Origin of the sequence: Pseudidiomarina aestuarii, from assembly GCF_048263735.1 — a bacterium.
Lineage (GTDB): Bacteria > Pseudomonadota > Gammaproteobacteria > Enterobacterales > Alteromonadaceae > Pseudidiomarina > Pseudidiomarina aestuarii_B.
In genome coordinates, this window is sequence record NZ_JBLXDX010000001.1 from 172,883 (window position 1) to 230,553 (window position 57,671).

56 protein-coding genes (2 of these 56 running past the window's edge) are annotated in these 57,671 nt (G+C 49.1%); 21 read left to right on the forward strand and 35 right to left on the reverse strand.

Annotated features, from left to right (window positions below; translation table 11 throughout):
* The 21 genes from prfB to rpsB form a co-directional block, all read right to left on the reverse strand.
* The gene (prfB, locus tag ACN0S4_RS00805; RefSeq protein ID WP_417655854.1) for a peptide chain release factor 2 occupies positions 1–63 on the reverse strand (it extends 1,036 nt beyond the left edge of the window). Within the gene, positions 1–63 belong to an annotated coding region that runs on past the window's edge; the region does not span the whole gene.
* 42 nt (positions 64–105) lie between these two features.
* Complete coding sequence (gene recJ, locus ACN0S4_RS00810) at positions 106–1,803, reverse strand: single-stranded-DNA-specific exonuclease RecJ (RefSeq protein WP_417655855.1); 1,698 nt, start codon at positions 1,801–1,803, stop codon at positions 106–108.
* Between the two features lie 34 nt (positions 1,804–1,837).
* Complete coding sequence (dsbC, locus tag ACN0S4_RS00815) at positions 1,838–2,551, reverse strand: bifunctional protein-disulfide isomerase/oxidoreductase DsbC (RefSeq protein WP_417655856.1); 714 nt, start codon at positions 2,549–2,551, stop codon at positions 1,838–1,840.
* 49 nt (positions 2,552–2,600) lie between these two features.
* Positions 2,601–3,506, reverse strand: a complete 906-nt coding sequence (xerD, locus tag ACN0S4_RS00820) for a site-specific tyrosine recombinase XerD (RefSeq protein WP_417655857.1) — start codon at positions 3,504–3,506, stop codon at positions 2,601–2,603.
* Positions 3,507–3,535: 29 nt separating this feature from the next.
* Entirely contained in the window at positions 3,536–4,519 is a 984-nt protein-coding gene (locus ACN0S4_RS00825) for an NAD(P)H-quinone oxidoreductase (protein WP_417655858.1), read from the reverse strand.
* 1 nt (position 4,520) lies between these two features.
* Positions 4,521–5,354 carry a pirin family protein gene (locus ACN0S4_RS00830; RefSeq protein ID WP_417655859.1) on the reverse strand — a complete coding sequence of 278 codons (834 nt, stop codon included), beginning with the start codon at positions 5,352–5,354 and terminating at the stop codon, positions 4,521–4,523.
* Positions 5,351–6,307 carry a glutathione S-transferase family protein gene (locus tag ACN0S4_RS00835; protein ID WP_417655860.1) on the reverse strand — a complete coding sequence of 319 codons (957 nt, stop codon included), beginning with the start codon at positions 6,305–6,307 and terminating at the stop codon, positions 5,351–5,353. The genes ACN0S4_RS00830 and ACN0S4_RS00835 overlap by 4 nt, the downstream gene beginning before the upstream one ends.
* Before the next feature lie 88 nt (positions 6,308–6,395).
* Positions 6,396–7,577 carry a lipid-A-disaccharide synthase gene (gene lpxB, locus ACN0S4_RS00840; RefSeq protein WP_417655861.1) on the reverse strand — a complete coding sequence of 394 codons (1,182 nt, stop codon included), beginning with the start codon at positions 7,575–7,577 and terminating at the stop codon, positions 6,396–6,398.
* Between the two features lie 5 nt (positions 7,578–7,582).
* Positions 7,583–8,347 (reverse strand): acyl-ACP--UDP-N-acetylglucosamine O-acyltransferase, encoded by a 765-nt coding sequence (gene lpxA / locus ACN0S4_RS00845; RefSeq protein WP_417655862.1) that lies wholly within the window; start codon positions 8,345–8,347, stop codon positions 7,583–7,585.
* Positions 8,348–8,806 carry a 3-hydroxyacyl-ACP dehydratase FabZ gene (fabZ, locus tag ACN0S4_RS00850; RefSeq protein ID WP_417655863.1) on the reverse strand — a complete coding sequence of 153 codons (459 nt, stop codon included), beginning with the start codon at positions 8,804–8,806 and terminating at the stop codon, positions 8,348–8,350.
* A gap of 16 nt (positions 8,807–8,822) precedes the next feature.
* Complete coding sequence (lpxD, locus tag ACN0S4_RS00855) at positions 8,823–9,866, reverse strand: UDP-3-O-(3-hydroxymyristoyl)glucosamine N-acyltransferase (RefSeq protein WP_417655864.1); 1,044 nt, start codon at positions 9,864–9,866, stop codon at positions 8,823–8,825.
* Positions 9,856–10,371, reverse strand: a complete 516-nt coding sequence (locus tag ACN0S4_RS00860) for an OmpH family outer membrane protein (protein WP_417655865.1) — start codon at positions 10,369–10,371, stop codon at positions 9,856–9,858. Before ACN0S4_RS00860 ends, lpxD begins: the two co-directional genes overlap by 11 nt.
* Positions 10,372–10,397: 26 nt before the next feature.
* The gene (bamA, locus tag ACN0S4_RS00865; RefSeq protein ID WP_417655866.1) at positions 10,398–12,881 is read right to left on the reverse strand and encodes an outer membrane protein assembly factor BamA; all 2,484 of its coding nucleotides are present in this window, start codon (positions 12,879–12,881) and stop codon (positions 10,398–10,400) included.
* Between the two features lie 37 nt (positions 12,882–12,918).
* Positions 12,919–14,274, reverse strand: a complete 1,356-nt coding sequence (rseP, locus tag ACN0S4_RS00870; protein ID WP_417655867.1) for a sigma E protease regulator RseP — start codon at positions 14,272–14,274, stop codon at positions 12,919–12,921.
* Entirely contained in the window at positions 14,268–15,464 is a 1,197-nt protein-coding gene (gene ispC / locus ACN0S4_RS00875) for a 1-deoxy-D-xylulose-5-phosphate reductoisomerase (RefSeq protein ID WP_417655868.1), read from the reverse strand. The genes rseP and ispC overlap by 7 nt, the downstream gene beginning before the upstream one ends.
* An 8-nt stretch (positions 15,465–15,472) precedes the next feature.
* Positions 15,473–16,336, reverse strand: a complete 864-nt coding sequence (locus ACN0S4_RS00880; protein WP_417655869.1) for a phosphatidate cytidylyltransferase — start codon at positions 16,334–16,336, stop codon at positions 15,473–15,475.
* A gap of 1 nt (position 16,337) precedes the next feature.
* Positions 16,338–17,111 (reverse strand): polyprenyl diphosphate synthase, encoded by a 774-nt coding sequence (uppS, locus tag ACN0S4_RS00885; RefSeq protein ID WP_417655870.1) that lies wholly within the window; start codon positions 17,109–17,111, stop codon positions 16,338–16,340.
* 80 nt (positions 17,112–17,191) lie between these two features.
* Positions 17,192–17,713 (reverse strand): ribosome recycling factor, encoded by a 522-nt coding sequence (gene frr / locus ACN0S4_RS00890; RefSeq protein ID WP_417656543.1) that lies wholly within the window; start codon positions 17,711–17,713, stop codon positions 17,192–17,194.
* 78 nt (positions 17,714–17,791) lie between these two features.
* A complete protein-coding gene (gene pyrH / locus ACN0S4_RS00895; RefSeq protein ID WP_169929950.1) occupies positions 17,792–18,526 on the reverse strand; it encodes a UMP kinase in 735 nt (244 codons plus the stop codon).
* Positions 18,527–18,637: 111 nt separating this feature from the next.
* Complete coding sequence (gene tsf / locus ACN0S4_RS00900; RefSeq protein ID WP_417655871.1) at positions 18,638–19,516, reverse strand: translation elongation factor Ts; 879 nt, start codon at positions 19,514–19,516, stop codon at positions 18,638–18,640.
* A 26-nt stretch (positions 19,517–19,542) separates the two neighbouring features.
* Positions 19,543–20,271, reverse strand: coding sequence for a 30S ribosomal protein S2 (rpsB, locus tag ACN0S4_RS00905; RefSeq protein WP_417655872.1), 729 nt, complete (start codon positions 20,269–20,271; stop codon positions 19,543–19,545).
* Positions 20,272–20,626: 355 nt separating this feature from the next.
* On the opposite strand from rpsB, the gene map reads away from it, so the two are divergent.
* The 3 genes from map to dapD are packed head-to-tail and all read left to right on the forward strand — an operon-like array spanning position 20,627 to position 24,890.
* Positions 20,627–21,418, forward strand: a complete 792-nt coding sequence (gene map, locus ACN0S4_RS00910; protein ID WP_417655873.1) for a type I methionyl aminopeptidase — start codon at positions 20,627–20,629, stop codon at positions 21,416–21,418.
* Positions 21,419–24,046, forward strand: a complete 2,628-nt coding sequence (gene glnD, locus ACN0S4_RS00915; protein ID WP_417655874.1) for a [protein-PII] uridylyltransferase — start codon at positions 21,419–21,421, stop codon at positions 24,044–24,046. It begins immediately after the preceding gene.
* Between the two features lie 19 nt (positions 24,047–24,065).
* Entirely contained in the window at positions 24,066–24,890 is an 825-nt protein-coding gene (gene dapD / locus ACN0S4_RS00920) for a 2,3,4,5-tetrahydropyridine-2,6-dicarboxylate N-succinyltransferase (RefSeq protein ID WP_417655875.1), read from the forward strand.
* Between the two features lie 9 nt (positions 24,891–24,899).
* Here the strand turns inward: dapD and truC are convergent, their stop codons facing one another.
* Together truC and ACN0S4_RS00930 are read right to left on the reverse strand one after the other, a co-directional pair.
* Positions 24,900–25,616, reverse strand: coding sequence for a tRNA pseudouridine(65) synthase TruC (gene truC / locus ACN0S4_RS00925; protein ID WP_417655876.1), 717 nt, complete (start codon positions 25,614–25,616; stop codon positions 24,900–24,902).
* 22 nt (positions 25,617–25,638) lie between these two features.
* Positions 25,639–25,983 (reverse strand): YqcC family protein, encoded by a 345-nt coding sequence (locus tag ACN0S4_RS00930; RefSeq protein ID WP_417655877.1) that lies wholly within the window; start codon positions 25,981–25,983, stop codon positions 25,639–25,641.
* Positions 25,984–26,056: 73 nt separating this feature from the next.
* Here ACN0S4_RS00930 and ACN0S4_RS00935 point away from each other — a divergent pair, with 73 nt between their 5' ends.
* Positions 26,057–27,136, forward strand: coding sequence for a DUF3549 family protein (locus tag ACN0S4_RS00935; protein WP_417655878.1), 1,080 nt, complete (start codon positions 26,057–26,059; stop codon positions 27,134–27,136).
* Positions 27,126–27,434, forward strand: coding sequence for a DUF3301 domain-containing protein (locus tag ACN0S4_RS00940; protein WP_417655879.1), 309 nt, complete (start codon positions 27,126–27,128; stop codon positions 27,432–27,434). The genes ACN0S4_RS00935 and ACN0S4_RS00940 overlap by 11 nt, the downstream gene beginning before the upstream one ends.
* Here ACN0S4_RS00940 and ACN0S4_RS00945 read toward each other — a convergent pair.
* The 3 genes from ACN0S4_RS00945 to syd all read right to left on the reverse strand — a co-directional run bounded on the left by ACN0S4_RS00945 (position 27,424) and on the right by syd (position 29,055).
* Positions 27,424–27,753 carry an Mpo1-like protein gene (locus ACN0S4_RS00945; protein ID WP_417655880.1) on the reverse strand — a complete coding sequence of 110 codons (330 nt, stop codon included), beginning with the start codon at positions 27,751–27,753 and terminating at the stop codon, positions 27,424–27,426. The two genes, ACN0S4_RS00940 and ACN0S4_RS00945, sit on opposite strands and share 11 nt — an antisense overlap.
* On the reverse strand, positions 27,743–28,420 hold the full coding sequence (locus tag ACN0S4_RS00950) for a GNAT family N-acetyltransferase (protein ID WP_417655881.1): 678 nt from the start codon (positions 28,418–28,420) through the stop codon (positions 27,743–27,745). The genes ACN0S4_RS00945 and ACN0S4_RS00950 overlap by 11 nt, the downstream gene beginning before the upstream one ends.
* A gap of 65 nt (positions 28,421–28,485) precedes the next feature.
* Positions 28,486–29,055 (reverse strand): SecY-interacting protein, encoded by a 570-nt coding sequence (gene syd, locus ACN0S4_RS00955; protein ID WP_417655882.1) that lies wholly within the window; start codon positions 29,053–29,055, stop codon positions 28,486–28,488.
* A 174-nt stretch (positions 29,056–29,229) separates the two neighbouring features.
* On the opposite strand from syd, the gene queF reads away from it, so the two are divergent.
* From queF to ACN0S4_RS00975, 4 genes are all read left to right on the forward strand, one after another.
* On the forward strand, positions 29,230–30,060 hold the full coding sequence (gene queF / locus ACN0S4_RS00960) for an NADPH-dependent 7-cyano-7-deazaguanine reductase QueF (RefSeq protein ID WP_417655883.1): 831 nt from the start codon (positions 29,230–29,232) through the stop codon (positions 30,058–30,060).
* Positions 30,061–30,080: 20 nt separating this feature from the next.
* Positions 30,081–31,436 carry a nucleotide 5'-monophosphate nucleosidase PpnN gene (ppnN, locus tag ACN0S4_RS00965; RefSeq protein WP_417655884.1) on the forward strand — a complete coding sequence of 452 codons (1,356 nt, stop codon included), beginning with the start codon at positions 30,081–30,083 and terminating at the stop codon, positions 31,434–31,436.
* A 21-nt stretch (positions 31,437–31,457) separates the two neighbouring features.
* A complete protein-coding gene (locus tag ACN0S4_RS00970) occupies positions 31,458–31,829 on the forward strand; it encodes a DUF3192 domain-containing protein (protein ID WP_169929965.1) in 372 nt (123 codons plus the stop codon).
* A gap of 88 nt (positions 31,830–31,917) precedes the next feature.
* Positions 31,918–32,922, forward strand: a complete 1,005-nt coding sequence (locus ACN0S4_RS00975) for an isocitrate dehydrogenase (protein WP_417655885.1) — start codon at positions 31,918–31,920, stop codon at positions 32,920–32,922.
* Between the two features lie 75 nt (positions 32,923–32,997).
* Here the strand turns inward: ACN0S4_RS00975 and rlmM are convergent, their stop codons facing one another.
* From rlmM to ACN0S4_RS01015, 8 genes are read right to left on the reverse strand one after another with little or no spacing between them, the layout of a single operon-like run.
* Complete coding sequence (gene rlmM, locus ACN0S4_RS00980) at positions 32,998–34,089, reverse strand: 23S rRNA (cytidine(2498)-2'-O)-methyltransferase RlmM (protein ID WP_417655886.1); 1,092 nt, start codon at positions 34,087–34,089, stop codon at positions 32,998–33,000.
* An 8-nt stretch (positions 34,090–34,097) separates the two neighbouring features.
* Positions 34,098–34,757, reverse strand: coding sequence for an alpha/beta fold hydrolase (locus tag ACN0S4_RS00985; protein WP_417655887.1), 660 nt, complete (start codon positions 34,755–34,757; stop codon positions 34,098–34,100).
* A gap of 12 nt (positions 34,758–34,769) precedes the next feature.
* Positions 34,770–35,669, reverse strand: a complete 900-nt coding sequence (locus tag ACN0S4_RS00990) for a transcriptional regulator GcvA (RefSeq protein ID WP_417655888.1) — start codon at positions 35,667–35,669, stop codon at positions 34,770–34,772.
* 9 nt (positions 35,670–35,678) lie between these two features.
* Entirely contained in the window at positions 35,679–36,443 is a 765-nt protein-coding gene (locus ACN0S4_RS00995) for an SDR family oxidoreductase (protein WP_417655889.1), read from the reverse strand.
* A gap of 10 nt (positions 36,444–36,453) precedes the next feature.
* Complete coding sequence (gene mmsB, locus ACN0S4_RS01000; protein ID WP_417655890.1) at positions 36,454–37,347, reverse strand: 3-hydroxyisobutyrate dehydrogenase; 894 nt, start codon at positions 37,345–37,347, stop codon at positions 36,454–36,456.
* 59 nt (positions 37,348–37,406) lie between these two features.
* Positions 37,407–38,525, reverse strand: coding sequence for an enoyl-CoA hydratase/isomerase family protein (locus ACN0S4_RS01005; RefSeq protein WP_417655891.1), 1,119 nt, complete (start codon positions 38,523–38,525; stop codon positions 37,407–37,409).
* A 9-nt stretch (positions 38,526–38,534) separates the two neighbouring features.
* The gene (locus ACN0S4_RS01010; protein WP_417655892.1) at positions 38,535–39,692 is read right to left on the reverse strand and encodes an acyl-CoA dehydrogenase family protein; all 1,158 of its coding nucleotides are present in this window, start codon (positions 39,690–39,692) and stop codon (positions 38,535–38,537) included.
* 16 nt (positions 39,693–39,708) lie between these two features.
* The gene (locus tag ACN0S4_RS01015) at positions 39,709–41,205 is read right to left on the reverse strand and encodes a CoA-acylating methylmalonate-semialdehyde dehydrogenase (RefSeq protein ID WP_417655893.1); all 1,497 of its coding nucleotides are present in this window, start codon (positions 41,203–41,205) and stop codon (positions 39,709–39,711) included.
* A 254-nt stretch (positions 41,206–41,459) separates the two neighbouring features.
* Here ACN0S4_RS01015 and ACN0S4_RS01020 point away from each other — a divergent pair, with 254 nt between their 5' ends.
* Both ACN0S4_RS01020 and ACN0S4_RS01025 read left to right on the forward strand, forming a co-directional pair.
* Positions 41,460–42,353, forward strand: coding sequence for a helix-turn-helix domain-containing protein (locus ACN0S4_RS01020; protein WP_417655894.1), 894 nt, complete (start codon positions 41,460–41,462; stop codon positions 42,351–42,353).
* Between the two features lie 2 nt (positions 42,354–42,355).
* Complete coding sequence (locus ACN0S4_RS01025; protein ID WP_417655895.1) at positions 42,356–43,216, forward strand: EamA family transporter; 861 nt, start codon at positions 42,356–42,358, stop codon at positions 43,214–43,216.
* On the opposite strand, the gene ACN0S4_RS01030 is transcribed toward ACN0S4_RS01025, so the two are convergent.
* A complete protein-coding gene (locus ACN0S4_RS01030; RefSeq protein WP_417655896.1) occupies positions 43,209–44,393 on the reverse strand; it encodes an acetyl-CoA C-acyltransferase in 1,185 nt (394 codons plus the stop codon). The two genes, ACN0S4_RS01025 and ACN0S4_RS01030, sit on opposite strands and share 8 nt — an antisense overlap.
* Positions 44,394–44,625: 232 nt before the next feature.
* Here ACN0S4_RS01030 and ACN0S4_RS01035 point away from each other — a divergent pair, with 232 nt between their 5' ends.
* The 10 genes from ACN0S4_RS01035 to ACN0S4_RS01080 all read left to right on the forward strand — a co-directional run.
* Positions 44,626–45,048 carry a MerR family transcriptional regulator gene (locus ACN0S4_RS01035; RefSeq protein WP_417655897.1) on the forward strand — a complete coding sequence of 141 codons (423 nt, stop codon included), beginning with the start codon at positions 44,626–44,628 and terminating at the stop codon, positions 45,046–45,048.
* The gene (locus tag ACN0S4_RS01040) at positions 45,045–46,214 is read left to right on the forward strand and encodes an isovaleryl-CoA dehydrogenase (protein WP_417655898.1); all 1,170 of its coding nucleotides are present in this window, start codon (positions 45,045–45,047) and stop codon (positions 46,212–46,214) included. The genes ACN0S4_RS01035 and ACN0S4_RS01040 overlap by 4 nt, the downstream gene beginning before the upstream one ends.
* A 14-nt stretch (positions 46,215–46,228) precedes the next feature.
* Positions 46,229–47,836, forward strand: coding sequence for a carboxyl transferase domain-containing protein (locus tag ACN0S4_RS01045; protein WP_417655899.1), 1,608 nt, complete (start codon positions 46,229–46,231; stop codon positions 47,834–47,836).
* 9 nt (positions 47,837–47,845) lie between these two features.
* Positions 47,846–48,628 (forward strand): enoyl-CoA hydratase-related protein, encoded by a 783-nt coding sequence (locus tag ACN0S4_RS01050; protein WP_417655900.1) that lies wholly within the window; start codon positions 47,846–47,848, stop codon positions 48,626–48,628.
* 3 nt (positions 48,629–48,631) lie between these two features.
* Positions 48,632–50,596: an acetyl/propionyl/methylcrotonyl-CoA carboxylase subunit alpha gene (locus ACN0S4_RS01055; protein ID WP_417655901.1), complete on the forward strand. Its 1,965-nt coding sequence runs from the start codon at positions 48,632–48,634 to the stop codon at positions 50,594–50,596.
* Position 50,597: 1 nt separating this feature from the next.
* A complete protein-coding gene (locus ACN0S4_RS01060; protein WP_417655902.1) occupies positions 50,598–51,509 on the forward strand; it encodes a hydroxymethylglutaryl-CoA lyase in 912 nt (303 codons plus the stop codon).
* A complete protein-coding gene (locus ACN0S4_RS01065; RefSeq protein ID WP_417655903.1) occupies positions 51,506–53,443 on the forward strand; it encodes an acetoacetate--CoA ligase in 1,938 nt (645 codons plus the stop codon). The genes ACN0S4_RS01060 and ACN0S4_RS01065 overlap by 4 nt, the downstream gene beginning before the upstream one ends.
* Before the next feature lie 67 nt (positions 53,444–53,510).
* Positions 53,511–55,685: a putative bifunctional diguanylate cyclase/phosphodiesterase gene (locus tag ACN0S4_RS01070; protein ID WP_417655904.1), complete on the forward strand. Its 2,175-nt coding sequence runs from the start codon at positions 53,511–53,513 to the stop codon at positions 55,683–55,685.
* A 4-nt stretch (positions 55,686–55,689) separates the two neighbouring features.
* Complete coding sequence (locus tag ACN0S4_RS01075; protein ID WP_417656544.1) at positions 55,690–57,333, forward strand: 4Fe-4S dicluster domain-containing protein; 1,644 nt, start codon at positions 55,690–55,692, stop codon at positions 57,331–57,333.
* A gap of 136 nt (positions 57,334–57,469) precedes the next feature.
* On the forward strand, positions 57,470–57,671 hold the 5' portion of the coding sequence (locus ACN0S4_RS01080; RefSeq protein WP_417655905.1) for an H-NS family nucleoid-associated regulatory protein. The gene runs 200 nt beyond the window's last position; only the first 202 of its 402 coding nucleotides appear in the window; its start codon is at positions 57,470–57,472; its stop codon lies beyond the right edge, outside the window.

Genomic DNA, 57,671 nt, shown 5'->3' on the forward strand with positions numbered 1-57,671 from the left:
AAGCGCTTCGCTGCGCGTTCGCATTTCTTTGATGGCTACATAAGTTGCATTGGTCTCGAACATGTTGTTTATCTCGCCGACAATCAATCACAAAGGGGCGCTATTCTATCGTAAAGCAACAAAATGCTCTAGTTGTAGCTGCACAGAAGTACGGCCACGAAACGTATTTAATTGAACTCGGTAGGCGGCATGAATACGTTGGACGCTCGCATCAGGCCATTCTGTGGTATCTATATTGAAAGCGATGGCATCAATGGGCACTTGGGCCGGAGTTGCGAGAACGAGTTTCAAATGCTTACTGCCCACAATACGTTGTTGAATAATACCGAACTCGCCATCAAACAAGGGTTCCGGAAAACCTTGCCCAAAGGGTCCCAACGCCTGTAATTGCTGCACAAATTGTTGAGTTAAGCTCGATTCATCAAGCTCACCATCTGACCACAATACAGGCGCCAAATCAGCGCCATCAAGCCAACGTTCAGCTGTTTTTTCCAACGCTTCCTGAAACCGCTCAAGATTTGATTTCTTCAGTGTCAGCCCTGCTGCCATCGCGTGTCCGCCAAAACGCTCTATCAGCTGCGGATGATGACTGTGTACGGCTTCCAATAAGTCGCGCATGTGAATACCGGCAATGGAGCGCGCGGAGCCTTTTAAGAGGCCATCTTCTGCATCGGCAAAGGCAATAACGGGACGATGCACTTGCTCTTTTACTCGTCCCGCAACAATACCAATCACGCCCTGATGCCAGCCTTTTTGATACAGGACGACCACAGAAGGAATAGCACTGGCTGTGTAATCGGCCACATACTCGGCAGCTTGCTCTCGCATTTCGGTCTCAATCGCACGCCGTTCACGATTGTATTGATCGAGCTGTTGCGCGAGCAGCAGCGCATCAGTCTGCGTGTCAGCGAGTAAACACTCAATCCCGACAGCCATATCATCAAGTCGACCTGCGGCGTTGATGCGTGGTCCAATTGCAAAACCAAGATCGGCTGCTTGCAACTGTGCAGGTTCTCTCCCAGCCACTGTCAGCAGTGCTTGGATACCTGGTCGGCAGTGCCCAGAGCGAATTCGCTGCAAGCCTTGATGGACCAGAATGCGATTAATGCCATCGAGTTTCACGACATCGGCTACTGTACCCACCGCAACTAAATCAAGCCAATCCGCGAGATTGGGGGTCGCTAGCCCCTGTTCGCGGAGTACTTGCCGCAACGCCAACAACACATAAAAGGCTACACCCACGCCAGCGATAGATTTCGATGGAAAGCTACAATCCGGATGATTCGGATTAACGATAATCGCCGCAGCGGGCAGCTCGGGTCCGGGCAAATGATGGTCAGTAACAATGACAGGAATTCCGCAGGCTGCAGCCGCCGCAATCCCGGCATGACAAGAGATGCCGCTATCGACGGTGACGATTAATTCAGCACCCTGCTGCTGTGCATAGGAGACAACCGCGGGTGATAACCCGTATCCATCAGCAAATCGATTGGGGACGATGTAACTGACATGTTGCGCACCACAGGCTCGCAACACCGATACCATTAACGCGGTTGAGGTTGCCCCGTCGGCGTCAAAATCACCGCAGATACAAATATGTTGCTGTTCTTGGATGGCTTGCGCTAGACGTTGTGCCGCATCATGAGCCCCGCGCAGCTGGTCGACGCGCGGTAACCGTTGTGTCGTCAGTTGCAGTTCATCAATCGAGGTTACACCACGCCGAGCAATGATCTGTCGCAACAATGCCGGCATCGCAGCCGGCAAGGTTTCGATAGATTGGTCGGGATAACGCTTTATCTGCATAACAACAACGCAGCTTCTGGGTTGGGTGAAACGATTACTTATTCAACTCTTGCACCAGGCGAGATGGCGGCAGATAGCCTGGCAGCAAGCGACCGTCCGCCAACACTAACGCGGGCGTACCGCGCACACCGAACTTCTGTCCCAGTTCATAATGCTCTCGAACCGGAGTAACGCAGTTGCCTTGTTGAATTGATTGATCAGATTTAGCGCGCGTCATAGCATCTTTCGGGTCCGTGGCACACCAAATGGCATTCAATTGATTAAACGCACTGCCTTGTAAACCGCTGCGTGGCCACGCGTAATAGCGAATCGTGATGCCAGCGTCTAGATAACTGTCCATTTGTTGATGAAGTTGACGGCAATAACCACAGGTTGGATCGGTAAACACAGACACGACATATTTTTCATTCTCCGCTTTGAATTCAATTGCAGAATCCACTTGCTCAGCAAGGTTATCGCGACGCATCGAGTTCAGCGTAATGTCACTCAAGTTTTCCGGCTGTGGCCCGGTAATATCATAAATACGACCACTCATGAGCTGCTGCCCGTCTCGGCTGACATAAATCAGACCTTGATTGGTAATGACCTCATACAAACCTTGGATACTCGACTCGCGAACGGATTCAACGGCGAAACCCATACGTTGTAAATGACTAGTATCCAAGTCGTCGATTTCATTAGCCGAGCTCACACTCATTGCTAACCCAAACATGGCGACGAAGATGGTTTTCAATACAGCTGTTTTCATAGGTCGTTTTACCTGATTCAAATAAGAGTGTTTCATAGGCGCCATCTTATCACGCGCGCGGGTGATGTTGAGCATGCAATTGTTGTAAACGTTCACGTGCTACATGGGTATAAATTTGTGTCGTGGACAAGTCACTGTGACCAAGTAACATCTGCAATACCCGTAAATCTGCCCCATGATTCAACAAGTGTGTAGCAAACGCATGTCGTAAAGTATGTGGTGACAGATGGGAGCGGATGTCAGCTCGCTGCGCATACAATTTGATCCGATACCAAAAGGCTTGCCGGGTCAGTGGTCCACCACGCCGGGTGATAAATAACCAATCGCCAGGCTTTTGATGCAATGTCGACCGAGCTGAACGCATATAGCCCTGTACCCAATGCAATGCTTCCTCGCCCAACGGCACTAAGCGTTCTTTGTTGCCTTTACCAATGACTCGCACAAGTTCCTGTTGCAAACTAATTTGGTCAGTGGTCAGCTGAGTTAACTCCGTAACACGCAGACCTGTTGCATACAGAACTTCGAGCATGGCGCGGTCACGAAGTTCAATCGCATCCTCGACATTAGGCGCATTCAATAAGGCCTCTACCTCAGATTCTGACAAACTATGCGGAATCGATTGCGGTTGCTTGGGACGCCGCAATCGCGCAGTTGGATCTAATGCGCACCACTGCTGCGTGCGAGCAAACTGGTAGAATTTTTTTAATGCACTGAGCGTGCGAGACGTGCTCCGTGGTGATAGGCCTTGCTGCCGTCGCCACAATAAATAATCTTCAATATCTTCTGCGCACGCATCGACGAGATTTGGGCGTTGCTCGGTGGTCAGAAATCTTTGAAACTGCCTGAGGTCGCTCTGATAGGCTTGGCTAGTATGTTTACTGACGCCTTGCTGCAGCCACAATCGATCTAAGAATGCGCTAATTTGATCGTCAACTGCGGTGGAAATACTGGCCATAGGTCATCATCTTATTATTCGCCATGAATTTATTCACCAAGAACACGGACCACCAGTTTACCCCGAGTATCGTTATTTTGCATGCGTTCAAATGCGGCCATAAGGTCAGTCCGCGCGATAACCGTATCCAATTGAGGTTGCAGCTGCTTTGATTCAAACAAGGGCCAAACCGACTTCTGCAACTGAGCCATAATGTTGCTCTTCACTGCCACAGATTGACTTCGCAATGTGCTCCCACGCACCTGAACTCGTTTCATTAGCAATCGACCGATGTCCATGTGAGCGAAGCGGCCCGCGAGCAACCCAATCACAATGATACGACCGTCGGCATGGATGACTTCCAAATCACCTTCTAGGTAGTCACCCGCAACTGGGTCGAGAATAATATCCGCACCACCCCATTCCTTAACTGCATCGACAAAGGAGCCATGTTGGCGGTTCCAGCCGGCATCCGCGCCTAATTGCTGACACCACGCTAGCTTTTCATCACTACCAATCGTCACAAAGCAAGGATTGCCAAACGCTTGTGCCAGTTGAATCGCAGCATTCCCAACACTGCTCGCGCCGGCATGGATGAGCAGACGCTCACCGGGTTGCGCTGCAGCCAATGCATATAAATTCCACCATGCGGTGGCAAAGGCTTCACAGATGCCTGCACCTTCAGCTAATGACAAGCCATGCGGCAACGCCGCGACCTGACCAGCAGGAACTGCCACATAGTCGGCATAACCACCTGCCGCGAGTAACGCACAAACAGCATCACCAGGACTAAACTGTTTCACGTGTTCACCGCACGCTGCCACCACACCACTTACCTCAAGACCGAGAATGTCGCTGGCATCGGCTGGCGGTGGATAATGACCCGCTATTTGCATCAAATCGGCTCGATTCAAGCCTGCATAAGCCACTTGAATCAAGACCTCATCTGCACCGCATTCAGGGACCTCGCGTGAGGTCCATTGCGGTGCTTTATCAACGGCTATCAATGCTTGCATTTGTTGCGAGTCAGCCATCTTATGCCTCTTGTAATCGACCGGCTTGATAATCCCGAATCGCTTGCTCGATTTCCTGCTGCGTATTCATCACGAAAGGACCGTACTGCGCTATGGGTTCACCAATTGGCTCACCTGCCAACAAAATGACTGAGGCTCCCTCGGCGCTGTCGCTCTGTAACTGCAACGTATCGGTCGCAGCCAAGCGAGCTAATTCACCACGCTGCAACACATCGCCATTAATCGCTGCATTGCCCTCGTACACATAAACCAGACGTGTTTGCTGACCGAAACTCTCGATAGCGACAGGTTCCTGACCTAACTTGATATCCATCATCAAAAACTGTTGCTCAGGTTGCTGAATTGGACCCAGCTGCCCCTGATATTCACCAGCAATGAGACGCACGGTCGCGTCATTGACAGCAAGCTCTGGTATCTTTTCCGCAGGATGGTCTGCCCACTCTGCCGCGGACAACTTATCTTTCGCCGGTAAGTTAATCCACAACTGAAAGCCCCACATCAAACCATCTTCTTGTTTCGGCATTTCGGCATGAATAATGCCTTTCGCAGCTTTCATCCATTGCGCACCACCGGCTTCGACAACGCCCGTGTTTCCGACTGAGTCTTTGTGTTCCATGCGACCGGCCAACATATACGTCAGCGTCACGAACCCACGATGAGGATGCGGTGGAAAACCAGCAATGTAATCATTCGGATCGTCCGAACGGAATTCGTCTAGCATCAAAAATGGATCTTGATAGCGCAAACTCGGCTGATTGATAATGCGTGTCAATTTCACACCGGCACCATCTTGCGCAGGCATGCCGCGATGCCGAGTCAGAATTACTTTGTTCATAAAACCTCCCCACGCTGATGTGGTGCAGTAAAATCTAGCCAAGGTCCTTTCGGTACAATACCGGTCGGATTAATCGTGCCATGACTGCCGTAGTAGTGCGTTTTAATATGGTCCATCACCACGGTTTCGGCTACACCCTCTACTTGGTACAGTGCTTTCACGTAATCCCACAACTGCGGATAATCGACAATTCGTTTCGCATTCGTTTTAAAATGCCCAACGTAAACTGCATCAAAGCGCACGAGCGTCGTAAATAATCGCCAATCAGCCTCAGTGACCCGGTCACCGACTAAGAATCGTTGCTGACTCAACCGTTCTTCGAGTTCATCAAGCGCCGCAAACAAAGCATCAAAAGCTTCTTCGTAAGCATCTTGTTGCGTCGCAAAACCGCACTTGTATACGCCATTATTCACATGGTCATAAACCGTTGCGTTAATCGCGTCGATTTCGTCGCGCTGTGCTGCCGGGTAAAAGTCGTGTGAATTCCCCGTCAACGCATCAAATTCACTATTCAGCATCCGAATGATGTCCGCTGATTCATTACTCACAATAGTATGCTGCTTTTTATCCCACAATACAGGCACTGTGACCCGCCCGCTATACTGTGGATCAGCACGTAAATATAGCTGATACAAATAATCATGGTCATAAAGCGGATCATGAAGCGGACCGTCACCAAACTCCCAGCCATTTTCTAACATCAGTGGCTCAACCACAGATACTGTGATGTGGTCTTCCAAACCTTTCAACTTGCGCATAATTAAGGTGCGATGCGCCCATGGACAGGCAAAAGAGACATACAGGTGATAGCGCCCGCTTTCCGCCGGGAAACGAGCTTCTGGATCGGCTTCAATCCAATTTCGGAATTGCGCAGCACTTCGTTCAAAACGACCACCTGTGCTATCGGTGTCGTACCATTTATCGTGCCACTTACCGTCAACTAACAGTCCCATACTAACCTCCTTTAATTCTGAAGGAGCTTAGTATAAATCCTGATAAATCGAATTATTAGCACTAAATATCGTTTTAAACGTTCTATTTTTAAGGTGTATTCGAAAGGATATCGCAGACCACTTGCGCACCGCTGGCGCTTGCGTTCTGTTGTATAGAAGCGTGTAATTGACGAAATTCATTGCGTAGTTGTGTTTGCTCCTGATCCAACAACAATTGGACCTGAGCCATCAGCGCCGCCGGCGTCACAGCATCTTGCACCAGCTCGCACACCAGTTCTCGCTGCGCGAGTAAATTGGGCAAACTAAAGAATGGTGCTTTAAATAACCGTCGAATCAATTGAAAACTTAACCAACTAAAATTGTAAGCAACAACCATTGGCGTTCCGAGCAACATCGCCTCTAGAGTCACGGTTCCTGAAGTGACGATAATGGCGTCAGATGCCTGCATCACGGTGTGCGCGCGCCCATCTACAATCGTCAACGGGAGATCCGGAGCAATGGCTTGCGCCAACGCGCGAAATTGCTCGCGTCGTGCAGTAGACACCATAGGCGTAACAAACTGAATATTCGGGTTATTCTTATGCAATAGGACTGCAGCACGCAGATAAATGGGGGCTAACCGAGCTATTTCCCCTGCTCTCGAACCAGGTAGTAGCCCAATCACGCGATGCCCCTCAACTAGCCCAAGTTCACGCCGAGCAGCACTTTGGCGCTGTTCAACTGTTTCGGGGTCGGTATCGAGTATCGGTAATGTATCTGCCAGTGGATGCCCGACAAAGGTTGCCGGCGCTTGGTGTTGATCGTAAAAGGCTTTTTCGAACGGCAATAAGCACAACACATGGTTGGTCGCAGCCTTAATGCCATGAATACGACTCTGACGCCACGCCCAAACCGAAGGGCTGACATAATGTACTGTCGGTATGCCGGCAGCCTTGAGCTTCTTCTCAATCGGTAAATTGAAATCAGGCGCGTCAATACCAATAAACACGTCTGGCTTCTGAGCCAGCAGCTGCTTCACTACGGTTCGGCGATGACGCAACAATTGTGGGAGTGAACTAATTACTTCAGCGAGTCCCATGACCGCTAAATCTTCCATGGGAACAAAACTAGTCAAACCTTGGGCGGCCATCTTCGGACCACCGACACCGATGAATCGGCAGTTTGGTAGCGACTGACGTAATGCGACCATGAGATCTGAACCCAAAGTGTCTCCCGAATGCTCACCTGCAAGCAAGGCAATCACCGGTGCGTCAGCAATGGTTTGCTTCATAGGGTTTAGCGAATAATGCCGCGTTGACTGGACTGCACGAAGTCGATCAAAGGTTGAATTTCATCAGCATCCAGTGCCTGCATCGCTTCAATCGCCTCAGCCACGGTCAAACCTTGTCGATAGAGAATTTTAAAGGCGCGCTTAATACGCATGACTTGTTCTGCTGAAAACCCGCGTCGTTTCAAACCCTCGCTATTGATGGTACGAGGAACCGCATTGTGGCCTTGCGCCATAATATACGGGGGAATATCTTGGACGACGACGGAATTTACAGCGGTAAACGCGTGTGCGCCAATGTGACAGAACTGATGCACTCCGGTGAAACCACCTAAAATAGCCCAGTCACCAACATGCACATGGCCCGCGAGTGTGGTGTTATTGGCCAAAATAACATGGTCACCAACCACACAGTCATGCGCGACGTGGACATAAGCCATCAATAAGTTATCAGAGCCAATTTTCGTGAGACTTTGATCCTGCACCGTACCACGATGAATCGTGACACACTCACGGATAACATTGTTGTCGCCAATTTCAAGCCGTGTCGGTTCGCCCGCGTACTTTTTATCCTGACAATCCTCACCGACGGATGCGAACTGAAAAATCTTATTATTGCGACCGATAATCGTCGGTCCACGAATCACGACATGCGGCGCAATGACACAATCGTCGCCTATTTCAACGTCTGGACCAATAATACTATAGGGACCAACACTGACGTTGTTACCGAGTTTCGCTTTAGGATCGATTATCGCAGTAGAATGAATCACTTAGGTCTCTCGTCTCGCACAAATAATGTCTGCGCTACACGCCAATTCACCGGCAACTTCAGCGCGACCTTTAAATACCCAAATGCCTCGGCGCTCTTTTTCAAAGGTAACAAACAGGTCGAGTACATCACCAGGTAGGACTTGTTTCTTAAACCGAGCATTATCAACACCCGCAAACAAGTATAGATCACGACTGCCGGGCTGACTTGCTGTAATTTTGAACCCAAGTAAACCCGCCGCTTGCGCTAAAGCCTCGAGAATCATGACGCCAGGAAAAATAGGATTGCCCGGAAAATGCCCCGTAAACTGAGGTTCATTCACGGAAATATTCTTCACCGCGTGAATCGACGTCTTGGCGTCGCAAGCAACGACTTTATCGACCAATAAAAAGGGATAACGATGTGGCAATAGTGCCATCACTTCTTTGATATCGAAGGCACCGTCCGCTGAATTCGACATAGAATTTCCTCGCAGCTTATGCGTCTGAGTCTAGTTGTTTTTCTATTTTTTTCACACGCTGAAAGAGTTCATCCAACTGGCGATAGCGCGCACCATTGCGCCGCCATTCGCGGTGCGGTGCTGCAGGTATACCGGAAGCATACACACCAGGTTCATCAATGGCTTTAATGACCATTGAGAATCCGCTGATCTGAACATCATCACAGATACTGATATGACCATTGATAGCAGTGGCGCCACCAATGAGACACCGTTTACCAATGCGGCAACTGCCTGCGAGAACAGTGCAGCCGGCAATGGCAGTATCTTCGTCAATAAATACATTATGAGCAATCTGGCACTGATTATCGATGATACAGCCATTACTGATAATGGTGTCATCCAAAGCACCTCGATCGATCGTAGTACTTGCACCAACTTCAACGCGATCGCCAATAACGACACGTCCAAGCTGTGGAATTTTGATCCACTTACCATGCTCATTAGCCCAGCCGAAACCGTCTGCGCCAATCACAGCACCACTGTGAAACAGGCAATCTGCTCCAACAACACAATCATGATAAAACACCACGTGCTGCCATAGCTTCGTGCGTTCACCGATATGCACTCGAGGACCAATGTAGCAACCTGCACCAATTACTGCGTCATCAGCAATCACGGCACCTGCCGCTATAATGACGTTCGCACCAATAGCGACTCGTTCGCCAATGTGCGCGGAAGCATCCACTTGTGCAGTTGGATCAATACCAACGGTAGCCGGGCTTGGTGTCGTATCGAGGAGCTGCGCGACTTTCGCGAAAGCTGCATAAGGGTTCTTAGTGACTAACGCCGCTAAGCCTTCTGGCAAATCAACGTTTGGCGCTACGATAACCGCGCTTGCGCGCGTAGCATCAAGTTGCGAGCGATATTTATCGTTCGCTAAAAATGCTATCTGTCCGGTGGTTGCTGATGCCAGAGTCGCCACCCCTTGAATAGGCTGCGATCCATCACCCACTGCCTCAGCACCGATTGCCGAGGCAAGGTCTTGAAGGGTGTAGTTGCCTAGCAACTTAGTTACCACCTGTCATTTCGGCAATCACTTCTTCCGATAACTCATGATCAGGAGTCATGTGAGCAACTGCTGAAGCTTGAATGACTAGGTCATAACCGAGTTCGGTCGCAACTGCTTGAGTAGCGCGCGCGATTTCCATCATGATTTTGTCACGCTCTTCAGTACCACGACGGTTCATGTCTTCGCGTAACGCACGTACTTTTAACTGTAACTGACTTTCCAGACCTTCGAACTCGCGCTGCATAGCAGTACGCTCGCTGGCAGACAGAATTGCAGCGTCACGTTGCTGTTTCTCTGCAATACCATTCATTTGAGTTTCAATTGCTTGCACTTCTTCAATGCGGGTCTTGAACTCATTTTGAATGGTTTCTTCAATTTCGCGTGTTTGTGGAAGATTCTGCAAAATGGCCTGGAAACTCACCACGCCAATCTTTTGTTGCGCTTCCGCTACATTGGCGAACAAAGCGGTCGAAAGTAATGCCGCGGCCAATGTTGTCTTCATTAATGTCTTCACAAAAAACTCCTTGCTATGCTGCTATTTTAGAATGTGGTACCAAAGTTAAAGGTAAATACTTGCGTTCGATCCTCGTCCGCGCTCTTCAAGGGTCGGCCAAAGGCTAACGTCAATGGTCCCATTGGTGATAACCACTGTACCGCGATACCCGCAGAAACGCGATAGTCACTCGGTGAGCTAAAGTCACGTAATGGGAAAGAATTCGCCAATAACTCAAGGTTTTTATAGGTATCGTAGTCGAACTCGGTATCCCATACTGAACCCACGTCCACGTAGAAACTGGTGCGAACTGTGTTCTTCGCTTCCTCTTTGACTAATGGTGTCGGGAAAATTAACTCGAAACCACCCGATACCATGGCGTTACCACCAACAGAGAACTGGCTGACCGCTACGGTATCAGCTCCCGGTCCAGCTGGCAGATCACTCGGGATACCATTGTAACCTGGCACACCACCAATCGAATCCGGATAGCGGAATACTGCTTTTGGACCTACCGTATTCGCTTCAAATCCGCGGAGTGTATCGTTACCACCCAAACGGAAGTTTTCATAGAAGGGATACAGATATTCATTGCCATTATCGTCTTCACCATAACCATTACCGTAGCCTGCGCTCAAGCGCGTTAACAGGACAAAGTCTTGGCTTTGGGTAAGCGGCCAATAGTGCTTGAATTCATAGTTGACGTTAAAGAAATTCACGTCACTATTCGGTAAGGTCACGCCAACATTGAGTCGATTCTGAGTACCAGCAGTCGGGAATACACCACGGTTTAGTGTGACTCGTTGCCAACCGACTGTCGCCTCATAAATATTAAATGCGACACCTGAGTTCGGGTCACGTTCATCAATATACGGCTGATAAAAGTTCCGAATTTGCTCATAACCTTCAACATTCGTGACTTCTTCGTTGCGATACATCAAGCCGAAATTGAAGCTACTGATTTCATTGATTGGAAATGCAATCGTGCCGCCCAAACCATATTTGCGCTGGTTGTAACGAATAAAGTTATCCAAGTTACCGGCGTCGAACTCAGTCAAATAGACTTGTCCTGATAGACTCACGCCATCTTTAGTAAAATACCGATCGGTATAGGTTAACTGCAGGTTACGATTGAAGCGGTTGGTATTGATGTTAATACCAGCTCGGTTGCCCGTACCTAAGAAGTTCTCTTGCGAAACACCAGCACCAATTTGCAAGCCTGTGTAGTCACCGTAGCCGAACATGAAGTTAAAGGAGCCAGATGGCTGTTCCTTCACGGTAAAGTCGACGTTCACGAGATCATCCCGGCCATCGACACGCTGGGTGGTTGACTCCACAGTTTCAAAAAAGCCGAGTCGCTCTAATCGAACTTTACCTTGCTCGATAGCATCTTCATTCAATGGTGCGCCTTCTAACTGACGCATTTCACGACGTAAAACTTCGTCCATAGTTGAGACGTTGCCACGGAAATTGATTCGATTGACATACACCCGTTTACCCGGGTTCACCGAGAACACCAAGTCAACTTCATTGGTTTCTTCGTCAATTTCCGGAATCGCTCTAACCTCTGGATATGCGTAGCCATAACGTCCATAAACACGAGCGACTAAGTCTTCGAGATAGGTTACGGTTGCCGCGCTATATTGCTCGCCAGGTTCAATTTTCACGAGGCGCTTGACGACTTCGTCTTGGCCACGAAGTTCACCTATAACGCGAGTATCACGAACTTTGAAGATTTCACCTTCACGTACGTTAATGGTGACATAAACACCACGGCGATCAGGCGTCATTGAAACTTGTACAGACTCAATGGCAAACGTGAGATAACCGCGGTCTTTATAAAATGACTCGAGGGTTTCTAAATCACCACTCAATTGTTGTTTCTGGTAGCGCGTTTCGCCTAACAAGTTCCACCAAGGCAGCTCATCTTTTAGTTCGAGTCCAGCTAAAATCTGTTCATCACTAAAAGCTTTGTTACCAACAATGTTGATTTGTTGAATTTGAGCAGAGTCACCTTCTTCGAAGTCAATTTCAACACGCACCCGGTTACGTGGCAAATTGACCACTTTGACGTCGATATTGGCGTTGTATTTACCGATACTGTGATAAAAATCTTCAAGTCCAGTTTCGATACTCGACACGGTGGTCAAATCAAGTGGCTCACCCTCAACAATACCTTGGTCGGTCAAACTCTCAACCAACTGTTCGTCTTTGATATCTTTGTTGCCATCAAACTCGATAGCACTAATGGTCGGACGCTCGTTCACTTCAAAGATGAGCGTACCGCCTTCACGGCGTACGACAATATTATTGAAATGCGTCGAGGAATAGAGCGAGCGAATACTATCTCGAACCACGGCCTCAGACACCGTATCGCCGACGCGAACCGGAATGTATGTTAATGCCGCACCTAAAGCTACTCGCTGGAGGCCACGTACACGAATGTCTTCTACTACGAATTCTTCAGCGCTATGCGCTGGCAATGCAGCCCCTGCAACAAGGGCGGCTAAGAACAGCTCTTTCAACGTCATTCTGTGCTACTTAATTTTGTTTGTTGGACGTAATGTTTCAAGCGGTCAACCGCAATATATCGTTGCTGATTGCGATAGCCATTAACGCAAATATCAGTGCTCCACCGATGCGAAACGCAATATCCTGAACACGTTCAGAAACTGCTTTGCCTCGAATACCCTCAACAGCGAGAAAAACTAAATGACCACCATCTAGAACGGGTAATGGTAACAGATTTATGATACCGAGATTAACACTGATTAACGCGAGAAACCCTAAAAAGTAAACCAATCCATAACTGGCTGAAACTCCAGCCCCTTCAGCAATCGCAACAGGACCACTGAGATTACTCACTGACACGGTTCCGGTCAGTAGCTTACCAAGCATAGCGACACTCAACTCCATGAGTTCCCAGGTTTGTTTCGCCCCGGCGCCGATGGCATCAATCACACCATATTCATGCACAAATCGGTATTCATCGGGATAGCGAGTTCCTTCCGCCTCAACGCCCAAATACCCACGATTTTGTCCATCAATGGAACGTTGTCCCAATTCGACTAACAATTCTTCCTGCCGACCATTCCGCTCCACCGTAAACAACTTCGTCGCGGCTGGTGCGGAAACAATAGCTTCAAGCGTTTGAGACCATTCCGCCTGTGGAGTTCCATCTATCGCTAAAATTTTATCGCCAGGCTGGAATCCGGCCCGCTGTGCTGGCGAATCATCAGCAACATAAGCAATAGTCAACGTCGGTTGTGGCCGGAATGGCTCTAGTCCTAACTGCATGAATGTGGGTTGCTGTTCCTCACTCAACCGCCAATTAGTAATGGCTAACTGAACGTCTTGCACGCGATTATTATCGTCTCGTAGCTGAATGGTGACGGTGTCATTACCTAACTCGGCAGCGAGAGCCAAATTGACCGCTTGCCAATCTCGGGTAATCCGATCATTGATAGAGATGATTTCCGCGGGTGTTTCAATGTCTGACTGAGCCGCTATAGACTGCGGAGTCACCGATCCGACGATGGGTTTCACCGATGGCACGCCAATGACATACATGAGCCATAGAGCTAGTACCGCGAGGAGAAAGTTAGCAATAGGCCCAGCGGCTACAATAGCAGCGCGTTTAGAAACCGATTGCGCGTTAAAGCTTACGGGGTACTCCGATGCACTAACTTCATCGACTCGCGCGTCTAACATTCGCACATAGCCACCCAAGGGAATTATCCCAACCTGATAGACCGTGCCATCTTGCGCTTGTCGCGACCACAACGCTTTACCAAACCCGACGGAGAAAGTTAGAACCTTCACGCCACAGCGTCTGGCAACCCAATAATGCCCGAACTCATGAATCGTGACCAAAATACCTAGGGTCACCACAAACGCAGCAAGTGTCCACAGCAAACTTAACATACGGCGTACTTCTCCACGATTTCCTCGGCATAGTGTCGCGCTTGATGGTCTACAGACAAGATCGCATCAAACGAGTTCAATTCCTGCGCCTCAATTCGTCCAACCACGTCAGCACAAACATCAGCAATAGCTGTGAATTGAATGCGATGATTCAAAAACGCAGCTACTGCAATCTCATTCGCCGCATTTAAACTGGTGGTAGCCCACTGTCCTTGCCAACAAGCATCTTGAGCGAGCTGTAAACATGGGTAACGCGCCGGATCGGGTTTGCAGAACGTCAACGCCCCAACCTGTTCAAAATCTAAGGCATTCACGCCGCTGACTATCCTATCTGGATAACTCAAACCATAAGCGATAGGCGTACGCATATCGGGTTCGCCCATTTGCGCAAGAACTGAACCATCCGTGTAGCGCACCATCGAATGAATAATACTTTGTGGGTGCAGCAATACGTCCAATTCGTCCTGCTGACAATTAAACAACCAACGCGCTTCGATATACTCTAAGCCTTTATTCAACATCGTGGCAGAATCGACTGAGATTTTCTGGCCCATACTCCAATTCGGATGCGCACACGCTGCCTGTGGGGATTGATGCGCCAACTCAGCTACTGGTAGCTCTCGAAAAGGGCCACCTGAGCCTGTCAGAATAATTTTACTGATACCGGCTGAGGCCAACGACTGCTCACCCAGCGCCAGTTGCGCGGCAACCGGGAGGCACTGGAATATCGCATTATGTTCGCTATCGATCGGCAGCAGAATGGCACCATGCTCGACAACTGCATTCATAAATAGTTGACCGGACATCACTAATGCTTCTTTATTCGCAAGTAATACCCGCTTGCCAGCCGTAACGGCTGCCATAGTCGGCATTAATCCAGCCGCACCAACAATTGCCGCCATCGTCATATCGGCCGCAGCAGCCACGTCCGCCAATGCTTGTTGACCACTCAAAACTTGCACTGAGGTGTCCGCAATTCGAACTTTTAAGTCAGCCGCGGCTTGTTGATCAGCCATCACGGCAATGCGAGGTTTATGCTGGCGACAAATCTGTTCCATGGCAGTAACATTCGAGTGTGCGGTTACTGCATACAACTGAAAGCGTTCTGGGTGCTGTGTTGCAACAGCTAACGTATTTAGACCTATGGAGCCAGTGGCACCAAGAATCGTTAACGTTTGGGGTTCGAACATATCAGTACTCAAGCCAATAACCACAGGTAACTCAGAGTGAATACGGGGAGCGCAGCCGTGAGGCTATCAATTCTGTCGAGAATACCACCATGGCCGGGTAACAAGGAACCGGAGTCTTTCACGCCAGCGCAGCGTTTAAACATGCTTTCATTTAAGTCGCCAAACACGGATGCAACCACGGTCAACAACCCGGTTAAGTAGTAACCACTAAACTGTTCTGCAGGTATCTTGACCCAATGCGCGACAACCATCATCACCACAAACGCAAGTGTGATTCCACCGCAAAGGCCTTCCATTGTTTTGCCGGGGCTTACCGAGGGCATCAATTTGTTTCGGCCGTAACGAACACCCGCAAAAAAAGCGCCGACATCTGCAGCCCAGACCAACAACAAAATGAAGAGAACCGCAAAACCGCCAAACAATGGATTTTCGGCATAATTTAGCGAGCGTACTGCGACTAACCCTGCCCAGGCGGGAATCAAGGTCAAGTAACCAAAAAGTCCCACAATTGAGCGGGTTTTTGACCACCAGCGGCGACTATTGGGATACTGAATCACCAACCCTAAGGCAATCAACCACCATACGCAGCCGGCAACAATGACCCACAACATGACTGGCGCCAACTCACCGGCGACCCAGATGTGATGCAAGGGAACCAAATACATCAATATACCGAGTAATATGGCAACCGACGCGGTGTAAGCAATTTTACTCAGTGTCCGACGGAGTCCCATCAATGGCGACCATTCCCAAGCACCCGCCGTCATCAAGACCAACACTGCCGCCGCAAACCACTCAAGTTCAAGACCGAATACCGCATATAAAGCCAGCGGAATAAGTACAATTGCTGTTAATAGTCGTTGTTTTAACAAATTAGTCCCCGGTTGTGACATCGGTAGCCAATATGGCCTGTTGCAGTTGTGCGCTGGTCATGCCAAAGCGTCTTTCACGACAGCTAAAATCGGCTATCGCGACTGCAAATTCTTGTTCGTCAAAATCTGGCCATAATACTTTACTAAAATAAAGTTCTGCATAGGCTAATTGCCACAATAAAAAATTACTAATGCGCTGCTCACCGCCGGTTCGAATCAGCAGATCCGGTGTCGGTTGTCCGGCTAAACACAGTTGCTCAGCCAGCATATTCTCGGTAATGTCCGCAGCTCGCAGGTCGCCACTTTCACAACGTTTGGCCAAACGCTGCGCGGCTTGTGTCAAATCCCAACGGCCACCATAGTTAGCTGCAATATTCAAAGTCAATGAGCGATTATTGGCTGTTAGTTCTTCTGCTATTTTGATGCGTTCTTGCAACCGTGGTGAAAACGCTGAAATGTCTCCAATAATGCAGAATTTCACATCATGTTTATGCAGCTTCTTCACTTCACGTTGTAACACACTAAAAAATAGCTCCATAAGCACGGATACTTCTTGCTCAGGGCGTTGCCAATTTTCGCTGCTAAAAGCGAACAACGTGAGGCTTTCAATGCCTTTCTGCCGTGCAAACGTGACTGCCTTGCGGACAGCCTCAGCTCCAGCTTTATGTCCAGCAGTACGGCGTTTATCGCGCTGCTCCGCCCAACGGCCATTACCATCCATGATAATTGCGACATGCCGTGGCATGCGAATTTGTGTCACTTCCTTTGTACTCATTGCTTCTGCCGTATATGAAAAACGCCGTGCGAGTATACCTGACACGGCGTCCAGTACCAATGGAGTGTTCGCCTTTCGGCTTAGACTTCCATCAGATCTTTTTCTTTTTCGCTCAACAATTCATCAATTTTACCAATATAGGTATCGGTTAATTTCTGAATTTCATCCGTCGCGCGCCGTTCTTCATCTTCTGAGATTTCTTTTTCTTTTTGAAGTTCTTTTAAATCAGCATTTGCGTCACGACGAATATTTCGTACCGCAACACGGCCTTGTTCGGCCTCAGCGCGAACCACTTTCACGAGGTCACGACGACGTTCTTCGGTCAACGCGGGCAGTGGCACACGAATCACGTTGCCAGCCGCAGCTGGATTCAATCCTAGATCAGAGGTCATAATGGCTTTCTCAACCGCTTGGTTGGCCGACTTGTCAAACACCGTCAGTGCCAAAGTCCGCGAATCTTCCACGGTAATATTGGCAAGTTGACGCAATGGTGTGTCGGTGCCGTAATAATTGACCATCACGCTATCGAGCAAGCTCGGATGCGCACGTCCGGTGCGTACTTTTGCCATCTGCGCACGCAGTGACTCAACGCTTTTTTCCATCCGCGATTTTGCATCTTGTTTAATTTCGTTAATCACAATAGTTCCCTTTTCGGTTGAGCTCGACTGGTTGCTCTGGGTTTACTCAGCGCTATTGGTAATCAAGGTGCCTTCATTCTCACCCATGATAATGGCGCGCAATACACCCGTTTTATTCATATTGAACACGCGGATCGGCAAATTGTGATCGCGTGCCAATGTGAATGCAGCCAAATCCATCACCTTTAACTGCTTTTCGAGGACTTCATTATAACTGATTTGATGATAGAGTTGTGCATCTGGGTCACGATTTGGATCTGCCGAATACACGCCATCGACCTTGGTGCCTTTTAACACTAATTCCGCTTCAATTTCGATACCGCGTAAACAGGCCGCTGAATCTGTCGTAAAGAACGGGTTACCCGTACCGGCACAGAAGATCACTACTCGCCCAGACTTTAACAGACTGATGGCATCAGCCCAATTATAACTGTCACAAACACCATTCAATTCAATCGCCGACATCAATCGAGCATTGACAAAAGCACGGTGTAACGCGTCCCGCATAGCCAAGCCATTCATCACTGTTGCCAACATACCCATATGGTCGCCAACAACCCGATTCATGCCTGCTTTTGCAAGACCTTCACCGCGAAACAGATTCCCACCGCCAATCACCAAACCGACTTGCACACCCAGTTCAACGAGTTCCTTTATTTCTTCTGCCATGCGGTCTAACACCTTGGCGTCAATTCCAAACGGCTCGTCACCCATCAGCGCTTCACCACTGAGTTTTAACAGGATGCGACGATAAACTGGTTTGCTACTGGCGTTCATTGTGTTTCTCCGTTGTCCTTAGCTACTCATATTTTACCTGAAAAAAAACCGCATCCTGCGGAGCAAGATGCGGTTTCTTTTAACTGTATGTCGACGTTTTCGACATGGGCATTAAGCCTTTTTCGCTGCAGCCATTTGCGCTTGAACTTCAGCAGCAAAATCTTCAGCTTTTTTCTCAATACCTTCACCGACTTCGAAACGAACGAAAGTGATGACATCGGCGCCTTTCGACTTCAGCAAATCACCAACAGTGATGCTCGGATCTTTCACAAACGCTTGACCAGTCAAACTGATCTCGCCTGTGAACTTACGCATCCGACCTTCAACCATTTTCTCAGCGATTTCTTGTGGCTTACCGCTTTGCATTGCGATATCCAACTGAATCCGACGCTCATTATCAACCACTTCCGCAGAAACGTCTTCAGGTTTCACGAACTGTGGTGCGCTTGCAGCAACGTGCATAGCAACGTCTTTTGCTAACTCACTGTCGCCATTGGTCAATACAACCAAAACACCAATACGGCCGCCATGGACATAACTTTCTACGATGTCGCCACCGGAGACAGTCATCACACGACGCACGTTCATGTTCTCACCGATTTTCGCGACTAAAGTTTCGCGCGTTTCTTCGACGGTAGCACCGCCTAAGTCAGTTGCTTTTAACTTTTCAACGTCCACTTCTTTGTTTGCAAACGCAGCATTGATGACTTTCTCACCAAAAGCTAAGAAGTTTTCGTCACGTGCAACGAAATCCGTTTCACAGTTCAATTCAACCAAAGTACCGGTGTTGCCTTCGGTTTTGGTTAAAATAACACCTTCAGCTGCTACGCGACCTGCTTTCTTCGCTGCTTTCGCTTGACCGCTTTTACGCATCAATTCGATTGCCGCGTCGATATCGCCTGCAGTTTCTTCCAGTGCTTTTTTACAATCCATCATGCCAGCGCCAGTGCGCTCGCGCAGTTCTTTAACCAGAGCTGCTGTAATTGCCATGTGTCTGTCCTCTATAATTCGATGACTTACTCAGTTTCTTCCGCTGCAACGAAATCGTCTTTGCTGTCCATTGCTGGACCACGAGCTTCGTTGATAGCGCTTGCAGCTGCATTCAAATACAACTGAACTGCACGAATTGCATCGTCGTTACCAGGGATAACATAGTCAACGCCGTCTGGGTTGGAGTTGGTATCGACAACAGCGATTACTGGGATGCCAAGGTTGTTGGCTTCTTTAATCGCAATGTGTTCGTGGTCAGCGTCGATAACAAACAATACGTCTGGTAAACCAGCCATATCCTTGATACCACCAAGGCTCTTCTCAAGCTTCGCCATTTCGCGAGTGTTGACCAAAGCTTCTTTCTTGGTCAGCTTTTCGAAGGTGCCGTCTTGGCTCTGAGTTTCTAATTCTTTCAAACGCTTGATTGACTGGCGAACTGTTTTCCAGTTCGTCAACATACCACCTAACCAGCGGTGATTGACGTAGAACTGCTTACAATTCACAGCAGCTTCTTGAACTGATTCAGAAGCAGCGCGTTTGGTACCTACGAATAAAACTTTGCCTTTATTCGATGCAACGTGTTGCAAGAAATTCAACGAATCGTTGAACATAGGGACAGTTTTTTCGAGGTTAATGATGTGGATCTTGTTTCGTGCACCGAAAATGAAAGGCTTCATTTTTGGGTTCCAGAAACGGGTTTGGTGACCGAAGTGCACACCGGCCTTCAGCATGTCACGCATAGAAACGTTTGCCATAATCTTTTTTCCTAATGTAGGGGTTATGCCTCCATACATCCCATGCTTCGACCCAATTTCACGTGAGACTTTTTAAGCCTACAACGCTGAACCAAGCACCCCGAACCATGTGTCGATGTATGTGTGTGTTTTAAAGTTCAAAATGTTGCAATCGAAATTGCGGGCGCTTTATACCATGAAAACCAATCGAACTGCAAGCAGAAGTGCTTGTTTTTGCGCTTTTCGCAACGCCTGCAAGCTGCTAAAATGTTCGCTCTTTTTAATTATCGTTTTCTAATGTTACCGGAGTCTATTCAATCTCGGGTAGCACTCTGTTCAATTGACGCAGACATCATGAAGGGTTTTAGCGAAAATCATGCCGATTACTATTAAAACAGCTGACGAAATTGAGAAAATGCGCGCTGCAGGTAAACTCGCCGCCAGCGTTCTCGAAATGATTGAACCGCATATTCAAGCAGGCGTGACCACCGCTGAACTCGACCAAATCTGTCACGACTTCATCATTGCAGCGGGCGCCTACCCTGCGCCGCTCAACTATCATGGCTTCCCCAAGTCAATTTGTACCTCGTTAAACCATGTGGTTTGCCATGGTATCCCCAATGAAAAGCCTCTGAAAAACGGCGATATCATGAATGTTGACGTGACGGTCAAGTTAGATGGCTATCATGGCGATACCTCTAAAATGTTTGTGGTCGGTCAGCCCAGCATTCTTGCCGAGCGGTTGATTCGCGTGACCCAAGAAAGTCTGTATCAGGCTATAAAGATGCTGAAGCCGGGTGTGCGAACCGGTGATTTTGCAGCAGTGATTCAACAGCATGCTGAAAGCCACGGTTATTCGATTGTTCGCGAATATTGTGGCCATGGCATTGGCGCAGTTTTCCACGAAGATCCACAAATTCTGCACTACGGTACGGCAGGTACCGGGGATATCTTAGAAGCTGGTATGTGTTTTACCATCGAACCCATGGTGAATGCGGGTAAACGACACACGAAACTCATGCGGGACGGGTGGACGGTACTCACCAAAGACCGCAGCCTGAGCGCGCAATGGGAACACACTTTGCTCATTACTGAAGACGGCGTGGAAGTACTGACATTGCGTGACGAAGAAGATTTGCCGCGAGTCATACGGCATTCGGATGCGTAAATGATGGACTCGACTTTCGTGCCTTCGTGGCAGCGACCGCTAACAATTGCGGAAAGTCGGCAACAGCTCGAAGCGCAACAACTATGGGCGGCAGAAGCTTTTATTACTGCCGATATCGAATCCTTGCTGGTGGCGCGAAGCGAGTTCATTGATAGTTTATTGCATACACTTTGGCAGCAGTGCCAATTTCCCGATCAAGGCCTCGCATTAATAGCAGTCGGTGGTTTCGGCAGAGGGACTTTACACCCGGGCTCAGACATCGACTTACTCTTTGTTCATCAGCACCCCTTGCCGAATGCCATCAAAGAAAAAATAGCCACCTTTATTCAGTTTTTATGGGATGTACGGTTGGATGTTGGACACAGCGTACGCACCCTTGCCGACTGTCGCGAGCAAGCGGAAGCGGAAGTTACGGTCGCAACCAGTCTATTAGAGCAACGCTACATTAGTGGTGATGCCGAATTAGCGATAGCACTGCAACAAGATACCTTCCATCAGTTTCCGTGGAGCAGCCGGGCTTTCTATCAGGCCAAACAAGACGAACAACAACAACGCCACCAGCAGTTTCATGGGACCTCGTATAATTTAGAGCCGAATATCAAAAGCAGCCCCGGTGGCCTGCGGGATATCCAAACCATAGGCTGGATTGCCAAACGACACTTTCAAACACAAAGCGAAGAGAGCTTGGTGCAGTTTGGTTTTATCACCGCAGCGGAGTTGCTCGAACTGCGGGAGCAGCAGCGCTTTCTATGGCGGATTCGGTTCGCTCTTCATTTGGAAGCAGGAAAGAAAGAAGATCGACTCTTGTTCGATTTTCAAGTGGGTGTTGCACAACGTATGGGCTATGGCAATACCGGTAAAACGGCTGTCGAAGCCCTGATGAAAGATTACTTTAATGCGGTTGCAGCAGTCCGCGAATTGAACGCCATGCTCCTGCAATTTTTTGATCAGGCCATTTTAGGCGCCGATCAAAGTACGGCAACACGCAATTTAGATGCGAACTTTTTCTCGTATAACAACTGCATCGCGGCACGACATGATCGTGTATTTGACCGTGACGAAGCGTTCTTGCAACTGTTTTTACATATTGCTCGTGATGATGCGATTGAAACCATTCAAGCTCACACTATTCGATTGCTGCGCTCCGCTCGGCAGCGGTTGCAGCAACCGTTGTGCAGTCAACCTCAATGTCGCCAGCTCTTTCTCGAATTGCTGACATTACCGAAAGGCTGTGGTCTGGCGTTTCAGTTACTGCACGAGCATCGTATTTTGGCGCACTACCTTCCGCAATGGGCACAAATTGTCGGACAAATGCAATTTGACCTATTTCATGCTTACACGGTGGATGAGCATACCTTCCGTCTCGTGCGCAATCTGTATCGGTACACGTTACCCGACAAGGCCGAAGATTTTCCGCTTTGCTCGCAATTGGTTACTGCAATGGACCATCCCGAATGGCTTTACATTGCAGGCATCTTCCATGATATTGCCAAAGGCCGCGGCGGCGACCATAGCGAGTTGGGTGAGCAAGATGTGCGTCACTTTGCTGAGTTGCATGGCTTACCCGAGCACGCGACAGAATTGGTCGCCTGGCTCGTCCGCCAGCATTTATTTATGTCAGTTACTGCACAAAAACGCGACATCCATGACCCTGAGGTGGTTCGTGAATTTGCCGAAACGGTGCAAACGCAGGAGCGACTGAATTACCTCTATTGCCTGACCGTCGCCGATATTAGAGCCACCAACAGCACCTTATGGAATAACTGGAAAGCAACGTTGCTAGAGAATTTGTACCATGCAACCGCTGCTTACTTTGCTCGAGCGGCACAAACCGATACCCCTTCGGCAGCGCGCGAAATGCGACAGCGCATCCACGAGCATCAAGCGCACGCCATGGCTTTACTGCTGAGTGCGGGCTACGACGCAACCACCATCGAATTGCTCTGGGGACGGTTTACCGCAGACTACTTTTTACGGCATCGGCCGGAGCAAATTGCGTGGCATACACAATACATTGCGAGAGTGGAAAGTGATGAACAACTGCCATTGATTCTGGTCGGTGATGAGAGCAATCAAGGCACTACCGAGCTGTTTGTTTATCACCACGAACAAGATTACCTCTTTGCTGCTATCGCGGCGGTATTGGAGGGACAAAATCTATCTATCCACGACGCGCAAATTTTGGCGACACGAGACGGCTATGTCATGGATACTTTTGTGATGTTGCAGCAAAATGGACAGCCATTGACCGATGCGCGCCATATCGAATCGCTGAAACAGCAGCTCCACGACGTACTGCGCAGTCGACAGCCGGTACCTAGTGTACAACGACGTCTGCCACGTCGCTTACGCAGTTTTACCGTCACCACCAAAATCGAGTTTGTGCCAACTAAAAACAAGCATCGCACTGCCTTTGAACTGGTCGCGCTCGATCGCCCCGGATTGGTCGCTCGCGTTGCCCGCGTGTTGCAGCGATTGGATCTCAACATTCTTACCGCTAAAATTTCGACGGTCGGCGAACAAGCCGAAGATTTATTTATTGTCACCACCCGCCGTCACGAAGCACTTGATGCTGAGCAGCAGAACGAATTACGTCAGCAAATCATTGCTGCCCTTGAAGACGCCTGAAGAAGTAGAAGGAAACGTCATGACTGACTTACAACAACGTATTGAAACCGCTTTTGAAAACCGTGCCGATATTAATCCGAAAACGGTCAGCAACCAGCTTCGCAGTGACATTGAAGAGGTCATTCAAAGCATTGACTCCGGCGAGCGTCGCGTTGCTGAAAAAATTGACGGTGAATGGCATGTTCATCAATGGTTAAAGAAAGCTGTGTTGCTATCGTTTCGTACCCAAGATAACCACTTGATGAATGGCGGTGAAACGCGCTTTTTCGATAAAGTGGATAGCAAATTTGCGGGCTACGACGATGCGCAATTCCGTGCCGAAGGGATGCGTGTTGTCCCTCCAGCTATGGTGCGCAAAGGTGCTTTTATTGGCCGCAACGTTGTGTTGATGCCTTCGTACGTCAATATCGGCGCGTTTGTTGATGAAGGAACGATGGTCGATACCTGGGCGACCGTTGGCTCTTGTGCCCAAATCGGTAAAAACGTGCATTTGTCAGGTGGCGTTGGTATCGGTGGCGTCTTAGAGCCGTTGCAAGCCAATCCAACCATTATTGAAGACAATTGCTTTATTGGCGCACGCTCAGAAATTGTTGAAGGCGTGATTGTCGAAACCGGTGCCGTTATTTCCATGGGCGTCTATATTGGGCAAAGTACGCGCATCTACGATCGTGAAACCGGTACCATTAGCTACGGACGAGTGCCTGCTGGTGCTGTGGTGGTACCCGGAAACCTGCCCTCGGCTGATGGTAAATACAGCCTGTATGCCGCCATCATCGTCAAAAAAGTCGATGCAAAAACTCGCGAAAAGGTCGGTATCAATGCCCTGCTTCGCAGCGTTGACTAGCGAGTTACATTAGTTCGTCGCGTCAAATATCCTTAGAAAATCAGTAGGAATCGGTTGCGTAATCACAATCGATTCCTGGCTGTGCGGGTGCTGAAAGCTTAATTGCGTTGCGGCTAATAACAGTCGTTGAATTGAAAAATGTTCGCGAAAGAAGCGATTGTGCCGACCATCACCATGATTCGTATCGCCAATAATTGGATGACGCAGGTGCGACATATGCCGACGAATTTGGTGCTTACGACCGGTAAGCGGTTCGATTTCCATCAATGAATACCGAGATGTTGCGTGCTTCTTACTCACTGCAAACGGTAACTCGATTTGTTGTACACAACGATATCGCGTCACCGCTGCTTGCGGGCTTTTATCTGGGTCGGCTTGCGCATCGGCAATTTTATCGAGTTCTTCTCGCAATGGATAATCCAGTTCGCCATCGCCCAAGTACCCTCGCACTACCGCGTGATAACGCTTCTGCACGAGTCGTTCCGTAAATTGCTCGGTGAGTAATCGTGCGGTCTCGGAGTCTTTTGCAAACAGTAAGATACCAGAGGTGGGTCGATCCAAACGATGGACTGGATACACGCGCTGACCAATTTGATCACGAACGCGCTGCAACGCAAATTCCGTTGCTTCTCGCGCTAACCAACTACGATGAACGAGTAAGCCACTGGGTTTATCAATCGCGATCAGGTGCTCGTCATGAAAGAGAACCTCGAGTTCTGGCTTCATACTAAATTCATTCACACTGTGATTAACAATCTTCGGCCAAGGGATCAGCGCCACTGAGGAGAATATCGAACTCACGTAAACTGTCGATCAGTCCTTCGTGATGTTCAAGTCGATCACGATAAACATGGGTTGCCATCGGACTCACTGCAATATTTGCTGGTAATGGGTGTTCACCATCTACCAGATCCCACATGCGTGGTACCATGACAAATTGAATCCACTGATGGAAATCGAGCGTGTCCATCGCAAAAGGCTGATCACTCGCCAATGCTTGTGGTGGTGGAAAATGACTTTGCCAGAGCCCGAGGCTATTTAACTCGGCTTCAATTCGCTCTAATAATCGAGCTGCACGTTGACGCTGGTCCATGACTACCTCCACGACCCGTTAATCGTTATAATGCCGCACATCTTTCAAGAAAATCATCCATGTTGCAAGTCTAATGAGCCAAACAGACCATCTTTCACTCCTCCCAGACCTACTGGAACAGAGCGGTAGTGCCTACCATGTCTACGATTGCGGTCGCCGACTTGAGGCCATTGCTGAGGCAGACTTTCAATCGATCTGCGCGCAACAACAAGCACACCCCTATCCGTTTCAAAACCACGCTTGGCTCGCAGTCGAATTTTGGGATCCACAGCAAGCCTCCGCAGAACATTTCCTCTGGTTTCTGAAATTTCCACTCGATGAGCGAGGCTTGATCAGCTTAGCCGCTCAACAAGCGTTCGTTGCCAGTGTGCTGACATTGTTGGGACAACAAATTACAGGGGCATTAGACCCACAACAAGAGCAAGAACTGCAGCAATCTCCTTATTTGTTCACGCCATCTGAAACGCAGCGTGCCGCGCTTCATGCACAGCTGTCAGCGCGTCATCAACAGGACCCGTCTATTCACTTTGAACTCGCGCAAGAACAATTACGTTCTGCCGAGCCAGAACTGTGGCACAACATAGGTCTGCAAGGTTTACATGATGTAGCTGCGCGCTTGAGTCAAGATTCACTGACCAGTACGGCGATAGCAGACCATTTCAGTCACTATCCTCCGGCACTGCAAAAGGCACTCGCCGAGGCACTTGAGCATCAAGAGTTACCGAGTGCACTAGCTGAAGCTTTTACTCAGGATTTGATCGCTCGAGCAGCACCAGAATTATACAGCGTTGAATATATTCATCGCTTGCGCGCGCTTGCTAGTCAATCACAGCAGCCCCTTACGGCAACCCTGATTGATCATATTCTGCAGCACCCTAATGCTGACCAACTGGTTTTAATTGGATTACGTTTTTGGTCAACGCTGGTTGACCAAACTTCGTCTCAGCAGCCGGATCAGTCGCGCTTATATCGCTATGTTCACGCTCTCGCGCAACTACAACAACAGCCGCTGTTTGCTGCCTTAATGGCTGATTTATTGCGCTTACCTAGCGTCCGCCCCTATCTACTGATGTTGTTACAACGCAATGACCTGCCCACCGTCGTACAATCAGCTTGGCAGGCGTTCATTGCCGGAGTCGCTCATGCTCGCTGATGTCATTTTATTACTGGGTTTATGTTTTGGCGGCTACTTGTTTTGGCAGGGACGGCGTCAAGCGGAGGCAGCGCAGCAACATGCCCGGCGCTACTGTAAGCAAGAGGGTTTACAATTTCTAGATTTAGCTTGGCAAGCAAGCCGACCACATCGCTGGGGTCGGCGGTTTGGTTGGCAAAGTCGCTATAATTTTGGCTTTTCGAGTGATGGTGAGAGCCGTTATGAGGGTGAGATCACGCTGTTAAACCTGAGTCTTCAACGCGTATCCACACCGCCCTATCGACTCCCTACTGAGTAGAACTCGTGGTCGAACCCAGCACCCGGCGGAATGTGCGCACCCAAAAATCTTTATACATGACCCAGTCGGCAGCCAATGAGTAGGCCGGATATTTAAATGTCGCGGGCTTATTATGTTCAAAGCCAAAGTGACCCAGCCAAGCAAAGCCGTATCCGGCCACCGGAACCCACAACAATGACCACCAATTCTGCGTCCACAACGCATTAGCAATAATCAGTAACACCAAGGTGCTACCAATGTAATGTAACGCCCGACAGCGCGGGTTCGAATGCTCAGCCAAGTAATAGGGATAGAATTCTGCGAAGTTCTTAAATGCCATGCGTATTCTCCTTGTTCGCTGCTGTTGTCGCTGATTCTCGCTCAGCAAACAACAATTCACCTAGTATAGAGCCTACTTGTACCGAGGTGACTCTTCGATAACCATGCTGCTCAAACAATGGCAAATAGTGTGGCTGAGTAATATAGACCGCAATACCAGCCGAGGTTTGATCCTCTTCGAGCAGTTGCCGTGCTGCACGCACTAAAACATCACCCCAACCTTGCTGTTGATAGCGCGGATGAACCGCGATAAACGCCAGCATATGATAATCTTCCTCGGGCATTGCCGCTTGAATCAACGCCTCTTTTTCAAGTAATTGACGGGTTGAGACATAACCAGCCGTCAACAACATTTTGAGGCGCCAATGCCAATAACGCCCCGGACCAAAACTTTTCCCAGGCCGAGTTAAACACGCCACGCCCACCAGACTCTCACCATCGAACACGCCAACCATGGGTTGCGCAGCTTCCCAAAATGCAGCGAGTTCTTCACGAATTGCGGCTCGCAGGCGCTTCTCATAATCAGCTTTGTCCGCTTGGAACAATTCCATGAACAAAGGATCGTCATAGTAAGCTTGATACAACAGTGAAGCAGCGATTTTCAAATCTTCTGCCACTAAATACGAAAGTTGTGCTGTGTCTAACGCAGCGGGAGATATTGTTGTCATTGTGTGTCCCGATGTTTTTATGTCGTCTCAGAATGCCTGATTTGTGTCCAAAATGCGATGGCTTTTCATGCCTCTTCATCGCTGCTTTGCAACCGCGGTGTTACCTCCTGAATGAACGCTTCGAGTGAGTCTGCTAAGACTTCATGTTGCCCCTGCCCGACCCATTCCAAACCAACCACCCCCGTTTCATTGTCAACGGTCAGCAGCAAGTCGTCAGCTTCTTCAGCGAGTCCAATAAATAGTGTAGGTGGCTGCTTCAATCGCCGCTTCATCAAAATATGGCCTGCACAGTTAGCTAATAATCGTTCGCCATCTTCTCTACAATGAATGTGTAACAATTGCAGTGGATGATGATTCCAATCCACCGCTAGGTCACCGGCAAACCAGCGTGAATAGTAGTCCGCAAAATCTGACTGAAATGGCATTTCTAATGCGGCGGCTAAATCTTTAAAATTCAGCGGATGGGTCTGCTGAACCGGCTGCCAAATCACATAATCAGGATCATTGTCCCACGGCTCTCGGTAAATAGGCGCATCCCAGTCGTCCTGGCGCTCCACCAATAACGGTTTATTGTGTTCAGCGTAGAAACGGACATAGCGGTCTATTAACGCATCAAGAGCAGTCGTGATCGACATCGTAAATTCCCTCGTTACTACTTATGGTTACTGTACTGTGGACGATGTCCAAATCAGCTAGCATCTCATTCCGGACACCGTTACAATATTCGGCTGCGTTTAGCCTAGCATAAAACGCTCCAAACCTGATTTGAATAACCAACAAACAACCGTTCGTGCGATTTAAGGAATATCATGACAAACCCACTCGGCCATTTGTCTTTAGGACAGCCGACTCAGTATCCAGACCAATACGATGCGACGCTGCTGCAAGCGGTACCTCGACAGCTCAACCGTGAGCCGTTGGGCCTTAATGCTGAGCAATTGCCGTTTACGGGTGTGGATTATTGGAATGCCTATGAAATGTCATGGTTGAATCAACGCGGTGTGCCACAAGTGGCTATTGTTGAATGTCAGGTTCCTATTGTGAGTCCGAATCTCATAGAATCGAAAAGCTTTAAGCTTTATCTCAATAGTTTTAATGAAAGTCGCTGGGAGTCTTGGCAGCAAGTGCAAGATCAACTCAAGCAGGACCTGTCGCACTGCTCGGGCGCAACCGTTCAAGTTCAATTGATTGGTCTCAAAACAGCCAGTGCGGATGGGTTTGTCGACTTGCCGGGACTTTGTATTGATCAAGTCGATGTCACCATTACGCAGTATCACTACGAACCGCAATTGCTGCGCTCGGTAAATTCGGGCACAATTGTTGAGGAAACGTTGCACAGTCATCTCCTGAAGTCGAATTGTCTTATCACTAATCAACCCGATTGGGGATCGGTCCTGATTCGCTATCGAGGCCGTCAAGTCGACCATGCAGCGCTATTGCAGTACATAGTCTCATTTCGAAACCATAATGAATTCCATGAACAATGCGTGGAGCGAATTTTCGTAGACATGAAACAACAGTTGCAAATTGAACAGCTGACCGTCTACGCCCGCTACACGCGACGCGGCGGTTTGGATATCAATCCGTTCCGCTCAGATTTTGAAACGGCACCACGTCAACAAAGACTGGTGCGGCAGTAATACAAGGATATGAACAAAGAATGAAAATAACTATCTCTCCCCGCGGCAGTATGAGTTTGCTGTCGCAACTTGAAATTTCGCGCCTGCAACAATCCAGTGATGAACAGCTGTATCGTCTGTTTCGCAATTGCTGTTTAGCTGTTTTGAATGCGGGTAGTAACACCGATAGCAGTGAAGAAATTTTTGATAAATACAAAGACTTTGACGTCAATGTCCTCAAATGTGAGCGCGGTGTTCAATTAGAGCTGATCAATCCACCGGCTGAAGCCTTTGTCGATGGCAAGCTGATTGTCGGTATGCAAGAGCTCGTCGAGGCCGTACTGCGTGACATTCTCTTCACCGGTGAGCGGTATAACGCACAAACGTTGGACTCTGCTGATACCCATACGTTGACGCATGTCGTATTCGATATCTTGCGCAATGCGCAGGTCATTCAACCCAATCTCGACCCAAATATCGTGGTCTGTTGGGGTGGTCATTCAATTAATGAAATTGAATACAAATATACCAAAGAAGTGGGCTATCACTTAGGGCTACGTCATCTCAACATTTGCACGGGTTGTGGTCCTGGAGCTATGAAAGGCCCAATGAAAGGTGCCACCATTGGACACGCCAAACAACGTATTGCTGATGGCCGTTATTTAGGTTTCACCGAACCGGGTATTATTGCTGCAGAACCGCCAAATCCAATCGTCAATGAATTAGTGATTCTGCCGGACATCGAGAAACGCTTAGAGGCCTTTGTTCGCTGTGCACACGGGATTGTGATTTTTCCTGGCGGTGCCGGAACAGCGGAAGAAATGCTGTATATTCTGGGTATTTTAATGCACCCAGATAATGCGAAACAAAAACTGCCGCTGATTTTAACTGGTCCACAATCCAGCCGTGGCTATTTTGAGGCTATCGACGCTTTTGTACTGGATACCTTAGGTGCGGAAGCTCAGAAATTCTACAGCATCATTATTGATGACCCTGCTGCCGTAGCGACCGCCATGAAACAAGGTGTCAGCGAAGTCAAAGAATACCGTCGCGAAACCGGTGACTCGTACAGCTTTAATTGGACGCTGCACATTGATGAAGCTTTCCAACGTCCGTTTGTACCCACTCACGAGCGCGTACGGAACTTGAATCTTCACAAAGACCAAGCACCTCAGGCGCTGGCGGCTGACTTGCGCCGTGCATTTTCGTCCATTGTTGCGGGTAACGTGAAAGATGAAGGCATCCGTGCCATTCGTCAGCATGGACCATTTGAAATTCATGGTGAGCGCGATATGATGCGCAAATTAGATGTGCTCTTGCGTGCTTTTGTTGAGCAAGGCCGAATGAAATTGCCGGGCAGTGTTTATCACCCTTGTTATCGAGTCGTGACAGACTAAACGGCAGAAAGCGAGTTCACCATGCCTAAAATGTTAAAGATTGTCATTATCGGATTCGGCATCTACGTTGCAGCGATTGCTGCAACGGTCTTCTTTTTCGAAGCGGATCCGGAAAGTCTAAGTTGGCAAGAGCGCGAAACCTTTAATCTGAAGCAAATCGGTCGCCTTGATCTGGGCACCGCCAAAGGTGACGTGATCCGCTTACTCGGTTCTCCCGATTTTAGCGAGGCCAAGGCCACCAGCGACAGCGAAGTGTTAGTGCTGTTTTATCGAACCCATCACGTTAAATCAGATGGCATCACAACGCGAGATGAGTGCACACCGCTGCTCTTCAAGGATGATTTACTCATCGCTTGGGGTGCAGATGCTTATAGCGAATATCAATCGTTTTAATGAGGTGCGCAAGCACCTCATTTGCTATACTCCGCGCACCTAAGCATACCGCCCGGTATGTGTTGTCTTCAGGTTAGGAAACAATCTCATGAGCACGACTATTACAGTCATTCCAGGTGACGGCATTGGCCCCGACATTGTCGACGCCACACTGAAAGTTCTTGATCACGCTGGCTGTGATTTTACTTACGAATTTGCGGATGCAGGTCTCGCAGCGCTAGAAACTACCGGCGAGTTACTACCACAAACAACGTTAGATGCGATTGCGCGCAATCGTGCAACGCTCAAAGGTCCTTTAACGACGCCAGTGGGTGAAGGTTTTACCTCAATCAACGTCAGCTTACGCAAGCAATTTAATTTGTATGCCAACGTACGCCCTGTCCTCTCCTTTAAAGGGACGAAGGCGCGTTATGAAGACATCGACATTATTACGATTCGCGAAAATACTGAGGGCATGTACTCAGGTCTAGGCCAACGAGTGAGCGAAGATGGCAGTGAGGCAGAAGCACTCAGCCGTATTACACGCGTCGGTTCTGAGCGCATTGTACGGTTTGCATTTGAATTGGCACGCCGCGAAGGCCGTAAAAAAGTCACGGCTGTGCACAAAGCGAACATTCTTAAATCAACGTCAGGACTGTTTCTGAAAACTGCTCGCGCTGTTGCGGCTGATTATCCAGACATTCAGTTCGACGAGATGATTGTTGATGCGGTATGTATGAAACTGGTCATGAGCCCTGAGCAGTTTGATGTGATTGTCACCACCAACCTGTTTGGTGATATTTTGTCTGACTTATGTGCTGGTTTGGTCGGCGGCTTAGGCATGGCACCAGGTGCAAATATCGGCGAGAGCTCAGCGATTTTCGAAGCGGTACATGGTTCAGCTCCTGACATTGCTGGGCAGAACTTGGCGAACCCAACCGCTTTATTACTGGGTGCGATTCAAATGCTCGAGTATTTGGAGATGCCAGAACAGGCCAAACGTATTCGTGCAGCTATCGTTGATGTCATTGCGAGCGGTGATCGCACGACACGTGATTTGGGTGGCCAACACGGCACCACTGATTTCACGCAAGCGATTATCGATCGCCTGTAACACCCAGGTTCAAAAAACGAAAAAGGCTGGCAAGAGAATTCATCTCTTGCCAGCCTTTATTTTACCCAAACATTGCTAGACAATTCGGGCGTGTACGGTGATTTCTTCTCGATCATGGTAGAGTTGTTTGGCTGACAATTCAAAGCGACCACGACCTTCCTCTTGCAGTCGGACAGTGATGTGTTCGAGCGCTTCTTTAGCCGCGGCATAGCGTTTCTTCATCGGCAACTTCAGATTAAAAATCGCCTCAATACAGTCGCCTTCAATCAGCCAGTCGGCCATGAGATCTGCAACCCGAGATGGTTTTTCCACCATATCGCAGACGAGCCAAGTCACATTTTTCTTCTTCGGACGAAATTTAAAGCCGTCTTCCTGAAAATACTTCACTTGTCCCGAATCTAATAGCTTTTGATCCATCGGCCCATTGTCTACCGCTTGCACCATCATGCTGCGACGCACTAATTGATAAGTCCAGCCGCCTGGAGCAGCGCCTAAATCGACTGCATTCATTCCTGAACTGATACGCGTTTCACGCTCATGTGCTGGGACAAAGACTTGAAACGCCTCATCCAACTTCAGCGTCGAACGGCTGGGTGCATCTGCAAATGAACGTAACCGTGGAATACCCATCAACCAAGGGGATTGGTTGTAGCTATAGGAATAGCCTAACACAACCCTTTGCCCAGACAGAAAAAACGCATGCAGCGTAGGACGCCGATCAGACTCCTCGGCTAATAGCAGACCGGCTTTACGCAGACCCTGCCGCAGTGGCACTGTGAATTTTCGACAGAATTTGGTTAATTCTTTGCCATCATTGGTATCTGGGGTCTCGACCCGCAAACTACCCAAGGGTTTAACGCCTTCAAAAGCTTCCACCGTAACTGCGTCCAACAGAGCCAATTGCAGTGCACTCACGCGATCTTCAACTGGCAACGCGGTCAATTCGCTGAGTACCGCAATAAACTGGCGGCAAAAAATGAGCTCGCGGAGCACGAGTTTACGCGCTAGATGGTCCGCTTCTTCAGGTTGACAGCGATACCAGACATAGCCTTGCTGCGCTTCGGTTTGGCAGTAACCAAACACGCCTAATAATGCAGTTTTGTCCTGCAATTCAGCCGCGCAGTCGTTTTCAAAGCCCGGTCGACAGTAAGCTAAAATGCCGCTCATACCTAAATTCACTCATTCGATGTTTGCAAAGGGGCGCTATTATGCACGAGTCGCACGCAGCGGTCGATGGCTGCTTGCCACAACTGCGATTTTTCGAAACCGCTGCGCTTGGTTGGGACAAAACTGTGATCACCGGAATCTAGCCAAGCTAACTGGATATTCTTGGGTAAAGTGTAGCTCTTCACTTCATCGGGCTTACCAAATGGATCGCGGTCGCCTTGAATAATTAAATTCTGTGAACAGTGATTGTGTAAATCATCGAGTCGGAGTTTGGCCGGCTTGCCTTGCGGGTGAAATGGATACCCCAATGCAATAGCAGCACGTGCCTGCACCGCGTCGGCAATTCGAAATGCAACGCGTGCACCCATCGACTTTCCCATCACAATTAAAGGTTTGTCGTCGTTAAATTGATGGCACACTGTGAGCATACAATGTTCAAGTTCTGGCATCCGATTCGGAGGGCGGCGTTTGCCGGTATCCATGAACTGTTGCCAATAGGGAAAATTAAAGCGGACCACTTCGATATCATGCAATGCCAGACCTAACGCAAAAAATTGCATGAAGTCACTCTGCAGACCGGCACCTGCACCGTGTGCAAAAACCACTCGAAAACGACCATCCAAGTTATCGCGTTGAATAGCGACTCGTTGTCCAGTCGCCGCTGTCATGCTTGCTGACCGTTATTCGTAAGCATCCTCTTCCTCTTCGACCACACTCAATAACCAATTACGGAATGTCGCAATTTTACCGACTTCTGCTTGAGAATCACGGCATACAAGGTAAAAAGATTTTAAACGTGGTAAAGCTTCCGGAAAAATTTGGACGAGGTGTCCCGCGTCAATTTCTGGTTTGACCAAGACATTATTCGCGAGTGCAATGCCTTGCCCATGCACAGCTGCTTTGAGGGCGAGGTTGGAATGACTGAATATCGGCCCGTTATCCCCTTTATTCTTATCAATGCCAACCAACTTAAACCAATCTTTCCACGCATTACGGGTTTCATCATGCAACAAGGTATGATTTAGCAGATCGGCCGGTTCGCGCAGGGGCTTATTACTGTTTAAGAGCAATGGCGAACAGACAGGTAGCAGATACTCATTATGTAGCTTGTAGGCTTTCAATCCAGGCCACTTACCAGCACCGTAGTAGATAGCTACATCGACGTCATCGGTTAGCGAGCCATCCACTTCATCAACGGCACGAATACGAACATCGATATCTGGACAGGCCTCTCGAAATCGACTAAGGCGTGGGACAAACCACAAAATAGCAAAACTCGGAGGAAGTGAAATTGTTAACGAGCCGCGCTCACTCGCATTCTTCAAGCGCTCTGTGGCTTGCAGTAAGTGATTAAAGATTTCTTTTAGTTCGAGGTAATAGGTTTGCCCTTCCGTAGTCAACAGCAAGGAGCGATTCCGGCGGAGAAAGAGCTTTACCCCCAGAAAGTCTTCCAGTGCTTTCACCTGATGACTCACAGCTGCCTGCGTCACGAAAAGTTCATCGGCAGCACGAGTAAAACTCAAATGCCGTGCCGCCGCTTCAAACGACTTTAACGCATTCAGTGGGGGTAATTTTCGCATGAGTTCCTATTACAGTCGTACACCACCATCTATTTCTACCACACGACCACTGAAGAAGTCATTTTCTATGATGTAGCGAGCACTGTGTGCAATTTCATCCGGCTGCCCCCAACGACGCAATGGCACCATGCTGAGCGCGCGCTCAATGGCTTCTGGCTTCATCGCGGCGGTCATTGGCGTTTCAATAAAGCCCGGCGCAATAGCACCACAACGAATACCAAACCGTCCCAGTTCACGTGCCCATGTCACGGTCATCGCTACCACACCGGCTTTGGTTGCAGCGTAATTGGTCTGCCCCATATTACCAGCGCGAGCAACGCTCGAGATATTGATTATTACGCCACCTTTGCCAGCCTTCGCCATGTGCGCGGAAGCTTCACGACCACAGAGAAAAGTTCCGGTCAGATTCACGTCTAAAACCGACTGAAATTGTTGTAGTGGCATTTTCTGCGTAATTTCGCCATCTTTGCATTTGATCAGCAAACCATCGCGCAAAATACCTGCGTTATTGATAAGTACATCGATACCATCAAAATCAGCAGCGATATCGTTAAAGGTCGCCTCAACTGCGGCTTCATCAGTGACATTCATCACATAACCACGCACGACACTAGCACCCAACTCACGACACGCATTCGCAGCTTCGTCGAGGGTCTCGGCATTCATGTCAATCAACGCTAATTGTGCGCCATCTTTGGCGAAATGTTCGGCCATTGCGCGCCCAAGACCCTGAGCGCCACCGGTAATGACTATCGTACTGTCTTTAATTTGCATGCTGTTCTCGCTATTTCGTTTGTGGTTTCACGTAATTGAAGATGCTGGAAAAGTCTTCGCGACCATGTCCCAACTGCGCCCAACTGCGGTACAAATTCAACGTCAATGATCCCATCGGTGTACTCGCACCACTGGCTAATGCCGCTTGTTGCGCCAGCCCGAGATCTTTGCTCATCAGGTCAACTAAAAAGCCACCTTGATAGCCTTTACTGGAAGGCACATTATCCATGATATCGGGACACGGATTATATACTTCTAAAGTCCAGTTTCGACCTGAGCTTTGCAACATGATTTCCGACATGACTTTTGGATCCAAACCATGAGCGATACCCAATTGCAGGGCTTCCGACGTACCTACCATCAGCACCGACAGCAGCATGTTATTGCAGATCTTCGCCACTTGTCCGGCACCAATATCACCTGCACGGAATACATTTTTGCCCATGTCATTCAGAATAGAGCGAGCTTGCTCAACAGCCGCTTCGCTACCCCCACAAATGAAGGTCAACGTGCCTGCGATGGCACCACCAACGCCGCCTGAAACGGGCGCATCAATGAAGGTAATGCCTTGTTTGCCAAGCTCTGCGCCCACGTGTCGTGCGGTTTCCGCTGCAATCGTACTACAATCGATCACCACGGTGCTTTTGCTGAGACTGTGTATCAACCCCTGCTCGCCGAGATAAACCCCTTGAACATGCTTATCTGCAGGCAGCATGCTGATCACAAAGTCAGCTGCGTCAGCAACGGCTTGCGTACTGCTGGCAACCTGACAGCCTTGCTCGACAGCCACTTTGAGTGCATCTGCACTGAGATCAAAAACCGTCACCTGATGACCGGCTTTCGCTAAGTTCGCAGCCATGGGGCCGCCCATATTCCCTAGTCCGATAAATCCAATCTGAGCCATAGCTCCTCCGAATTCGTTATGCTTCCAATTACAGCAGGCAACTAAGCATTAGCTTATGCTCATAAATCTCGCAGTGGATGTTCCGCTGCAGCCCAGGGCGAGGTGAAAAATGCATCCACTTCTTCCGCATCGACAGCAGCCACCGAGTCGTGTTGCCAGCGTGGTTGTTTGTCTTTGTCGATCAATAATGCGCGAATACCTTCACGGAAATCACCGCGGGTACAACATTGGACGGATAAGGTTAATTCCATCCGGAAGCAATCTGCGAGGTTCAAATCAGCGCCATGCTGTAACTGATTGAACACGATGTGCGCAGTCATCGGGCAGCCTCCAGCAAGCGTCTTCTGCGCACGCTGAAACCAACCATCGGTGCTTGGCTCTTGCGTAATAGAAGCCACCACATCCGCTGCTTCCGCTCCGGTGGTGACCCGCTGAATCACTTCGAGATGTGGCTCAACCTGAGCTGCTGGCGGCTGTTGTTCCGCCGCTGGTGTGAATCCAGCAAGCAGTTCACTCACTTGCGTACGGTTGGCAGCGGCTGAATTCGACCATGGCAACGCCAACAACGACTCGATGACAGTGCTCTTGTGTGAGCTACTGACAAAGTGATCAGCTAAATTCAAAAACAACGCGTCAGTAGCATTGATGTGCGCACCCGTCATTCCTAAAAATAAGCCACAACCTGCCGGCATTTTGTTCAAGAAGTAAGTGGCACCCACATCGGGGTACAAGCCAATCGTGATTTCCGGCATAGCCAGCAATGAACGTTCGGTAACAATGCGATGGCTACCGCCATTCATCAAGCCCATACCACCACCCATAACAATACCGTGGCCCCAGATAATAAAAGGCTTTGGATAGGTTTGGATGGTGTAATCTAATCGATATTCTTGCCCGAAAAAGTCAGCAACTTCATCAACCAAAACACCGGGTTTGGCTTCCATCGCACGATACATAGCAACAATGTCGCCACCTGCGCAGAACGCTTTTTCACCCGCGCCTTGCAAGAATACTGCTGCAATATCGTCAGCGGCAGCCCAAGCGTCGAGTTGTGGCTGTAACCGCTGAATCATATCTAGACTCAACGCATTGAGTGACTTCTCGGAATTTAATGTGGCAACGCCGAGCTTGAATCCACTCGGCGTTTGTAGTTCTTCAAATAGCACCACGTCTGACATGCTTACTCCTTAGAGGATGGCACGATCCAGATCAGCTAATAACCGGCGACCGATAATCACCCGCATGATCTCATTCGTACCTTCTAGAATCTGATGAACGCGAACATCTCGAACATGACGCTCTAACGGATATTCTTTGATGTAGCCATAACCACCATGAATTTGGAGCGCTTCGTTACACACAGTAAAACCGACATCGGTAGCAAAGCGTTTTGCCATGGCACAGTAAGTGGTCTTATCTGCATCATCCGTATCCACTTTAAATGCAGCCAACCGCACCATCTGCCGTGCAGCAACCAACTCGGTTGCCATGTCTGCTAGTTTGAACTGCAGCGCTTGGAATTGACCCAACGCTTGGCCAAACTGCTTCCGTTCCAACATATAATCACGCGCTGTTTCCAGTGCGGCTTGGGCGGTACCAATAGAACACACGGCGATGTTAATTCGACCACCATCGAGTCCCATCATGGCAAACTTAAAGCCTTCGCCTTCTTTACCGAGCAAGTTAGCCGCAGGAATACGTACATCTTCGAAAGTAATCAGACGTGTCGGTTGGGCATTCCAACCCATCTTGTCTTCTTTCTTGCCGTAATGGATACCTTCAGCGTTGGCTGGGACTACAAACGCAGAAACGCCTTTAGGTCCAGCTTCGCCAGTACGGGCCATGACCACCAGCACATCGGTGCTACCCGCACCCGAGATGAACATCTTCGAACCATTCAGAATGTAGTCATCACCATCTTTCTTCGCACTGGTGCGCAAGCTCGCGGCATCAGAACCTGAACCAGGTTCAGTCAAACAATACGAACCTAATTTTTCACCGGTCACCAGTTCTGGAACCCACTCTTCAATGACAGACTCGGTACCAAATGAACCAATCATCCAAGCAACCATGTTATGGATGGTCATCATGGCAGTGGTTGCAGTACAACCCATGGCGAGTTGCTCAAAAATCAGCGCAGAGTCCAACCGGCTCATGCCAAAACCACCTGCGGATTCCGGCGTATACATCCCCATAAAGCCCATTTCACCGGCTTTGCGGAATACTTCAATTGGGAAATGCGCTTCCTCATCCCATTTTGCGGCAAAAGGCGCCATTTCTTTGTCTGCAAACGCGCGAGCTGTATCCACAAACGCTTGTTGGTCATCCGTTAAATTAAAATTCATAGCGACACCTTTAACCTTACTTCAGATGAATCGTCATATTCGGGCCATTGGCATCAGCGATATCGCTTTCAAACCAACGGGCAGTGATCGTTTTGGTCTCTGAGTAGAAACGCACTGCTTGCTTACCATAAGCATGCAAGTCACCGAAGAACGAACCTTTCCAACCCGTGAACGAGAAGAATGGCAGTGGTACCGGAATCGGAATATTGATACCAACCTGACCCACTTCTACTTCATGTTGATATTTACGCGCAGCAGCACCGCTTGCGGTAAAGATCGACGTGCCGTTACCGTATGGGTTGGCGTTGACTAATTTCAATGCATCTTCCAATGTATCCACTTCGGTTGCACACAACACTGGACCGAAAATCTCATTCTTATAGATTTCCATATCGGTCGTGACTTTAGAGAACATGGTTGGACCGACCCAGTTGCCACTCGGGAAACCTTCAACTTGGCAATTGCGACCATCAATGAGCAGTTCAGCGCCTTCTTTCTGGCCCTGCGTAATAAAGTTTTCAACGCGTTGCTTGGCTTGCGGACTGATCAACGGACCATAAGCAGCATCTTTGTCGTTCCAACCACCTGGTTTAACCTTAGCGAGCTCAACAGCGATTTCCGGGATCCACTCTTTCGCGGCGCCGACAAATACGGCAACAGAAATGGCCATACAACGCTGTCCAGCAGCTCCGACAGAAGCACCAACGATGTTACTGATCACTTGGCTCTTATTCGCATCAGGCATAATCACACAATGGTTTTTCGCGCCAGCAAACGCTTGTACGCGTTTCATATTCTCGGTACCACGGCGATAAATGTATTGACCCACCGCAACGGAGCCCACGAAAGAAATCGCACGAACCGCTGGCTCATCCAGAATAAAGTCGACTTGATCTTTACCGCCATGCAACACTTGTAAGACGCCCTTCGGCGCGCCAGCTTGCTCAAACAGCTCGACCAAACGCGTTGGCGTTAGTGGATCTTGCTCAGACGGTTTCAAAATAAAGGTGTTACCGCAAGCTATCGCCAGTGGGAACATCCACAACGGAATCATGGCTGGGAAGTTAAAAGGTGTAATACCTGCGCACACGCCAAGCGGCTGCGTGTAGCTGTATGAGTCGATACCACGGGCAACGTTTTCAACCGTTTCGCCCATCAACAGTGATGGAATATTCGCAGCGTGCTCAACTACTTCGATACCACGCCAGACATCGCCTTTCGCGTCATCGAACGTTTTACCGGTTTCGCTAGCTAGAATTTCGGCAATTTCATCGTGATGCTCTTTCAATAACGCTTGATAGCGCATCATCACTCGCGCACGCTCGGAAACAGGGACTTCTTTCCACGTCAGAAAGGCTTTCTTCGCGCTAGCTACCGCTGCATCCATCTCATCCTGAGTCGCACATGGCACCTGCGCAATGACTTCCTGAGTAGCTGGATTCGTGACATCAATCCAGCGGTCTGACTTGGATTGCACGAATTCACCGTTGATAAATAATGGAACCTTCTTCATTTTCACTTCCTCATAGTCATTCGTTATTCGTTGTTCGTACGTTCACTGCGTTCACTGTTCGTCCACTCGCTTCGCTCGTTATTCGCCAATGCAGGTATGTTTTGACGAATAGTGCAGCGGACGAGCAACGAAAAACGAACAACGCTCTTGGGTGCATTACAGCATTTTTTGGGTTCGATGAACATTGACGATCTTGCTACCATGATGGACAATATTGGCATCATTTGTTGACAACCTTGGGTACTTGAACCGCCATGTCGCAACCTTCTAATTGGCCTTTACCCGCCGGTAGTTCACGTATCGTACTGCCGTTAGAGCTGACTCAGCAGTTGTCCCAACATCCGCTAACGAAACATCTATACCCGCTTGCTTATGGACATTATTTGCAAGCACATGGGCACAGTGCTACGCGCCAGACTCACTCAGATTACTTACTCATATTTTGTCATCAGGGGCGTGGGCACTACCAACTCACGCATCAGCAAAAAATCATTCAAGGCGAGCTCAATGCTGGCCAATTACTTTTGATTCCGCAGCACGTTGCGCATCATTATGCCGCTGATGAGAGCAATCCTTGGAGCATCTATTGGCTGCACTTCCAAGGCAGTTCAGCACAAGCCGCATTAGCCAACCTCAGGCTGACTGTTGCTACGCCAACTTTGTCCATTCAGCATTGGCGTACCCTATTGCCCTTAGTCACTGACTTACTCAATCTCCAGCATCAACGATTTACGATTGCTGGCGGGGTTTTAGCCGCGACACTATTACAACACTTACTCGCACAACTGCCGCTGTTAACCGAACCAACCACAGGAAGTAGTTTCTCGCTCCCAGCGTTAGAGCGCTTTATGCGTGACAATTGTCATCGTGATCTGAGCCTTGATGATTTTGCTGCATTCACTGGGCTGTCACGCTATCATTTCGCCAAGAAATTTAAGGCATTGACGCATACCGCTCCAATGCGCTACTTCAATCAATTAAAAATTGATTTAGCCTGTCAATTGCTGGATACCACAACCGACTCCATTCGAACCATTGCAACCGCTGTTGGTTTTGATGATCCCTATTACTTTTCGCGGTTGTTTAAAAAAACCATGGGTATTGCGCCTCAATTCTATCGCGATACCCATCAACAACAGGACATCTAACCATGTGGATTCTGTGGGCTGTGACCCTATTATGGGCAGCAAGCTTTTCACTCATCGGTGAATTTCTCGCCGGCCACGTTGATGGCTATCTCGCCGTCTTTATCCGCATGGCACTCGCATTACTAGTATTCGCGCCATTGTATCGCTGGCGTCGCCTGCCACTCCTACGACAACTTCAACTGGCCGCGATTGGTGCGATTCAAATCGGCATCATGTACTTATTTTTGTATCACGCATTTCTGTACTTGAGCGTTGCAGAAGTACTGCTCTTTACTATCTTCACGCCGCTCTACGTAGTCCTCATTGATGACGTTATTTTTAACAAACAACATCTGCCGTTGCGCTGGTGGTTGGCTACTGCCGTGGCCGTAGTTGGCGCCGCTATTATTCGTTATGAAACCGTCAGTTCGGATTTTTGGTTCGGTTTTGCTCTCATTCAAGCCGCAAATATATGCTTTGCGGCTGGTCAAATCTGCTACAAACGCCTACCACTAGGAGATGAGCGTAATCAATTACATGTCTTCGCACCATTTTTTGCCGGTGCTGCGGTCATCACTGCATTCGCAGCGTTGTGGTTTGGTAACCTGCAGTTAGCGCCGCAAACCTCCCTGCACTGGGGCATTCTCCTCTGGCTTGGTATTGTTGCATCAGGGCTTGGCTACTTCGCCTGGAATGTCGGCGCCAAACGCGTCAATACCGCTCAGTTGGCCACCATGAATAATATGCTTATACCCGCAGGACTGCTGGTTAACTTCGTGTTCTGGGGCCAAAATGTGGACTGGTTACGGCTGATTCTTGGCGCGCTCGTGTTGGGCTTCGCCGTGTGGCTCGCAAGCCCACGGCGAAGTCGCAGAACTACATAAGTTCGACGGCAACGGCAACAGCTTCACCGCCACCAATACAGAGTGACGTAACACCACGCTTCTTACCGTGTTGTTGCAGTGCATGCAGCAATGTGACTAACAACCGTGCACCACTAGCTCCAATGGGATGGCCGAGTGCACAAGCACCGCCGTTCACATTGACCCGCTGATGATCCAGCTTCATTTCCTGCATCGCCAACATGGTTACCATGGCGAATGCTTCATTAATTTCCCAGAGGTCAACACTGTCTTGTTGCCATTGAATAGCATCGAGCAGTTTGCGCATCGCACCAATTGGCGCAACGGTAAACTCAGCGGGTGCCTGCGAATGCGTCGCATGGCCCATCACTCGTGCTAGCGGCTTCAAGCCTTGCTTCAACGCGTCACTCTCGCGCATTAAGACCAGCGCAGCCGCGCCATCAGAAATTGAACTGGAATTGGCTGCTGTAATCGTTCCGTCCTTCGCAAAAGCCGGACGCAAACCGGGGATTTTCTCTGGCATGGCTTTGCCTGGCTGTTCATCGATATCGACGGTCACATCACCTTTACGGGTGGTTACCGTCACCGGTGTAATTTCAGCAGTAAAAGTACCTGACTGAATGGCCGTTTGCGCACGGCGCAGTGATTCAAGAGCAAATTCATCCATGGCCTCACGACCAATGCCATACTCATCTGCGGTGCTTTGTGCATAGCAGCCCATAGCTTTGCCTTCGTAGGCATCTTCCAAACCATCCAACATCATATGGTCGAGAATCTGGTCATGGCCCATGCGAATACCTGCACGCGCTTTTTTCAATAAATACGGTGCATTCGACATGCTTTCCATCCCACCAGCGACCACCACATCAGCGGAACCCGCGGTCAATAAGTCATGTGCAAACATTACGGCCTTCAAGCCCGACCCACACACTTTGTTAATGGTGGTTGCGCCTGCACTGCGCGGTAAGCCCGCGTGCAACGTTGCCTGCCGCGCCGGCGCTTGACCTAAGCCTGCAGGTAATACATTACCCATAATGACTTCTTGTATCGCGTTCGGCTCCAGCCCACTCTCGGCGACCGCTGCTCGGATAGCCGCAGCTCCCAGCATCGGGGCGCTAACCGCACTCAAACTACCCTGAAAACCACCCATAGGGGTGCGCTTTGCAGCGACAATGACAATTGCATCAGAACTAGACATACCTACTCCTCAAAGACGGTGGACAGTGGATAGTGGACAGTGAAAGGTGAACAGTGAATAGAAAAGACAAAGACAAAGACAAAGACAAAAGATTAAAAACTAGGAATTAGCTTTTTAGTCTTTTCGGTTCACTGTTCACTATTTACTATTCACTATTCGTTTCACATGACCTTTACGTTAACGTCAACTTCGATTAAGCTTACCTCTTCTATTAGCCAGAATGCAAGCGCACATGAGCACACCTACTACATACAGCATCGGCGAACTCGCTCGGGAATTTGATATTACGACCCGCAGCATTCGCTTTTATGAAGACCAAGGCTTGTTGACACCGAGTCGGCAAGGGCAAACTCGACTTTACACCAATAAAGATCGGGTTCGATTAAAGCTCATTTTGCGCGGTAAACGATTAGGCTTTTCACTCGCTGAAACGAAAAATCTGTTTGATCTGTACGACATGGAAAACAGTAGTGTTCGGCAGTTACATACGGTTTTGGAATTGATTGACGACAAGAAGCTCTCTTTACGTCAACAACTCGAGGACATCAAAGTTCTATTGGTCGAGTTAGGGAATCTTGAGGAACGCTGCCGCGATGAACTGGCAGAGTTACAGCATGCCCCGGCCCCATCTACAGTTATCCAGGAGAAGTTATGATCAGCCAGTACAGCGTCTTCAATTTTGGCTTGGGCGAAACCGCGGACATGATTCGTGAGTCCGTCAACGCATTTGCTCGGGAAGAAATCGCACCTCGCGCTGCAGAAATTGACCACAACAACGAGTTCCCAGCTGACTTATGGCGGAAGTTCGGTGACTTAGGCTTGCTCGGTATCACCGTTGATGAAGCTTACGGTGGCTCTGGTTTGGGTTATCTCGAACATGTCATCGCCATGGAAGAAATCAGCCGTGCATCTGCATCCGTCGGCTTGAGCTACGGTGCGCACTCTAACCTGTGTGTCAATCAAATTGCTCGCAACGGCAATGAGGAACAGAAGCAAAAGTATCTGCCAAAATTGTGTTCAGGCGAACATGTCGGCGCCCTAGCGATGAGCGAACCCAACGCTGGCTCAGACGTGGTGAGTATGAAATTGCGTGCGGACCTCGACGGTGACCACTATGTTCTGAATGGCAACAAAATGTGGATTACTAACGGCCCAGATGCTGACGTTTTGGTGGTCTACGCGAAAACCAACGCTGAGAAAAATTCGCGCGGAATTACCGCGTTCATCATCGAGAAAGACTTTCCTGGTTTTAGCACTGCGCAGAAACTCGACAAATTAGGCATGCGCGGTTCGAATACCTGTGAATTGGTGTTTGATAATTGCCGCGTACCACGCGAAAACATTCTGGGTGAACTCGACAACGGCGTCGAAGTACTGATGAGTGGTTTGGACTACGAGCGTGCCGTCCTTGCCGCAGGTCCATTAGGTATTATGCAGGCGTGCTTGGATGTGTGTGTGCCTTATGTGCATGACCGTAAGCAATTCGGTAAAGCGATCGGCGAATTTCAGCTGGTGCAGGGAAAGTTAGCAGACATGTACACGCGGACGAACGCTGCACGGTCATATGTGTATGCGGTTGCACAATCGTGTGATCGCGGTGAAACTACTCGCAAAGACGCAGCAGGTGCGATTCTCTACTCTGCTGAACTTGCTACTCAATTAGCCTTGGACGCTATCCAGTTACTGGGTGGTAATGGCTATATTAACGAATACTCGACTGGTCGCTTGTTACGTGATGCCAAACTGTATGAAATTGGCGCCGGTACGTCAGAAATTCGCCGTATGTTGATCGGCCGCGAACTGTTTAGCGAATCAGCTTAATCAAGGAGTCACGTGTGACCGTATTATCCAGTGCAGTCAATCCGAAAGACCCAACTTATGCAGCCAATGCAGAAGCGATGCAAAAAGTGGTCGCTGATTTACAAGCAAAGGTGCATGCAATTAAGCAAGGTGGCGGGCCTAAGTATCAAGAACGTCATTTGGCGCGCGGCAAGTTATTAGCTCGGCAGCGCATCGAAAAGCTCATAGATAGTGGTTCACCCTTTCTTGAAATCGGCCAGTTTGCTGCGTGGGAATGTTACGACGACTATGTACCCGCAGCAGGTGTTGTAGCTGGTATTGGTCAAGTCGAGGGCGTGCAATGTATGATCGTCGCTAACGATGCCACGGTGAAAGGTGGAACCTATTACCCACTTACGGTCAAAAAACATCTCCGTGCGCAAGAAATTGCTGAACGCTGTCATTTGCCGTGTATTTACCTAGTCGACTCAGGCGGTGCTAACCTGCCCCGCCAAGACGAAGTATTTCCGGACCGTGATCACTTCGGTCGGATCTTCTTTAATCAAGCGCGGATGTCCGCACTCGGCATTCCTCAAATCGCCGTCGTAATGGGCTTATGTACCGCCGGTGGCGCTTATGTGCCGGCCATGGCTGACGAGAGTATTATTGTTAAAGAGCAAGGCACCATCTTCCTAGCCGGTCCCCCCCTAGTCAAAGCGGCTACCGGTGAAGAAGTCAGTGCCGAGGAACTCGGTGGTGCCGATGTCCACACGCGGGTATCTGGCGTTGCCGACCATTTTGCGCAAAACGATGAGCACGCCTTAGCGTTGGCGCGTCGTTCTGTTGCACGACTAAACTTCAAACCAGCGCATCCAGTGCCGCAGCATGCGGTTGAAGATCCGCTGTACGACGCTGCAGAAATCTATGGGATTGTCGGAACCGATCTGCGTAAACCTTACGATGTACGAGAAGTGATTGCGCGGATTGTTGACGGTTCCAATTTTGACGAGTTTAAACAAAATTACGGCAACACCTTGGTCACTGGTTTCGCCCGTATTCATGGCTACCCTGTTGGCATCGTTGCAAACAATGGCATCTTATTCTCTGAATCTGCACAAAAAGGTGCTCATTTCATTGAACTGTGTGCACAGCGCAAAATTCCTCTGGTGTTTTTACAGAACATTACCGGCTTTATGGTCGGTAAAAAGTACGAAGCCGAAGGTATTGCGAAGCACGGCGCCAAAATGGTGACCGCTGTCAGTTGTGCTGAAGTCCCTAAATTTACCGTGTTAATCGGTGGTAGTTACGGCGCTGGTAATTATGGCATGTGTGGTCGTGCTTATGATCCGACTCTCATGTTCATGTGGCCAAATGCCCGCATTTCAGTGATGGGCGGTGAGCAAGCCGCCGGTGTAATGGCGCAGGTAACCAAAGACAATTTAGCACGCCAAAATAAGACCTTGTCGGCAGCGGCTGAAAAAGAATTGAAAGAGCCTATTGTTGAGCAATATGAAGCGCAAGGGCACCCCTACTACGCATCAGCACGCCTCTGGGATGATGGCATTATTGACCCTGCACAAACTCGCACCGTGTTGGGCCTTAGTCTTGCTGCTGCGAACAATGCGCCAATTGCCGACACGAAATTCGGCGTCTTCCGAATGTAAGGATGGGTTATGAACTATCAGTATATTCAGCTCGAACACCAAGAGAGCGTCAGTTATCTGACGCTGAATCGACCAGAGGTACACAACGCTTTTGATGATCGGATGATCGCGGAGTTGTTGCATGCACTAGACAGTATCGATGAACATCCAACTTGTCGTGTCATGGTTCTACGAGCCGTTGGTAAGAATTTCTCTGCTGGAGCCGATCTGAACTGGATGCGCTCTATGGCGGAGAAAGATTTCGACGAGAATCTAGCCGATGCTGGTGAATTATCCGCATTGATGGAGCGACTCGATACCTTAAGCAAGCCTACTATCGCATTAGTGCAAGGTGCCGCTTTTGGCGGTGCTGTAGGTTTAACGGCCTGTTGCGACATTGCCATTGCGCACAATCAAGCGAGCTTTTGTTTAAGTGAAGTGAAAATTGGTCTTATCCCGGCAGTCATCAGTCCTTATGTGATGCGTGCAATGGGCACTCGCCAAGCACGCCGATACATGCTCACTGCCGAACGTTTTGGCGCGTCAGTGGCTCATGACACAGGGCTCGTGCACACAGTGGCCGATGACCTCGAATCCGCGCTGCAACCTTTGCTGACCGCGCTTATTGATAACAGTCCGGCAGCCGTCACCGCGGCGAAACGGCTAGCGCTTGATATCGACCAACAACCTTTGAACGAAGCCACTCGGCGTACCACTATCGAACGCATTGCTGCGATTCGTGTTTCTGCCGAGGGACAAGAAGGCTTACAAGCGTTTCTCGAGAAACGCACACCAGCATGGAAAAAAGGATAAGGCATGTTGCAAAAGTTACTGATTGCCAATCGTGGTGAAATTGCTTGTCGCATCATCCGCACAGCAAAACGTTTAGGTATTCGGACCGTAGCCGTCTACTCGGATGCGGATCGTCACGCTCAACACGTCCAACTTGCCGATGAAAGCGTATTTCTTGGCCCTGCTCCCAGCGCCGAGAGCTACTTAGTCGTCGATAAAGTGATTCAAGCAGCGCGTGATACTGGTGCCGATGCCATTCACCCTGGTTATGGCTTCCTATCAGAAAACGAAGATTTCGCTGAGGCCTGCTCCAAACACAATATTATTTTCGTCGGTCCTCCGGTAAGCGCCATTGCCGCAATGGGCTCCAAAAGTGCTGCAAAAGCCATCATGAGTGAGGCGGAAGTGCCACTGGTTCCGGGCTATCATGGCAGCGAACAAAGCATCGAAAAGCTGCAAGCTGAAGCTCAGAAAATTGGTTTCCCAGTGCTGTTAAAAGCTGCCTATGGTGGCGGTGGTAAGGGTATGCGCATCGTGAACAACGATAGCGAGTTTGCCGACGCACTGAAATCAGCGAAGCGGGAAGCCCAAGCCTCTTTTGGCAACGATAAAATGTTGGTCGAAAAGTATCTCGGTAATCCCCGCCATGTCGAAATTCAAGTGTTTTGCGACCAGCACGGCAATGCTGTGTACTTGGCTGAACGGGATTGCTCGGTGCAGCGTCGCCATCAAAAAGTGATTGAGGAAGCACCTGCTCCGGCTATCAGTCAACGCACTCGCGAGGCTATGGGCGAAGCGGCAATTCGAGCTGCACAAGCCATTGATTATGTCGGTGCTGGCACGGTAGAGTTTTTGCTCGACAGCGACAGTAAGTTCTACTTTATGGAGATGAACACACGCCTCCAAGTTGAACACCCCGTCACCGAAATGGTGACTGGCCAAGATTTAGTTGAGTGGCAATTGCTGGTTGCCAGCGGTGAGACATTGCCGCTCGCGCAAGATCAAATTCAAGTGACTGGACACGCGTTCGAAGCACGTATTTATGCAGAAGATCCTGAGCACGAATTCCTTCCAAGCACAGGTACCCTGCATGTCTTGCGCACGCCTGCGACTGACTCGCACATACGTATCGACAGCGGTGTTATCGAAGGTGATGAAGTCAGCGCTTATTATGACCCGATGATCGCAAAGCTGATCGTGTGGGGCGAGAATCGAACGATCGCGCTCCGCCGTCTCGTCCAAGCCTTGCACGAATACCGCGTTGGCGGTGTCAAAACCAATATCGATTTTCTCCGGCGAATTGCCAATCACCAGCAATTCCAGCGCGCTGAGCTGACCACTCGGTTTATCGAAAAATACGAGTCAGACTTATTCGTCGATACTCAGCCATTCGTTGCCGAGTATGCAGTTATTGCTGCGTTAGCTGAAGTTTCCGGTGCCGTAACTGCCTCGGCAAACCCATGGGCGCAAAGGAACGGGTTCCGGCTCAACCAAGCGCCGTGCTTTGAATTGGCATTACAGTACCAAGATGAAGCAGTGAACGTCGCGATTGAACAAACACCACAAGGCTGGATCCAAGCGGATCAACCGGACATTGTTTGGCAAGCTCACTATCAAGGTGATCGTCTCATCGTCAGTCGCAACCAACGACAGTTCTCGGTTTACGTCTTTAATGCTGGCAATGAAATCACCGTATTTACTGAGCACGCGAGTCTTCGATTTATTCGCCATCGTGTTGCCGATACCCTGAGTGATGATCAAGCCGCAGGTAGCATGACTGCGCCAATGAACGGAACTATTGTTGAGGTGATGGTCGCAGCCGGTGATACCGTTGCCGCTGACCAAGCTGTCGTGATCATGGAAGCAATGAAAATGGAATACACCATCCGTGCCAGCCATGCCGGTACCGTGGAGAATGTTTTCTATGCTGCAGGTGATCTCGTCAGTGATGGCGCTGAACTGTTAAGTATTACTCCTGAGGAGTCCTAATATGGCACTGCCACAGCGCGTAAAGCTAGTCGAAGTCGGTCCTCGTGATGGGCTCCAAAATGAGCGTAATGTCGGTACTGCAGCAAAAGTCGAACTGATTAATCAATTATCGGCGAGCGGTTTAACCTATATTGAATCCGGCTCATTCGTCAGTCCGAAGTGGGTGCCACAAATGGCTGACAGTGCCGAGGTGTTCGCAGCCATCGAACGTCGCTCTGGCATTACTTATGCAGCGTTAACGCCCAATCTCAAAGGGTTCGAAAATGCGATGCTGGCAGGTGCCGATGAAGTTGCAATTTTTGGTGCCGCTTCCGAAGGTTTTAGTCAACGCAACATCAACTGCAGTATCGCCGAGAGCTTAGAGCGGTTTGAACCCGTTATTGCGGCAGCAAAAGCCAAACAAATAAAGGTGCGCGGTTATATCAGTTGCGTTCTCGGTTGTCCTTACGATGGTGATATTCTCCCCTCACAAGTGGCTGCCGTAGCTCAGCAACTGTATCGCATGGGCTGTTACGAAATTTCATTGGGTGACACTATCGGTGTTGGTACTCCACTTGCAGCGCAGCGCATGTTAAGTGCAGTTGCGGAGCGTGTTCCGATGGACCAATTAGCATTGCACTTTCACAATACCTATGGTCAAGCACTTGCCAATATCGCCAGTTGCTTACCGTTGGGTGTGAGCACTATTGACAGCGCGGTAGCTGGATTGGGCGGCTGTCCCTATGCAAAAGGTGCAAGCGGCAATGTTGCGTCTGAAGATGTGGTGTATATGCTGCATGGGATGGGCATAGAAACTGGCGTTGATTTGAATCAGTTGATTGCGGCGGGTCGCTCTATCTGTACCACCCTGCAACAAGCGCCCCGCTCGCTAGTAGCACAAGCTGAAATTGCAAAACAAGGATCTGTAGAATGACGCGTTTATGGCAACCGACTGCTGAGCAAATTCAATCCGCTCGCATGACCGATTTCCTACAACAAGTAAATCAGCAATTCGAGCAAAGCTTGGCGAATTATCACGACCTCCATACTTGGTCGGTGCAGCACAGCGATCAGTTTTGGCGTTATATCTGGGACTATTTCGATGTCATCGGCAATCCGGGTAGCACCATAGTTGAACATCCAGAACGTATTCCCGGAGCACAGTGGTTTCCGCAAGCGCGTTTGAACTTTGCAGAAAACCTACTCCGTCATCGTGACGATAAAGTGGCACTAATCTTTCGCGGTGAAGACGGCACTCGACAACAACTGAGGTATGCCGAACTGTATCAATCTGTTGCCGCGCTGGCGGCTGCAATGCGCGCGCAGGGTGTCACTCAAGGCGACCGTGTTGCGGCTATGATGCCGAACAGTATTGAAACGATTGTCGCGATGCTCGCAACCACCAGTATCGGCGCTATTTGGTCGTCATGCTCACCGGACTTCGGGGTCCAAGGCGTCCTCGATCGCTTTGGCCAAATCGAGCCAAAAGTATTCATCACCGTAGATGGCTACTTTTATAATGGTAAAAAATTATCCATAGCCGACAAAGTAGCCGCCATTCGCGCTGAACTGCCATCAGTCACGCAAACCATTCGCGTCGATTTTGCGCACTTAGACTTGCCAGTAGAAACCGGCATGAGCCGTTGGCAAGACTTTCTTGATACTACCGCAACCAGCGTTGAATTTACCCCAATGGGCTTCAATGACCCGCTCTATATCATGTTCAGCTCAGGCACCACTGGCGTGCCCAAGTGTATCGTTCACGGCATCGGCGGCACGCTCTTGCAGCATCTCAAAGAGCACGGTCTCCACACTGACTTGAATCGAGAGGATGTATTCTTCTACTTCACTACGTGTGGCTGGATGATGTGGAACTGGCTGGTATCCGGTTTAGCCTCTGGCGCTACCCTTCTACTCTTTGATGGTTCACCCTTCTATCCGCAGCCAAGCGTACTTTGGGATATCGCCGAAGAAGAGCATATCTCTATTTTCGGAACTAGCGCTAAATATTTATCCGCGTTGGAAAAGGCTGACTATAAGCCCAGCGAACACCATTCACTTGAGGCTTTACGAGCTATTCTTACAACTGGCTCTGTATTGACGCCTGAGAGTTTTGATTATGTGTATCGCGAAATCAAATCTGCAGTGTGTTTGTCGTCGATTTCAGGTGGCACCGATATTGTTTCCTGCTTTGCGTTAGGCTGCCCAATCCTGCCCGTTTACCGGGGTGAATTGCAATGCGTTGGGCTTGGACTCGACGTCCAGGTATTCAATGATGCAGGCCAACCCGTCACCGGCGAAAAAGGTGAACTTGTGTGCCGCAATAGTTTCCCCAACATGCCCATCGGTTTCTGGGCTGACCATGACGGTAGCAAGTATTTCAATGCCTATTTCGCGCGCTTTGACAACATTTGGGCACACGGCGATTACGCCGAAATCACCGAGCACGATGGCGTGATCATTTATGGCCGCTCTGATGCGGTGTTAAATCCGGGTGGTGTGCGCATTGGTACTGCTGAGATTTACCGTCAAGTGGAGAAAGTCGAAGCCGTTCTTGAGAGTATCGCAATCGGCCAACGTTGGCAGGATGATGAACGTGTTGTGCTCTTTGTTCGATTGCGTGATGGTATTCAACTGGATGATTCGCTCCGCCAAGAAATTAAAATGGTGATTCGTCAACATGCGACACCGCGCCATGTGCCAGCGGTCATCGCCCAAGTGGATGATATTCCGCGTACCATTAGTGGAAAAATTGTCGAACTGGCGGTACGCCAAGTGGTACACGGTGAAACGGTGAAAAATACCGATGCCTTAGCGAACCCGCAAGCGCTGGAGCAATTTCGCAACCGCGCTGAGTTAGCCGAGTAATTAACCAATGCTGTCAATTTGGCGCCGCCTCCGAGGTTACCTCATCGTCTTATTGGTAGGCGGTCTAATGACGTACGTCAGTCATGACTTCTTTGCGAATACGGAACGCGAAGTTATTCTTGCCAAACAATCTGAGCAACTGCGTGAAATCGAGTACACAGTGAGCCGTGAGCTGTTGCAAACCATCTACATCAGTGAGTGGCTAGCACAGGAAGTAACACGCTCGCCAACTCCTATTTTGCAGCGCCTCCGTGGTACTGATGTCCTCATTCGCCGCTACTTCCCGAGTATCGATAGTGTCTTCTTTGTCGAGACCGGCGCTCGCCAAGATCCGCGCCTCTACCAAGTTACTGATGATGTAATTATTAGCTCGTCGAATGACCCTATTCATGATGCTATTTTTAAGGCTGTGACGCAGACCCGGATGGCATTAGCAGCACCGAGTGATGCCCGCATCATCGCCAGTGACTTCGAGCAACTATTTATTGCTGTGCGCATTGAGCGAACTCTTGAGTCAGGTATTTTATTGTTGCGCTTCAATTTGCGCGACTTCATGCGTGATGTCATGAACATTGTGCTTGAAGAGGGGTATCAATTTCAGCTTTGGAACCAAACTGAAGTTATTTTTAACTTTTCTGGTGACTTAAGCACCCGTAATGACTGGACGGTCTATAGTCGCTTGCGCATTGACGACACGAGCTTTCGAAGCGAACTGTGGCCGACCCAAGAGCGCTTAAATGCCAGCCTCTCCTCAACACCACAACTAACAGTCGCGATTGGCAGCGCCCTGACCCTGTTAGGGATGTTTATTTTTGCTTTGGCTCGTTTGCTACAGCGACGCGGGCAAATGCTTCGAGACGCACTCGCGAAGGCGAATGAGAAGCTACAACGGCAGCATAACTTAGACCAGCAAGTACGGTTCTTGCGCGAGCATGATGAACTCACCGAATTACCCAATCGCCAAGCCTTAATGAATTATTTGCGCGGTGAAATTAACGCCATCGAACAACGCAAGGGCCAGCTATTGGCTGCGCACATGAATTTGGATGCGTTTCGAAAGTTAAATGAAGCATTGGGACATTCGATGGGTGATGAAGTGCTCCGTCGTATTGCGCATCGACTCCGGAAATTCTGCCCGCCTCGGGGTTTTGTCGCTCGTTTAAGCGGCGATGAATTCGTTCTTATTTTGCCCGATATTTATACCGATGAGCAGGCACTCGAGGCCGCTCACCAAATTCAAGCGCTGGTTGCGCCACAATTCTATATTGAAAAACATGAAGTGTACTGTTCGTGTGCTATTGGTCTCGCTTTTGCCAACGATGCTGATTACCAACCGACTCGCCTCCTCCAACAAGCCGAGATGGCTCTGAATGAGGCGCGCCGCCAAGGTTATAACGGTGTATCTATCTATACGCGTCGCCAGCAAGATGAATTGGTGCAACGACGACTCCTGCTCAGTCAGCTCTATCACGCCATTGAGCATGAGCAAGTGGAAGTGCACTACCAACCTGTCTTTGATTTAAAGACGCAAAAAATTTGTCGTATCGAAGCACTCATACGTTGGCGGCAGCATGCCAGTCGCTTATTGCAGCCGGATGAGTTTTTACCGATTATTGAAGACACGGGGCTCATTGTTCCGGTCACACAACGCTGTATTCGGCAAGTTGCTGATGACATTTCTGCCTTGCGTGAAGCGGGCCATAAAGACTTAGTCGTACATTTGAATTTTTCTGCGAAACAGCTCGGTATGACCTCGCTCGCCAATGAGCTCAGTGAATTGCTCACGCGGACCCAACTGCCACCGCAACAATTGGCCATCGAGCTGCGCGATTATGTATTTATCAATGGGGTGCAGCAACAACCGCAACATATCTCTGCCCTGTTACATTTGGGAATTCAAATATTTATCGATACGGTCGGCATCCATCATGAAACCACTCATGCGTTAAAACACGTGGCGCCTCATGGTATGAAGATTAATCGGTCATTGATTAGTCAAATTCCGGTCGATACAGTAAACAGTAAAATTACCAACACCATACTAGAACTAGCGGACCAACAAGATTTACAAGTGATTGCAGTAGGCGTTGAAAACCAACAACAAATCGACTATTTGCTGCAACGAAGCTGTTTTCTTGCCCAAGGCCATTTTTTATGCCGTCCGTTGTCCCACGCTCAGCTGTTATCATTGCTGGCATCTGACAAACAAGCATTTGTAGTAGGAGAAGATTATGCAGAATGAAGCCATCGAACGTGAAAGCATGGACTGTGATGTAGTGATTGTCGGAGCTGGCCCTGCCGGTTTGGCAAGTGCGATCAAACTCGCTCAGTTAGCCCAAGAGCAGCAACAGGAACTGATGATCTGTGTGGTCGAAAAAGGCTCTGAAGTCGGTGCCCATATCCTCTCAGGAGCAGTGTTTGAGCCGCGCGCACTGGATGAGCTGTTGCCGGATTGGAAGAACTTAGGTGCTCCTTTGAACACACCGGTCACAGGTGATGAAATTCTGCTGTTAAAAGATCAAGAGAAGTCCACCAAACTGCCCGGCTTCATGGTGCCTAAGACCTTTCACAATGACGGTAATTACATCACCAGCATGGGCAACGTCTGTCGCTGGTTAGCTGAGCAAGCCCAGGCGTTGGGTGTTGAGATTTTTCCCGGCTTCCCAGCCGCTGACATCATTGTTGAAGACGGTCGTGTCGCCGGCATCATTACTGGCGATATGGGTTTAGACCGCGACGGTCAGCAGAAATCGAGCTTCGAACCTGGGATGGAACTCCGTGCGCGTTACACTATCTTTGCCGAAGGTTGTCGCGGCCATTTAGGCAAGCGGTTACAGGCTCAATTTAATCTTGCTGATGATGCATCTCCGCAACACTATGCCATTGGCTTTAAAGAAATTTGGGATATTCCAGCGGAGCAACATCAGCCCGGTTTAGTAGTGCATACCACGGGTTGGCCACTTGGCGATAATGGCACGGGTGGTGGTTATCTGTATCACGCCGAAGATGGTCAGGTGTATGTGGGTTTGATTGTGGACTTAAACTATACCAATCCACATTTGAATCCATTTGCTGAATTCCAACGCTTCAAAACCCATGCGGCTATTGCGAAGACCTTAAACAACGGTAAGCGAGTCACCTACGGTGCACGCGCTATTACCAAAGGTGGTCTGCATTCGCTCCCGAAAATGAGTTTTCCAGGCGGCCTATTGGTAGGCTGTAATGCTGGCACCTTAAACTTTGCCAAAATCAAAGGTAATCACACCGCGATGAAGTCAGGTATGCTGGCCGCTGAAACTATTTTCGCGGCCTTGCAGAGTGAGTCCCCTGCAGCTGACTTGACCGATTATCAAGATCGTTTCAAGTCATCTTGGCTCTATGATGAGCTGTATCGTTCGCGGAACTTTGGTCCAGTTATTCATAAGTTTGGCACCTGGTTAGGTGGAGCCTATAACACGCTCGATCAAAATTGGTTTGGTGGCAAATTACCGTTTACCATTAAAGATAAAAGACCCGATCATGAGGGAATGCAGAAAGCTGCTGACGCTCCCACTATTGATTACACCAAGCCCGATAATAAACTTACTTTTGATCGATTATCATCAGTTTATTTATCGAATACCAATCATGAAGAAGAACAGCCGTGTCATTTACAATTAGCGGATAAAGCAGTTCCACTGACCGTTAATCTGCCGGAATTTGCTGAACCTGCGCAGCGCTATTGCCCTGCGGGAGTGTATGAAATCGTCGAAGAAAATGGCGAATCCGTATTTAAAATAAATGCACAAAATTGTATTCATTGTAAAACTTGCGATATTAAAGACCCATCTCAAAATATAACGTGGGTAACTCCTGAGGGAGGCGGTGGTCCAACTTATCCTAATATGTAAAATTGATTTTAATTAACTAAATGAAATTGTAAGATATAGCTGACAAATAAATAAGATTGTCGTCTTGGTTATTTATCTGTTTAATAAATACAATTTTTAAACAATATTTATTTAATTAAAAGTGGATAAGAAAGCAATGAGTGAATTTACAAGTATTTTAACCCATGGACGACGCTTAAAAGCAGCGGTAAAGGAATTATCGGTTTCTGAATTAGAAGAAGTTCAGGAAAAATTGGCAAAAGTGATTGCTGATCGCGCAGAGGAAGAAGCGCAGTTGCTCCAGCAAGAAGCTGAAAAGCGTCGCAAAATTGAAGAATTGCGTAAAGCGATGGACGCTG

Excerpts from the sequence above, each read along its gene's own strand:
- queF (WP_417655883.1), top strand. The coding sequence starts at position 29,230 with ATGACAAACCCACTCGGCCATTTGTCTTTAGGACAGCCGACTCAGTAT.
- recJ (WP_417655855.1), bottom strand. The coding sequence starts at position 1,803 with ATGCAGATAAAGCGTTATCCCGACCAATCTATCGAAACCTTGCCGGCT.
- ACN0S4_RS01065 (WP_417655903.1), top strand. The coding sequence starts at position 51,506 with ATGACGCGTTTATGGCAACCGACTGCTGAGCAAATTCAATCCGCTCGC.
- glnD (WP_417655874.1), top strand. The coding sequence starts at position 21,419 with ATGATGGACTCGACTTTCGTGCCTTCGTGGCAGCGACCGCTAACAATT.
- ACN0S4_RS01015 (WP_417655893.1), bottom strand. The coding sequence starts at position 41,205 with ATGAAGAAGGTTCCATTATTTATCAACGGTGAATTCGTGCAATCCAAG.
- ACN0S4_RS00835 (WP_417655860.1), bottom strand. The coding sequence starts at position 6,307 with ATGGGACTGTTAGTTGACGGTAAGTGGCACGATAAATGGTACGACACC.
- dsbC (WP_417655856.1), bottom strand. The coding sequence starts at position 2,551 with ATGAAAACAGCTGTATTGAAAACCATCTTCGTCGCCATGTTTGGGTTA.
- ACN0S4_RS00975 (WP_417655885.1), top strand. The coding sequence starts at position 31,918 with ATGAGCACGACTATTACAGTCATTCCAGGTGACGGCATTGGCCCCGAC.
- mmsB (WP_417655890.1), bottom strand. The coding sequence starts at position 37,347 with ATGGCTCAGATTGGATTTATCGGACTAGGGAATATGGGCGGCCCCATG.
- ACN0S4_RS01010 (WP_417655892.1), bottom strand. The coding sequence starts at position 39,692 with ATGAATTTTAATTTAACGGATGACCAACAAGCGTTTGTGGATACAGCT.
- dapD (WP_417655875.1), top strand. The coding sequence starts at position 24,066 with ATGACTGACTTACAACAACGTATTGAAACCGCTTTTGAAAACCGTGCC.
- ACN0S4_RS00930 (WP_417655877.1), bottom strand. The coding sequence starts at position 25,983 with ATGGACCAGCGTCAACGTGCAGCTCGATTATTAGAGCGAATTGAAGCC.
- ACN0S4_RS01030 (WP_417655896.1), bottom strand. The coding sequence starts at position 44,393 with ATGTCTAGTTCTGATGCAATTGTCATTGTCGCTGCAAAGCGCACCCCT.
- ispC (WP_417655868.1), bottom strand. The coding sequence starts at position 15,464 with ATGTTCGAACCCCAAACGTTAACGATTCTTGGTGCCACTGGCTCCATA.
- ACN0S4_RS01025 (WP_417655895.1), top strand. The coding sequence starts at position 42,356 with ATGTGGATTCTGTGGGCTGTGACCCTATTATGGGCAGCAAGCTTTTCA.
- frr (WP_417656543.1), bottom strand. The coding sequence starts at position 17,713 with ATGGAAAAAAGCGTTGAGTCACTGCGTGCGCAGATGGCAAAAGTACGC.
- ACN0S4_RS01060 (WP_417655902.1), top strand. The coding sequence starts at position 50,598 with ATGGCACTGCCACAGCGCGTAAAGCTAGTCGAAGTCGGTCCTCGTGAT.
- ACN0S4_RS00950 (WP_417655881.1), bottom strand. The coding sequence starts at position 28,420 with ATGACAACAATATCTCCCGCTGCGTTAGACACAGCACAACTTTCGTAT.
- ACN0S4_RS00985 (WP_417655887.1), bottom strand. The coding sequence starts at position 34,757 with ATGACAGCGGCGACTGGACAACGAGTCGCTATTCAACGCGATAACTTG.
- tsf (WP_417655871.1), bottom strand. The coding sequence starts at position 19,516 with ATGGCAATTACAGCAGCTCTGGTTAAAGAACTGCGCGAGCGCACTGGC.
- ACN0S4_RS00990 (WP_417655888.1), bottom strand. The coding sequence starts at position 35,669 with ATGCGAAAATTACCCCCACTGAATGCGTTAAAGTCGTTTGAAGCGGCG.
- ACN0S4_RS01055 (WP_417655901.1), top strand. The coding sequence starts at position 48,632 with ATGTTGCAAAAGTTACTGATTGCCAATCGTGGTGAAATTGCTTGTCGC.
- map (WP_417655873.1), top strand. The coding sequence starts at position 20,627 with ATGCCGATTACTATTAAAACAGCTGACGAAATTGAGAAAATGCGCGCT.
- ACN0S4_RS01050 (WP_417655900.1), top strand. The coding sequence starts at position 47,846 with ATGAACTATCAGTATATTCAGCTCGAACACCAAGAGAGCGTCAGTTAT.
- ACN0S4_RS01070 (WP_417655904.1), top strand. The coding sequence starts at position 53,511 with ATGACGTACGTCAGTCATGACTTCTTTGCGAATACGGAACGCGAAGTT.
- ppnN (WP_417655884.1), top strand. The coding sequence starts at position 30,081 with ATGAAAATAACTATCTCTCCCCGCGGCAGTATGAGTTTGCTGTCGCAA.
- ACN0S4_RS00945 (WP_417655880.1), bottom strand. The coding sequence starts at position 27,753 with ATGGCATTTAAGAACTTCGCAGAATTCTATCCCTATTACTTGGCTGAG.
- ACN0S4_RS00995 (WP_417655889.1), bottom strand. The coding sequence starts at position 36,443 with ATGCAAATTAAAGACAGTACGATAGTCATTACCGGTGGCGCTCAGGGT.
- ACN0S4_RS01035 (WP_417655897.1), top strand. The coding sequence starts at position 44,626 with ATGAGCACACCTACTACATACAGCATCGGCGAACTCGCTCGGGAATTT.
- truC (WP_417655876.1), bottom strand. The coding sequence starts at position 25,616 with ATGAAGCCAGAACTCGAGGTTCTCTTTCATGACGAGCACCTGATCGCG.
- fabZ (WP_417655863.1), bottom strand. The coding sequence starts at position 8,806 with ATGTCGAATTCAGCGGACGGTGCCTTCGATATCAAAGAAGTGATGGCA.
- lpxB (WP_417655861.1), bottom strand. The coding sequence starts at position 7,577 with ATGAAGCAAACCATTGCTGACGCACCGGTGATTGCCTTGCTTGCAGGT.
- ACN0S4_RS01020 (WP_417655894.1), top strand. The coding sequence starts at position 41,460 with ATGTCGCAACCTTCTAATTGGCCTTTACCCGCCGGTAGTTCACGTATC.
- rpsB (WP_417655872.1), bottom strand. The coding sequence starts at position 20,271 with ATGGCAAACGTTTCTATGCGTGACATGCTGAAGGCCGGTGTGCACTTC.
- uppS (WP_417655870.1), bottom strand. The coding sequence starts at position 17,111 with ATGAGTACAAAGGAAGTGACACAAATTCGCATGCCACGGCATGTCGCA.
- ACN0S4_RS00830 (WP_417655859.1), bottom strand. The coding sequence starts at position 5,354 with ATGAACAAAGTAATTCTGACTCGGCATCGCGGCATGCCTGCGCAAGAT.
- ACN0S4_RS01005 (WP_417655891.1), bottom strand. The coding sequence starts at position 38,525 with ATGTCAGACGTGGTGCTATTTGAAGAACTACAAACGCCGAGTGGATTC.
- ACN0S4_RS01040 (WP_417655898.1), top strand. The coding sequence starts at position 45,045 with ATGATCAGCCAGTACAGCGTCTTCAATTTTGGCTTGGGCGAAACCGCG.
- rlmM (WP_417655886.1), bottom strand. The coding sequence starts at position 34,089 with ATGAGCGGCATTTTAGCTTACTGTCGACCGGGCTTTGAAAACGACTGC.
- rseP (WP_417655867.1), bottom strand. The coding sequence starts at position 14,274 with ATGTTAAGTTTGCTGTGGACACTTGCTGCGTTTGTGGTGACCCTAGGT.
- xerD (WP_417655857.1), bottom strand. The coding sequence starts at position 3,506 with ATGGCCAGTATTTCCACCGCAGTTGACGATCAAATTAGCGCATTCTTA.
- ACN0S4_RS00825 (WP_417655858.1), bottom strand. The coding sequence starts at position 4,519 with ATGGCTGACTCGCAACAAATGCAAGCATTGATAGCCGTTGATAAAGCA.
- bamA (WP_417655866.1), bottom strand. The coding sequence starts at position 12,881 with ATGACGTTGAAAGAGCTGTTCTTAGCCGCCCTTGTTGCAGGGGCTGCA.
- ACN0S4_RS00940 (WP_417655879.1), top strand. The coding sequence starts at position 27,126 with ATGCTCGCTGATGTCATTTTATTACTGGGTTTATGTTTTGGCGGCTAC.
- pyrH (WP_169929950.1), bottom strand. The coding sequence starts at position 18,526 with ATGAACGCCAGTAGCAAACCAGTTTATCGTCGCATCCTGTTAAAACTC.
- syd (WP_417655882.1), bottom strand. The coding sequence starts at position 29,055 with ATGTCGATCACGACTGCTCTTGATGCGTTAATAGACCGCTATGTCCGT.
- ACN0S4_RS00970 (WP_169929965.1), top strand. The coding sequence starts at position 31,458 with ATGCCTAAAATGTTAAAGATTGTCATTATCGGATTCGGCATCTACGTT.
- ACN0S4_RS00935 (WP_417655878.1), top strand. The coding sequence starts at position 26,057 with ATGAGCCAAACAGACCATCTTTCACTCCTCCCAGACCTACTGGAACAG.